At 74.1% G+C, this 56699-nt stretch carries 51 protein-coding genes (1 of these 51 running past the window's edge); 22 read left to right on the top strand and 29 right to left on the bottom strand.

Annotated elements, in window-relative coordinates; translation table 11 throughout:
• From ACFC1R_RS19530 to ACFC1R_RS19510, 5 genes are all read right to left on the bottom strand, one after another.
• On the bottom strand, window positions 1-1289 hold the 5' portion of the coding sequence (locus ACFC1R_RS19530; RefSeq protein WP_375940151.1) for a phage tail sheath family protein. Its footprint begins 727 nt before the window's first position; only the first 1289 of its 2016 coding nucleotides appear in the window; its start codon is at window positions 1287-1289; its stop codon lies off the left edge, out of view.
• Window positions 1286-1741 (bottom strand): phage tail protein, encoded by a 456-nt coding sequence (locus ACFC1R_RS19525; RefSeq protein WP_375940149.1) that lies wholly within the window; start codon window positions 1739-1741, stop codon window positions 1286-1288. The genes ACFC1R_RS19530 and ACFC1R_RS19525 overlap by 4 nt, the downstream gene beginning before the upstream one ends.
• A gap of 116 nt (window positions 1742-1857) precedes the next feature.
• Window positions 1858-3723: a phage tail sheath family protein gene (locus ACFC1R_RS19520; RefSeq protein WP_375940147.1), complete on the bottom strand. Its 1866-nt coding sequence runs from the start codon at window positions 3721-3723 to the stop codon at window positions 1858-1860.
• Window positions 3724-3787: 64 nt separating this feature from the next.
• A complete protein-coding gene (locus ACFC1R_RS19515) occupies window positions 3788-4804 on the bottom strand; it encodes a hypothetical protein (RefSeq protein ID WP_375940146.1) in 1017 nt (338 codons plus the stop codon).
• Window positions 4801-5394: a DUF4255 domain-containing protein gene (locus ACFC1R_RS19510; protein ID WP_375940144.1), complete on the bottom strand. Its 594-nt coding sequence runs from the start codon at window positions 5392-5394 to the stop codon at window positions 4801-4803. Before ACFC1R_RS19510 ends, ACFC1R_RS19515 begins: the two co-directional genes overlap by 4 nt.
• Window positions 5395-5589: 195 nt before the next feature.
• On the opposite strand from ACFC1R_RS19510, the gene ACFC1R_RS19505 reads away from it, so the two are divergent.
• Complete coding sequence (locus ACFC1R_RS19505; protein ID WP_375940142.1) at window positions 5590-6471, top strand: hypothetical protein; 882 nt, start codon at window positions 5590-5592, stop codon at window positions 6469-6471.
• Window positions 6472-6615: 144 nt separating this feature from the next.
• Here the strand turns inward: ACFC1R_RS19505 and ACFC1R_RS19500 are convergent, their stop codons facing one another.
• Window positions 6616-7374 carry a maleylpyruvate isomerase family mycothiol-dependent enzyme gene (locus tag ACFC1R_RS19500; RefSeq protein ID WP_375940140.1) on the bottom strand — a complete coding sequence of 253 codons (759 nt, stop codon included), beginning with the start codon at window positions 7372-7374 and terminating at the stop codon, window positions 6616-6618.
• 542 nt (window positions 7375-7916) lie between these two features.
• Here ACFC1R_RS19500 and ACFC1R_RS19495 point away from each other — a divergent pair.
• Window positions 7917-9056: a hypothetical protein gene (locus ACFC1R_RS19495; protein ID WP_375940138.1), complete on the top strand. Its 1140-nt coding sequence runs from the start codon at window positions 7917-7919 to the stop codon at window positions 9054-9056.
• Between the two features lie 400 nt (window positions 9057-9456).
• On the opposite strand, the gene ACFC1R_RS19490 is transcribed toward ACFC1R_RS19495, so the two are convergent.
• Both ACFC1R_RS19490 and ACFC1R_RS19485 read right to left on the bottom strand, forming a co-directional pair.
• A complete protein-coding gene (locus ACFC1R_RS19490; protein ID WP_375940136.1) occupies window positions 9457-10128 on the bottom strand; it encodes a hypothetical protein in 672 nt (223 codons plus the stop codon).
• Window positions 10129-10400: 272 nt separating this feature from the next.
• Complete coding sequence (locus ACFC1R_RS19485; RefSeq protein ID WP_375940134.1) at window positions 10401-11771, bottom strand: hypothetical protein; 1371 nt, start codon at window positions 11769-11771, stop codon at window positions 10401-10403.
• A gap of 349 nt (window positions 11772-12120) precedes the next feature.
• Here ACFC1R_RS19485 and ACFC1R_RS19480 point away from each other — a divergent pair, with 349 nt between their 5' ends.
• Entirely contained in the window at window positions 12121-12516 is a 396-nt protein-coding gene (locus ACFC1R_RS19480; RefSeq protein ID WP_375940132.1) for a DUF2087 domain-containing protein, read from the top strand.
• 252 nt (window positions 12517-12768) lie between these two features.
• Here ACFC1R_RS19480 and ACFC1R_RS19475 read toward each other — a convergent pair whose 3' ends face one another.
• Entirely contained in the window at window positions 12769-13092 is a 324-nt protein-coding gene (locus ACFC1R_RS19475) for a DUF1508 domain-containing protein (RefSeq protein ID WP_375940130.1), read from the bottom strand.
• A 323-nt stretch (window positions 13093-13415) separates the two neighbouring features.
• The gene (locus ACFC1R_RS19470) at window positions 13416-14825 is read right to left on the bottom strand and encodes a cytochrome P450 (RefSeq protein WP_375940128.1); all 1410 of its coding nucleotides are present in this window, start codon (window positions 14823-14825) and stop codon (window positions 13416-13418) included.
• A 284-nt stretch (window positions 14826-15109) separates the two neighbouring features.
• Between ACFC1R_RS19470 and ACFC1R_RS19465 the strand changes: the two genes are divergently transcribed.
• The gene (locus tag ACFC1R_RS19465) at window positions 15110-15484 is read left to right on the top strand and encodes a DUF488 domain-containing protein (RefSeq protein WP_375940126.1); all 375 of its coding nucleotides are present in this window, start codon (window positions 15110-15112) and stop codon (window positions 15482-15484) included.
• 50 nt (window positions 15485-15534) lie between these two features.
• Window positions 15535-16047: a hypothetical protein gene (locus tag ACFC1R_RS19460; protein WP_375940124.1), complete on the top strand. Its 513-nt coding sequence runs from the start codon at window positions 15535-15537 to the stop codon at window positions 16045-16047.
• A gap of 282 nt (window positions 16048-16329) precedes the next feature.
• Here ACFC1R_RS19460 and ACFC1R_RS19455 read toward each other — a convergent pair whose 3' ends face one another.
• The 3 genes from ACFC1R_RS19455 to ACFC1R_RS19445 form a co-directional block, all read right to left on the bottom strand.
• Entirely contained in the window at window positions 16330-16959 is a 630-nt protein-coding gene (locus ACFC1R_RS19455) for a GPP34 family phosphoprotein (RefSeq protein ID WP_375940122.1), read from the bottom strand.
• A gap of 258 nt (window positions 16960-17217) precedes the next feature.
• A complete protein-coding gene (locus ACFC1R_RS19450; RefSeq protein WP_375940120.1) occupies window positions 17218-17556 on the bottom strand; it encodes a hypothetical protein in 339 nt (112 codons plus the stop codon).
• 22 nt (window positions 17557-17578) lie between these two features.
• Window positions 17579-18532, bottom strand: coding sequence for an SPFH domain-containing protein (locus ACFC1R_RS19445; RefSeq protein ID WP_375940118.1), 954 nt, complete (start codon window positions 18530-18532; stop codon window positions 17579-17581).
• Window positions 18533-18743: 211 nt separating this feature from the next.
• Here ACFC1R_RS19445 and ACFC1R_RS19440 point away from each other — a divergent pair, with 211 nt between their 5' ends.
• Window positions 18744-19304, top strand: coding sequence for a uridine kinase (locus ACFC1R_RS19440; RefSeq protein WP_375940116.1), 561 nt, complete (start codon window positions 18744-18746; stop codon window positions 19302-19304).
• 1232 nt (window positions 19305-20536) lie between these two features.
• Window positions 20537-22387, top strand: coding sequence for a stealth family protein (locus ACFC1R_RS19435; protein WP_375940114.1), 1851 nt, complete (start codon window positions 20537-20539; stop codon window positions 22385-22387).
• A 66-nt stretch (window positions 22388-22453) separates the two neighbouring features.
• Here the strand turns inward: ACFC1R_RS19435 and ACFC1R_RS19430 are convergent, their stop codons facing one another.
• Window positions 22454-24643: a PIG-L family deacetylase gene (locus tag ACFC1R_RS19430; protein WP_375940112.1), complete on the bottom strand. Its 2190-nt coding sequence runs from the start codon at window positions 24641-24643 to the stop codon at window positions 22454-22456.
• A 228-nt stretch (window positions 24644-24871) separates the two neighbouring features.
• Between ACFC1R_RS19430 and ACFC1R_RS19425 the strand changes: the two genes are divergently transcribed.
• Window positions 24872-25639: a class I SAM-dependent methyltransferase gene (locus ACFC1R_RS19425; RefSeq protein WP_375940110.1), complete on the top strand. Its 768-nt coding sequence runs from the start codon at window positions 24872-24874 to the stop codon at window positions 25637-25639.
• A gap of 42 nt (window positions 25640-25681) precedes the next feature.
• Here the strand turns inward: ACFC1R_RS19425 and ACFC1R_RS19420 are convergent, their stop codons facing one another.
• Window positions 25682-25879, bottom strand: a complete 198-nt coding sequence (locus ACFC1R_RS19420; protein WP_375940108.1) for a superinfection immunity protein — start codon at window positions 25877-25879, stop codon at window positions 25682-25684.
• 185 nt (window positions 25880-26064) lie between these two features.
• Here ACFC1R_RS19420 and ACFC1R_RS19415 point away from each other — a divergent pair, with 185 nt between their 5' ends.
• Window positions 26065-27174 (top strand): hypothetical protein, encoded by a 1110-nt coding sequence (locus tag ACFC1R_RS19415; RefSeq protein WP_375940106.1) that lies wholly within the window; start codon window positions 26065-26067, stop codon window positions 27172-27174.
• On the opposite strand, the gene ACFC1R_RS19410 is transcribed toward ACFC1R_RS19415, so the two are convergent.
• From ACFC1R_RS19410 to ACFC1R_RS19400, 3 genes are all read right to left on the bottom strand, one after another.
• Window positions 27159-28007, bottom strand: a complete 849-nt coding sequence (locus ACFC1R_RS19410; protein ID WP_375940104.1) for a pyrimidine reductase family protein — start codon at window positions 28005-28007, stop codon at window positions 27159-27161. The genes ACFC1R_RS19415 and ACFC1R_RS19410 overlap by 16 nt on opposite strands.
• Before the next feature lie 227 nt (window positions 28008-28234).
• Window positions 28235-30772 (bottom strand): FtsX-like permease family protein, encoded by a 2538-nt coding sequence (locus ACFC1R_RS19405; RefSeq protein ID WP_375940102.1) that lies wholly within the window; start codon window positions 30770-30772, stop codon window positions 28235-28237.
• A complete protein-coding gene (locus ACFC1R_RS19400; RefSeq protein ID WP_375940100.1) occupies window positions 30769-31572 on the bottom strand; it encodes an ABC transporter ATP-binding protein in 804 nt (267 codons plus the stop codon). Before ACFC1R_RS19400 ends, ACFC1R_RS19405 begins: the two co-directional genes overlap by 4 nt.
• 380 nt (window positions 31573-31952) lie before the next feature.
• On the opposite strand from ACFC1R_RS19400, the gene ACFC1R_RS19395 reads away from it, so the two are divergent.
• Both ACFC1R_RS19395 and ACFC1R_RS19390 read left to right on the top strand, forming a co-directional pair.
• Window positions 31953-33083 carry an alpha/beta hydrolase gene (locus tag ACFC1R_RS19395; protein ID WP_375940098.1) on the top strand — a complete coding sequence of 377 codons (1131 nt, stop codon included), beginning with the start codon at window positions 31953-31955 and terminating at the stop codon, window positions 33081-33083.
• A gap of 135 nt (window positions 33084-33218) precedes the next feature.
• A complete protein-coding gene (locus ACFC1R_RS19390) occupies window positions 33219-35564 on the top strand; it encodes an ArnT family glycosyltransferase (protein WP_375940096.1) in 2346 nt (781 codons plus the stop codon).
• 85 nt (window positions 35565-35649) lie between these two features.
• Here ACFC1R_RS19390 and ACFC1R_RS19385 read toward each other — a convergent pair whose 3' ends face one another.
• A complete protein-coding gene (locus ACFC1R_RS19385; protein ID WP_375940094.1) occupies window positions 35650-36150 on the bottom strand; it encodes a MarR family transcriptional regulator in 501 nt (166 codons plus the stop codon).
• A gap of 126 nt (window positions 36151-36276) precedes the next feature.
• Between ACFC1R_RS19385 and ACFC1R_RS19380 the strand changes: the two genes are divergently transcribed.
• Complete coding sequence (locus ACFC1R_RS19380) at window positions 36277-37197, top strand: alpha/beta fold hydrolase (RefSeq protein ID WP_375940092.1); 921 nt, start codon at window positions 36277-36279, stop codon at window positions 37195-37197.
• Window positions 37198-37252: 55 nt separating this feature from the next.
• On the opposite strand, the gene ACFC1R_RS19375 is transcribed toward ACFC1R_RS19380, so the two are convergent.
• Window positions 37253-37636, bottom strand: a complete 384-nt coding sequence (locus tag ACFC1R_RS19375) for an ArsR/SmtB family transcription factor (protein WP_375940090.1) — start codon at window positions 37634-37636, stop codon at window positions 37253-37255.
• Window positions 37637-37745: 109 nt separating this feature from the next.
• On the opposite strand from ACFC1R_RS19375, the gene ACFC1R_RS19370 reads away from it, so the two are divergent.
• The 3 genes from ACFC1R_RS19370 to ACFC1R_RS19360 all read left to right on the top strand — a co-directional run bounded on the left by ACFC1R_RS19370 (window position 37746) and on the right by ACFC1R_RS19360 (window position 40069).
• Window positions 37746-38735 carry a zinc-binding alcohol dehydrogenase family protein gene (locus ACFC1R_RS19370; protein ID WP_375940088.1) on the top strand — a complete coding sequence of 330 codons (990 nt, stop codon included), beginning with the start codon at window positions 37746-37748 and terminating at the stop codon, window positions 38733-38735.
• A gap of 220 nt (window positions 38736-38955) precedes the next feature.
• Complete coding sequence (locus ACFC1R_RS19365; RefSeq protein WP_375940086.1) at window positions 38956-39699, top strand: TetR/AcrR family transcriptional regulator; 744 nt, start codon at window positions 38956-38958, stop codon at window positions 39697-39699.
• Window positions 39700-39736: 37 nt separating this feature from the next.
• A complete protein-coding gene (locus ACFC1R_RS19360) occupies window positions 39737-40069 on the top strand; it encodes a DUF6204 family protein (protein WP_375940085.1) in 333 nt (110 codons plus the stop codon).
• Window positions 40070-40210: 141 nt separating this feature from the next.
• Here the strand turns inward: ACFC1R_RS19360 and ACFC1R_RS19355 are convergent, their stop codons facing one another.
• Window positions 40211-40957 (bottom strand): HNH endonuclease family protein, encoded by a 747-nt coding sequence (locus ACFC1R_RS19355; RefSeq protein WP_375940083.1) that lies wholly within the window; start codon window positions 40955-40957, stop codon window positions 40211-40213.
• Window positions 40958-41105: 148 nt separating this feature from the next.
• On the bottom strand, window positions 41106-41807 hold the full coding sequence (locus tag ACFC1R_RS19350) for a DsbA family protein (protein WP_375940081.1): 702 nt from the start codon (window positions 41805-41807) through the stop codon (window positions 41106-41108).
• A gap of 369 nt (window positions 41808-42176) precedes the next feature.
• Here ACFC1R_RS19350 and ACFC1R_RS19345 point away from each other — a divergent pair, with 369 nt between their 5' ends.
• The gene (locus ACFC1R_RS19345; protein WP_375940079.1) at window positions 42177-42947 is read left to right on the top strand and encodes an aquaporin; all 771 of its coding nucleotides are present in this window, start codon (window positions 42177-42179) and stop codon (window positions 42945-42947) included.
• Between the two features lie 83 nt (window positions 42948-43030).
• Here the strand turns inward: ACFC1R_RS19345 and ACFC1R_RS19340 are convergent, their stop codons facing one another.
• Together ACFC1R_RS19340 and moaA are read right to left on the bottom strand one after the other, a co-directional pair.
• Window positions 43031-44086 (bottom strand): DUF6081 family protein, encoded by a 1056-nt coding sequence (locus ACFC1R_RS19340; protein WP_375940077.1) that lies wholly within the window; start codon window positions 44084-44086, stop codon window positions 43031-43033.
• Between the two features lie 307 nt (window positions 44087-44393).
• The gene (gene moaA, locus ACFC1R_RS19335) at window positions 44394-45407 is read right to left on the bottom strand and encodes a GTP 3',8-cyclase MoaA (RefSeq protein ID WP_375940075.1); all 1014 of its coding nucleotides are present in this window, start codon (window positions 45405-45407) and stop codon (window positions 44394-44396) included.
• Between the two features lie 130 nt (window positions 45408-45537).
• On the opposite strand from moaA, the gene ACFC1R_RS19330 reads away from it, so the two are divergent.
• The 5 genes from ACFC1R_RS19330 to ACFC1R_RS19310 all read left to right on the top strand — a co-directional run bounded on the left by ACFC1R_RS19330 (window position 45538) and on the right by ACFC1R_RS19310 (window position 50456).
• Window positions 45538-46185, top strand: a complete 648-nt coding sequence (locus ACFC1R_RS19330; protein ID WP_375940074.1) for an NTP transferase domain-containing protein — start codon at window positions 45538-45540, stop codon at window positions 46183-46185.
• Window positions 46186-46275: 90 nt separating this feature from the next.
• The gene (locus ACFC1R_RS19325) at window positions 46276-47232 is read left to right on the top strand and encodes a hypothetical protein (RefSeq protein WP_375940072.1); all 957 of its coding nucleotides are present in this window, start codon (window positions 46276-46278) and stop codon (window positions 47230-47232) included.
• A gap of 217 nt (window positions 47233-47449) precedes the next feature.
• On the top strand, window positions 47450-48244 hold the full coding sequence (locus ACFC1R_RS19320) for a hypothetical protein (RefSeq protein WP_375940070.1): 795 nt from the start codon (window positions 47450-47452) through the stop codon (window positions 48242-48244).
• 112 nt (window positions 48245-48356) lie between these two features.
• Window positions 48357-49241 (top strand): (2Fe-2S)-binding protein, encoded by an 885-nt coding sequence (locus ACFC1R_RS19315; protein ID WP_375940068.1) that lies wholly within the window; start codon window positions 48357-48359, stop codon window positions 49239-49241.
• Between the two features lie 162 nt (window positions 49242-49403).
• Complete coding sequence (locus tag ACFC1R_RS19310) at window positions 49404-50456, top strand: DUF2637 domain-containing protein (protein WP_375940066.1); 1053 nt, start codon at window positions 49404-49406, stop codon at window positions 50454-50456.
• Between the two features lie 24 nt (window positions 50457-50480).
• Here ACFC1R_RS19310 and ACFC1R_RS19305 read toward each other — a convergent pair whose 3' ends face one another.
• The 5 genes from ACFC1R_RS19305 to ACFC1R_RS19285 form a co-directional block, all read right to left on the bottom strand.
• On the bottom strand, window positions 50481-52730 hold the full coding sequence (locus ACFC1R_RS19305; RefSeq protein ID WP_375940064.1) for a SpoIIE family protein phosphatase: 2250 nt from the start codon (window positions 52728-52730) through the stop codon (window positions 50481-50483).
• A 287-nt stretch (window positions 52731-53017) separates the two neighbouring features.
• The gene (locus ACFC1R_RS19300; RefSeq protein ID WP_375940062.1) at window positions 53018-53428 is read right to left on the bottom strand and encodes an ATP-binding protein; all 411 of its coding nucleotides are present in this window, start codon (window positions 53426-53428) and stop codon (window positions 53018-53020) included.
• 464 nt (window positions 53429-53892) lie between these two features.
• On the bottom strand, window positions 53893-54624 hold the full coding sequence (locus tag ACFC1R_RS19295; RefSeq protein WP_375940060.1) for a carbonic anhydrase: 732 nt from the start codon (window positions 54622-54624) through the stop codon (window positions 53893-53895).
• Between the two features lie 81 nt (window positions 54625-54705).
• Window positions 54706-55164, bottom strand: coding sequence for a MarR family winged helix-turn-helix transcriptional regulator (locus ACFC1R_RS19290; RefSeq protein WP_375940058.1), 459 nt, complete (start codon window positions 55162-55164; stop codon window positions 54706-54708).
• Between the two features lie 124 nt (window positions 55165-55288).
• Entirely contained in the window at window positions 55289-56266 is a 978-nt protein-coding gene (locus ACFC1R_RS19285; protein ID WP_375940056.1) for a zinc-binding alcohol dehydrogenase family protein, read from the bottom strand.
• 323 nt (window positions 56267-56589) lie between these two features.
• On the opposite strand from ACFC1R_RS19285, the gene ACFC1R_RS19280 reads away from it, so the two are divergent.
• Window positions 56590-56699, top strand: a 110-nt coding sequence (locus ACFC1R_RS19280; protein WP_375939734.1) for an urease subunit gamma, incomplete at its 3' end; no start/stop codon positions are given.

The raw sequence follows: 56699 nt of genomic DNA, 5'->3' as shown, positions 1-56699 counted from the left end.
AAGCGGCGCTGCCGCTCGGCCAGGGCGACCAGCCTGCCCTGCCGCCGGAGGATCTCGGGCAGTTGGGTGCGGCCGTCCAGCAGGACCTCCTGCTGCGGGGGCGGGGTGTAGACCGTCGGCACCGGGGCGGGCGGGCACGGCACGAACTCCGGTCCGGCAGAGCGGACCGGGATCTCGGTGCCGCCCGTCGGCACGCCGTACTGCCAGAGCAGGTCGGGCACGGCGAGCAGGGCGACCTCCGCGACCAGCGACATCCGGTCCACGCCGGGGATGTCCGCGACCGCGCCACCGGGCAGCTCCTCGCCGTCCGCCGTCCCGCTGCCGCCGACGGGCAGCAGCTCCGGCGGGAGCGGGCCGAAGAAGCTGTCCGCGCCGATACCGGCCCAGCGGTCCGCACCCGGGCGGACGCAGCCGGAGTCGGCGGCGCCGAGGAAGACGTCCGGCGGCAGCAGGGCGGCCGGCCACGGCCCGTCGGGGACGACCAGCAGCGACTCGGCGGTGAGGACGTCGCCGACGTAGCGCGGGTGGGCGCTCGACAGGCCCAGGTCGGTGAAGCGCTCCTGGCGGGCCTGCGCGGGGTCGGCGTCGTCCACGGTGACCGCGGCGGTGACGAGGTCGACCTCAGCCGTACCCGGAGCGGGCAGGGTCGGCCGGTCGAGCAGGGCGACGCGCCGGCGCAGCCCCGGGGCGGCCGGACGGTCGGCGACTGCGGTGACCAGGGCGTAGCTCCCGGCGGGCGGCAGGCCGGGGCCGAGGATCCGCAGCAGGGAGCCGACCGGCGGGGCGGGCCCGTCGGGGAGGGTGAGCTCCCGGCCGTCGAGCGGGCCGAGGAAGTGCCGGGAGGCGGCGAACTCCCAGTGCACACGGAGCCGTTGGCCCCAGCTTCCCTCGTCCCTGGCGCGCAGGTCGACCTCCTGCGGGGCACGGCCGTCGGCGGCGGTCAGCCGGGTGCGGTGCAGCGCGGTGGCGCTCAGGGCCTCGGGGTCGGGGCTGCGCGGCAGGGGGGCGACGCGCAGCACGTGCGCCCTGGTGCCGCCTTGGGCGAAGAACTCCCGTACGGCGTGGGGAAGCAGGCCGGGGCCCTCGAAGCCGCCGAACCGCCGGAGGTAGTCGGACCAGCTGTCGAGGGCCACCGGCTGGTCGACCGGTCCGCGCGGCGCCACTCCGACGAAGCCGGCCACGTCGAGCCGGACCGGCCGGAGGGCGGGTGCCGGTCGCCGGTCGTCCCGGTAGACCCCGGGCGCGCCCAGCCGGAGCCCCGGGCTTCCCGCACCGCTCGCCCCGGTCACAGGGAGACGAAGTCGATCCGCTCGGCGACGAGGTGGAGTTCCTCCATCGCGACCTCGCCGCCGCCCTTGCCGGACAGCGTGGGACCGACCCACTTCTTGGGCTGGGCGGCACGGAGGACCCACTGGCAGACCGGGGCCCTGGCCTCGTCGTGCAGCGTGACGACGACCGTCCGGGGGTCGAAGGCCCCCTCCCTGGTCGCCTTGATCCAGTTGAACAGGCGCAGGTCGCCGATGATGCCGCGCTTGAGGGTGACGTCGTCGGTGGTGTTGGTGTTGGCGATCTTGCGGACGTGGTTCTCCGGGTCGTTGCCGTTGCGGTACTCGGAGAACTTCACCTCGTTGCCCGCGCCGCTGAAGTCGGAGAAGCCGCCGGCGATCTGGTCCTCGCCGCCGGTGTCGCCGAGCCTGACGAGGAAGTTGAAGGCGCCGTACGGGTTGTTGCGGATTGCCATGGATCTGCCTCCTGCCGGGCCGGTGGCTCTGCACGTCGGCCCTCCTGCACGTCAGTTGTCCTGCAGGTCGGCTGTCCTGCACGTCAGCCGACCTGGATCGCGGGCGTCCCGGGGCCTCAGCCGTCCTGCGCGTCCGCCGTGAACTGGCCGATGCGGAAGATCACGAACTCGGCGGGATAGGTGGGTGCGACGCCGATCAGACAGATCAGGCGGCCGTTGTCGAGATCGTTCTGGGTCATGGTGGTCCGGTCGCAGCGGACGAAGTACGCCTCCTCGGGCTTGGTGCCCATCAGCGCACCGGTCTTCCAGGTGGCCAGCAGGAAGTCCTCGACGCTCTGCCGGACCGAGGCCCACAGGCGCTCGTTGTTGGGCTCGAAGACCGCCCACTGGGTCGACTTGTCGATGGAGTGTTCCAGGTAGAGGAAGAGCCGGCGGACGTTGACGTACTTCCACTCGGGGTCGGAGCTCATCGTCCGGGCGCCCCAGATCCGCCTGGCCCGGCCCTCGAAGAAGCGCAGCGCGTTGATCCCCTCGGGATTGAGCACCGCCTGCCGGTCGTAGGTGACGTTGGTGGTGAAGTCGGTGATGCCGAGGACCACTTCGTTCGCGGGGGCCTTGTGCACACCGCGCTCGATGTCGCTGCGCGCGTACACCCCGGCGACGTAGCCGGACGGCGGGACGTCCAGCAGGGGCTGGGGCGTGCTCGGGTCGGGGCGCCGGGTCGGGTCCACGATGCGCACCCAGGGGTAGTAGAGCGCGGCGTAGCCGGTGTCGAACTGCGAGCGGAACCGGCGCACTTCGGAGATCGAGCTGCCCTGTGGCGGATCCACCACCGCCATCCGGTAGCGCAGCCGCTCGCAGTGGCCGATCAGGTTCTGGACGGCCGTCAGCTGTGCGTCCGGGCCCAGCGTGACGGAGTCCGGGGTGGCGACGACGGCGATGTCGTCGATCTCGCCCAGCGCCTCCAGCCCGGTGGCGGGGGTGTGGATGCTGTCGGGGTCGGCGGGGTGGCCGAGGAGTTCGTCCGGCCCGATGTCCTGGCCGGGGCCGCCGCCCGACAGGTACGCGCCGTCCCGGGAGTCGAGCGTCAGCAGGGCGGCGAGCAGCGCGCCGGGCGCCGGCGCGGGCTGCCCCTGGGCCGCAGCGACGGTCTCCAACCAGACCAGTGAGAACTCGTCGGCCGGGTCGGCGGCCTGGAGGACGTTGGCCACCGAGCGCGGATGCGGGTCCGCCAGCTCCAACTCGTTGTAGACGTCGGTGCGTTCGGCGCCGAACCGGACCGTGACCGCCAGCGTCAGGTGGTACGCCCCGGTGTTGGGGTCCACCGGCTGGACGCCCTGCGGCCCCGCCCCGACGTAGCCGAGCACCCCGTCGGAACCCCTGGCGACCACCATCACCTTGGCAGGATCGGGGGCCACGTTGTCCGCGATCGGTTTCGGCTGTCCGGCCACGAGCGGGACCAGCTCCACCGCCGCGCCCGGCCGGACTCCCGTCAGCCGACCGCCGACCAGCACGTTCTTGCTGCGCCGGAACGTCACCGAGACGTTGACCTGGGCGGCCGCCGTACCGGGCCAGCGGGCCCGCCAGCGCAGCAGCGGCGTCTTCGCCCCGAGCGGCAGCGCGAGCGCGGCGAAGTTCCCGTCCTGGTCGATCACCGGGTGCGGACCGGCGGTCATGGTGAAGTTGAACACCCGGGAGACGTACAGCCGCCGCCCGCCGTTGGCGAAGAACGCGCGGGCCGCGAACGCGAGCCAGCAGGGGTCGCCGTCGACGGTCAGGCCGCCGAACGCCCGCTCGTACTCGGTGAAGCTGGTCACCAGCGCGGGCCCCGGCACCACCGTCGTCCCGCCCACGGAGTACGGGACCGGGCCGGTCGCCGTCCGCCCGGCCATGCCGAAGGTACTGGTGGGCACGCCCTCGATCGAGCGTGAGCGGAAGCTGGTCTCCTCGACGTAGACGCCGGGGGTGAGGTACTCGGGCACGGTCGGACCTCCTCGATCGCGGGTCAGCCGGAGGACGGGGCGGCGGGTCGGCCGCACGGACGGGTCAGCCGAAGGGCAGGTCGGGCGAGCGGATCACCTGGCCGACGGTGAGCGAGCGGACCACGTCCCTGGCTGCGGTCAGATAGCCGTCGGGCACGGCGAGGCCGCGCAGGACGTCGTTGTCCAGGTCCTCGGGGCGGGGCGGGTTGTGCGAACGGTCGACGGCCTCCACCACCAGGTCCCCCAGCGGGTCGAGCGGATCCAGCGCGTCCAGCCGGTCCAGCGCCTCCGGCAACGGCACGGTCGCCGGGTCCGGGATGTGTGCGCGCAGCGCGACGTCGAACCGCGCGGGCGTCGGCGGCGGCAGCGCGCCGGTGCCGTCCACCAGCAGCAGCACCTGCCCGTACTGGTCCCCGTGCGCCCAGCCGACCCGCTGCCCGCCGGGGCCGAACGCCTCCATCCTGGGCCAGCGCACCGGCGCCCCCGCCAAGGTGACCCGCAGCCGGAGGCCGGTGACTCCCCTGGCCACCGGGTAGGCCACCCCGGGCAGCAGCCAGGGGCGCAGCAGGCGGGCCGCCACCGGCACGAACGTGCCGGACGGCCGCTCGGCCTCCGCCAGTTCGGCCCGCGTCCACAGCGGGAGGACGAACCGGCGCGGCACCCAGCGGGACGCCGGGTCCGCGATCCGCAGGCTCACCGTCCGGCCGCGGACCCCACCGCCGCAACCGCCGCCGTAGCGGAGGACGAAGGCCGTGCCGCCGTGCGCCTCCAGGGGCAGGACGCGCAGCAGGGAGCGGCCGAAGCGGTCGGACGGGCTCTCGACCTCCCGGTCGGCCCGCACCCCCGGCCAGACCGGGCCGTTGGTCCTGGCGTCCACGGGGGACACCGCCAGTGCGAGCCGGTGCAGGACGTCGACGGCCCCGAGGTCGCCCGCGTAGCTCTCCCGGAACGCCGTCGGCCCGCTCGTCGCTCCACGGGGCACCGCTTCGCCGGCCGTCGCCCCACGGGGCACCACCGTGCTGCTCAGCACTCCGCCTTCGGGCACCGCTCCGCTCTCGGGCACCGCTTCGCCGTCGGTCATCGCCGGACCTCCGACAGCCCGGCCGCGACCGTGGCGACCTCCCCGGCGGCGCCCATGGACGGCCCGTCGATGCGGACCACCCGCGCCAGGTACGGCAGGCAGAGGCGGTACTCGGTGGTGAACGCCTGGAACGCCTCGCTGAGCGAATCCATCGCGAGTTCGTCCGCGACCAGCTGGATCATGTCCCCGCTCTCCCACTCTCCGCTCGGGTCGAGCAGCGGCCCGGTGAGGATGCTGTCGCTCTCCAGCACCTGTGCCGCCAGGCCCAGCCACTCCAACTCGGCCTCCACGTACTGGTCCCAGGCCGCGACCATCAGGTGCATCCGCAGCGGCAGCCGGGGGATCCCGTCCCGCGCCGCCACCGCGGACCAGCCCGGCCGGGTCTCCTTGTCGACACTCAGCCGGTAGCAGTAGACCGAGACCGCCGGATGCCGGATCACGGCACCCGGGGTGTCCACCTTCTCGAAGTCCAGCGGCCCGGCGAGGACCGCCTCCGGTCGGCGGCCGACCGGGATCCGCTCGGCGAAGCGCCGGTCGAGCAGCGCGACGACGCTGCGCCCCACGGCGGCGAGTGCCCGGTATCCAGCCATGGGGCGATGCTGCCGGGGCGGGCGTCACCAGCGCGTTGCCGGACTCCGCCCACCGGCGCGTACCGGACGGCGCGCACCCGACGGCGGTCCGCCGGCCCGGCCGCACGGGCCGGGGCGGCGACGCGCCGGTGACAGTACGTCGCACACACTCGGCAGGCATCCGCTCCTCGACCCGTCCTCGACCCGGGAGAAGCCATGCAGAACTTCACGACGTCCCCACCCCCGCCGGCCCCGGGCCAGGACTGCGGTCTCGGCGCCATCACCGATCTCAACTGCGGCGCCACCGGGCTCAGCAAGCAGGCCGCCGTCATCAACGAGGTCCTGCCGGTCCTGCAGGGCTACCAGAGCCGGTTCGGCACCGCGAAGACGGACTACGGCAAGGCCCGGGACGCCGCGAAGGCCGACGTGGACGCCGCCGTCGGGCTGCTCGACTCGGTGCACGCCCTGCTGCGCTGCCGGATCGACGACGAGCAGCGCAGCTGCCTGGAGCAGGCGGTGGTGAAGGTCTTCGAGGAGATCACCGCCTGCGCCGGGACGTCCGACTGCTGTCCGCCGCCCGCGTGCGACTTCGACTGCGCCCCGGACGACGACACGGTCGAGGAGCTGGCCGCCCGGATCGCCGGGTACCGGAACATCACCGCCAGGTACACCGCCTGCTTCACCGCGCTGATCGCCGAGCAGACCGCGCTCCCGGCCCGGGCCGCCGCCCTCAAGGCCGACGCCGCCCAACTGGCCACGGACGCGGCCGCCGAGGCGACGGCCAGGGACGTGGTCCGGCTCTACGCCCGCCTGCTGGTCGCCGACCGCCAGCGGAAGGCCGTGTGGCACGGCTTCCCCACCGTCGCGACCTACGTCGACCGCCTCTGCAAGGAGTTGGTCTGCATCCTCAGGGGCTGGCAGGCCATCGCCGTCCTGGAGGGGGCCAAGGCCGGGCTGGAGTGCCAGGACGCCGCGAAGGCGGCGGCCTGCGACGCCAAGCGGCAGCACGTGGTGGACGAGGTGCTGACCGAGTACGAGAAGCTCTGCCCGCCCTCGTGCCCGCCGACGGGCACCCCCGCCACGGCCGGCTCGTACTGACCCCCACCCGCACCCCCTGGCGGTCGGCCGGCACCGTGCTCGGTCACTCCCCCGGGCGGCACCGCTCCGGGCCGGGCGGACCCGCCGACCCGGCGGGCAGTCCGGACCAGCTCGACCGGCCGGGGCGGTGCCGGCACCCCGGGCTCACCCGGCCTGCGCAGCCCCGGCGGTCTCGGTGGCCTCGGTCGGCGGGGTGAACGGCCCCCAGGTGAAGGCCGGCAGCCAGGGCCCGGCCGGCGTCCCGCCCCAGTCCAGCGCGGCGATCTGCCCGGCCGTGCGCCGCCCGGCCAGCGAGCGGTAGAGGTCGTACTCGCTGCCCCGGAGGGTGGTGACCGGCTCCCCGGTGCCGATCGTCCAGTCCGCGTGGGGGGCCTGGAGGCGGAACGCGGGCAGGCCGTGCGCGCCCACCGAGGCGGAGAGGCCGGTGGCCAGCAGGTCCAGGGCGTCCGGGTAGGCGGGGTGGTCGGCGGGGACGGGCAGGTCGAGGGCGCGCCGCAGGTCGGCCTCGTGGGTGAACGCGTCCATGGTCATGACGCGTACGTTCCGGGGAACCGGCTGCCCGGCCGGCACCTCGATCCGTCCGGACAGCTGCGACCACTCGGTGAGCAGCTCCGCGACGCCCGCCTCCCGCAGGGCCTGCTCCCCCTCGGCCACCATGACCCGGATGTCGGCCGGATCGCGCACCGCACCGTCGGCGACCAGCCGGCAGACCGCGACCAGGTGGGCGACCAGATCCCGCCCGGTCCAGTCCGGACAGGCCGGGACCGGGAGACCGGCCGCCTCGGGACGGCTCTCCAGCAGCCCGGCGATGTTCTCCCGACAGCGCCCGTAGGCCTGGTGCAGCGGCACCCGCTGCCAGGACGACGCGGACTCCTCCCGGTACTGCTGCTGGTTCGTGACCATCCGTGCTCTCCTCACCGTCGGCCGGTCGCCCGGTCGGCCCGGGCAGCGCCGACCGGCCTCTGACGACCAGTCAACCACACAGGGTTGGATTTCCCTACTGACTGATCGGTCACACCCGTCACCCCTGGAGCGGGCCTGTCGATCGGCGACCCGTACGGCGCCCGGCGCCGTCCTGACGGACCGTCGGGCGACGCGGGCCGCGGCCCGGTCGAAGCCACGGGGTCGCACCCTAGGCCCTGGAGTCCACTCCAAGTCAACGTCCTACGGTGGAGGACGTGACCATCGCCTCCCGCGCGCTGCCGGCCGAAGCCTGTGCGGCCACCGGACTGCCGGCCGGCCGGCCTCCAGGGCAGGCACGGCCACCGCCCCTGGCACTGGACGCCGCTCGGCTGACCCTGCCGGGACGCCGGGGAATCGCACAACCGACCTACTGTGGACCGTTGTTGCGCCGACTTTGAGCCCTCGTACCGGTGAAGTGGCGATCGGCCCCCGAAGCGCCGACGGCAGGTGGTATCACGGAGGCGACCGGGAGAGGAGCCCTGATGACCCGCTACGCCGTCGACCCCGCGCGCCACGAACTCATCGCCACCTGGGAGACCGGCGAGGGCGATCTCGCCACCCGGGTCGCCGCCGTGCCGGAGGCGTCCGATCCGGTCCGGCTGACCCGGCTCACGGCGGCACTCGCCCGGCTGTCCACCGCCGCCTGGCACACCTACACCCACCCGGCCGCAGCCGTGGACCCGCTCGACCCGGGCGAGGGCGACTGGCGGCGCGAGCAGGAGCGCGGCGCGTTCGGCGAGGCCCTCCGGGCGATCACCCGCCCCAACCTCCCCGACCGGGCGGGGATCATCCTGGAGTACAGTCCGCTGCTGGAGTTCGCCCACGAGGTCGGGCGGGCCCTGCATGCCCTGGCGGACCGGGAGTTGACGGCGGCCGTGCGCGAGGAGGTCGGCGTCGAGCTCGCGGCCGTGGAGAGCGCCGAGCTCGGGAGCCTCACCGGACGGGCCGGGCAGGCCGTCCTGCTCAGCCTGGATGACGCGTCACCGGTCCAGGTCGCCGCCGCCGACCAGCTGTTCAGCCAGGACCCGTTCGGCCAGGAGGCACTGTTCACCGCCGTGGACCCGACCTCGGCGGCCGTCGCGGCGGCGCACTGGCTGCACGCCGCCGCCGAGATCGCCGCCGAGCAGTCCGGCCACCCGACCGCCTCCGTGATCCGCTTCGCCGACGACATCGAGGCCCTCCCGCACGAAAGCCCCACCCACGTCCTGCAGTTGCTGGAGACCGGGATGACCCCGTACGACGCGGTCACCGGCCTGGTCGGCGACGCCCTCCAGGTCGCCGACGGCGTGCTGCCCGACCTGGTGGCCTTCCGCGCACAGGTCGCGCCGGTGGAGGACCTGATCGCCAAGTACGGTGCCGACGACCCCAAACTGCGGGCGGAGCTCTCCCGGATCCGCCTCACCCCGCTCGACCCGTGGCGTCCGGCCCGCGACCTCCTGGAGGACCTGGTCTCCGCCGTCCACGGCTGCTGGCTGCTGTACGCCGAGCACCTCGAGGACGCCCGGGACACCCATCCGACCGAGGACGCACGGGCCGCGCGGGGCGAGGAGGCGCTGAGCCGGAAGGCGTTCGCCGACCTGGTCCGGGCCAGGGCCGCCCGCCACCGGGACCGGCTGATCTGAGCCCGCCGCACGGCACACGACGGGTCGACGCCGGCCTGCAGCAGAGCGTCGTACCGCTCGACCCGCTGCGGATCGTCACCCGGCGACTGGTGCGCGACGGCCAGGCTCTGGAAGCCGTAGTCGAACACCGTCTGCTGGTTCCACGGCACCGGCTGACCGCCCTTGCAGGGCGAGTCCGCCGCGAAGTACCGGCGGTTCCCCTTCGAGACGTCCAGCAGCCGGGCCAGGATGTGCCGGTCGGCGGCGGCATCGGACTCCGCGACGGCCTCTCGGCCCGGTCGAGGTGGGTGGCACCGTACCCGTGGGGGTCGCCGGTCGTCACGGGGATGCGCCGGACGGCGGGCGTCCGCAGGACGAGCCGGGCGCCGGGACCCGCCGGGTGATCGGCTGTGGGACCTGCCTAGTCGAGGTCGAGGCGCCGGTCGGCGAGGCAGCGCCGCCACAGCTCGAAGGTCAGGTCGGCCTCGACCAGCGACTCGTGGACGAAGGCGGGGTCGGCGAGTTGGGGCCCGGCCATCCGCCGTACGGTGGCCAGCAGGTGGGAGGACGTCCGGCGGATCCGCTCGGCGTGGACGGCCTTCAGACGCGGCACGAACCCCGCCATCAGCTCCGGGCCACCCGGCTGGCCGCCGGCATCGGCCGGCTTCTCGTCGTACACGGAGGGGACGGGCGGCAACTGCTCCTCCGACAGGTGCGGGACCGGGGCGGTCCGCCGCGCCGCGGGTTCGTCCCGGCCGAGGATCCGGGTGAGCAGCCGCCGGGTCTCCTCCGAGCGCTGGATCTCGTCGGCGAGCTTCTTCAGGGCGTCGAGCAGGCACGGGATGTCCTGCTCGTTCTCCTCGGACGCCAGGCGGCCGATGTCCTCGGCGAGCGTCCGGCCCCGGGCCGTGGCCCGGGCGAGCAGGGCGTCGCAGGCGTCGAGCTCCCCGAAGGCCCGCTCCGTGGCCCGTACCGACTGCTGCACCATGTCGCCCACGTCACCGTCGAACCGGCCGACCGTCCTCGCGAGTTCGGACTGCGGCAGCAGCGCCTCGAACAGGTCCGCGCCCGGCACACCCACTACCGTCCCCATGGAAGCCATCGCAGGCCCACCCCTCTCTCCGTGATCGGTCTCCCCAGCCGGAAGCGATCATGAACCACCTCCCACCGGAGCGCCACCCCCAAACCTGGGAAACGGGATCGCGGATCCGACCGGTCAGGTGGAACGGACCCCGGGGCGGGCCCGGCTGCGGGACGAGGGCTCAGGGACGGATCCGGGTCCGGACCGGCCGCGGGTGGGCCGGCCGGCCGCAGGTCACCGGCGGCGGCTCCCGGTCGTCCCGGCGCCCGGACGACCGGTCGGCGTCAACTCGCTGCGTCCACGAAAGAGTAGAGACTGCGCATGGCGCTGACGAGAACCTGGCCGTACTGGTTGAGGGCTCGGCCGTCGGGGGTGGTGAGCGGTCGGCGGGCGACCAGGCGGCCGAGGATCCCGCCGGGGTGCAGCAACGTTCCGGCCCGGGGCAGGTTGACCAGTACGCACTCCTGCGTCTGCGCGGGCCCGCACTCCAGCAGTCCGGCCCCCGGCCGGCGGAAGACCAGCCGGTCGCCCTCCAGCGCGTACACACCGCCCGCGGGGGCCTCCAGCAGCAGGCCCGCCGGGGCGGTGTGCCTGATGGTCAGCTGCACCGCCTCGACCGGGTCCAGGTCCGGCTTGCCGAGGGTGCTGTGGCCGTGCCGCTCGGCGAAGTGGCGGACCATCGTGGGCAGTCGGCCGGCGCCGAGTTCCAGTTCACCGAGCAGCCAAGTGGAGCCCAGGACACGGCAGTTGATCTCAAGGGCGGCCACTGAGCCGTCCGCGCGCAGCGCGAAGTCGCCGCCGAAGATGCCCCGGTAGCCGAGTTCGGCGAGGCCGTGACCGATCCGCTCCATCGCCTCGCGCCCCTTCGCCAGGGCCTGTGCGGGCAGCAGGGCGGGAGCGTGGAAGTCGGTGCCGACGTACCCGCCGAAGCCCGAGCCCAGGCCCTCCAGGCCGGTGAGCTGGACCGCCGGGCGCAGCACCTCGGGGGCCCCCTCCCGGGGCACGAACCCGTGGAAGCTGAAGGTGGTGTCGCCCGCGTACTCGCTCACCAGCCAGCGGTCTCGCCGGGGCAGCTCACCGGCCTCCCGCTCGCCGGTGATCAGGTAGGTGCCGTTGCCGCCCGAGCTCTTCGGCTTCTGCGCGACGAAGGTCGGCCCGAACTTCCCGCTCAGCACCGGGTAGTCGATGCTGTCGACCACCACGCTGGCGGGGGCCGGCACCCCCAGGTGCTCGAACCAGTCGCGCATCAGGACCTTGTCCGTCAGCAGCTCCGCGCCGCCGGGCGCGGGCGGCACCAGCAGCAGCGCACCGGTCCGCTCGATCGCCTGCCGCCAGTGCTCGCGGTACGTCCCGTAGGCCGTCAGCCCGAACTCCCGGCCGCGCCACCGGCCGCCGACCAGCGTCGGCAGCAGGCCCATCAGCTCCTCCAGATGGCGTCCGCTGAAGGTGTCCTCGCGGCGCGCGGTCTGCTCCTCCAGCGAGTGCATCCGGGCCCCGAACCGCTCGGCCCAGCCGAGATCCGCCCGCTCCGCGGTCAACAGCTCGGAGAGACAGCCCGTGCGCAGCAAGGGCAGCAGGTAGAGCGGGCGCGCGGCAAGCCCCAGGTACCCGGCGGGGTGCAGCAGACGCTCGACGTCATCAAGGGAAGCGATCACGCGATGGATTATGCATCGCACCACCCCTCCCCCATTCTGATCAACTTGTCGGAGTAGAGGGAACACTGATGATGCATTAGACTGCCCGACCGCCCGTCGGCCGTCCCCTCCGGGGACGCCGCAGGGGACGGCCTCCGGGTACGGGGAGGCCTCAGTGCCCCCTCACGCACATCAGCCGGCCGCCGGGTCCGAAGCGGGGCCCGGCGCTCCGGTGTGCGGGCCTCGGCCGCCAGGCCGGTGGCGGGCCGGCCCGACCAGGCGGTCGCCGGAAATTCGGGTGCGACCCGGCAGTGGGCGACGGCAGGATGACGGGGCTTCAGTACCGACCGGTCGAACACGAGGACCCGACATGACCTCCGAGGCGCCCAAGGCCCCCGGCAACACGCAGACCATTCCCACCGGGACCCAGGCCCTCCCGGGCCCCGACCCGCAGACGGAGGCCGTCCTGCGCGCCTTCGTCCGGGAGGGACGGCTGACCCGGCTCCCGGCCAAGCGGGGCAAGCGGATCGTCGTCCTGGAGCACGTCGCGGCACAGTCCTTCCGGCCGGGCGCGAGCTACACCGAGCCGGAGGTCAACGAGATCCTGCGGCACTGGTGCGAGGGTGGCGGCACCGACCACGCCGCGCTCCGTCGAGACCTGGTCGAGGAGCACCTCCTCGGCCGCAAGGACGGGGTGTACCGGCTCCGCGACGCCAGTGGGGCCGACCCGTTCCGCCAGGACGTACCGGCCCCGGGCGCCAACTGAGCCGGCCCGGGGCGCGGGTGAGCGCGAGCGCCGGGGCGCAGGTGCCGGGCCGGGGCCTCCCGTAGGGTCCGGGCCGGCCGAAGCGGCCGCGCACACGGCCGGCCGGACACTGCGCGGCAGGAGGTGCGCCGCCCGTCCCCACAGCCGTCGGTCCTGGCGCGGAACGCACCGCAGCACCGCCCGCTCCGCAGACAACTCACCGAGCACCACTCGGAGTTCGGTTCCGCTTCGACGGCTCCGGGCGGTCGGCGGTCATCGCGGTGGTCCGGACCCGGTGGGCAGGTCCGGCTTCGCCAGCAGGGCGACGAACCTGCGGAAGGCGTTCTGGCAGGTCGCGTACCGCTCGTAGGCCCGGCTGGAGCGCGCCACCGGGTTCCCCCGGACGCCGGGGACCGCCCAGTTCCAGCCGATCCCCTCCCGGACGTGGGTGATCCTGGCCACCAACGTCGGTCCGGCGGCGGCCAGTTCGGCGAACGCCCGCTCCGCCTCGGCCGCCGACTCGTACACGGGCGAGGACACCGCGACCACCCGCCCGTTCGGGGCCTTCAACTGCCACCGGAAACCGCCGCCGGCCACCCGCTCGGCCTGTAGACCGTCCCGCCCGAGGCGGGCCGCCCCACTCTCTCCGGCACGCCCTGAACCCCCCACCACCGCCCCCGCGGGACTCGTGCTGAACGTCGACGCCGGGGGCAACGCTACGTGTGCACACGGGCGGCCGGAAGGGCGGAGGGTCCACCGGATCCTCCTCTTGGCGCAGACGTTCCCCCTCGTTCATCTCCGCCCGCCCAGGACTTCCCACCGCCCTTCCCCTCCCGCTCGGGACTTGCCCCCAGGGCCTCCCGCTCAGGGCCTCCCGCTCAGAGCCTCCCGCTCAGGGCCTCCCGCTCAGGGCCTCCCACTCAGAGCCTCCCGCCCCGGACGCCGGGCTCGACGGAGCCCGTTCCCACCCCGGCGGGGCCGTTCGGGACCGGCCGCTCCTGGAGCAGCAGCCGCACCCCGACCGGGCTCTGTGTCAGCCGGATCCGGGGTCTGACCCTCGCCCCCGGGACGGCCCGGATCCGCCAGCGCTGCAGCACGACGGCCAGCGCGACGGTCGCCTCGGCGAGCCCGAAGGCGTCGCCGATGCACTTGCGCGCCCCGGCACCGAACGGGATGTAGGCGTCGCGCTGGGCGCGGCCGACCCGCTCGGCACGCCATCGGTCCGGGTCGAAGCGGTCGGGGTCGGGGAAGACCTCGGGGTCGCGGTGCAGGGCCGAGGGGCTGTACACCAGGTCGGCACCGCGCGGGAGCCGGTGGCCGCCGAGCTCGGTCTCGGTCAGGGTGGTGCGGCTCAACAGCCAGGACGGCGGCCACAGCCGGAGCACCTCGGTGAGCAGTCGTTGCAGCTCCGGCAGCCGGGCGAGGTCCTGGTAGGACGGCGCCGCGCCGCCGAGCACCCGGTCGAGCTCGTCCTGCACGCGCCGGTAGTGCACGGGATGGGTGGCCAGGCTGTGCAGGGCCCACGAGATGACGGCCGAGACGGTCTCGATCCCGCCCGCCATGAAGGTCAGCACGTCGTCCTGGACCTCCCGGTCGGTGCGGGTGCCGGCGGCACTCGGAGCCGCCGCGAGCAGCAGGGTGAGCAGGTCGTCGTAGCCCTCCTCGCCCCGGTGACCGGCTCTGCGGTGGCGGCTCATCTCAGCGATCGCCGCGGCGGTACGGGCCATGGCCGCGTCGAAGCGCCGGTTGACGGGCAGCGGGAGCCGAGCGGCGGCAGGCACCAGCACCCTGGGCGCGAGCCCGTCCAGCAGCAGCGGGAGATCGCGCTGGAACTGGCGGACGATCCGGTGCGAGACCGGATCGCGGAAGAGCGAGCGCGTCAGACTCGCGGTGGCGAGCCGGGTCATCTCCTCCTGGACGTCGATGGTCTGCCCGGCCGCCCAGCCGTCGGCCTGCTCGCTCGCGCAGGCGGCCATGCTCTCGACGTAGCCGGGCATCCGGCCGTGGTGGAAGGCGGGCTGGAGCAGCGGGCGTCTGGTGCGGTGCCGCCCGTTGCCGCAGGTCGCCAGCCCCTCGCCGAGCATCTGGACGGCGGCGCTCATCCACGGGCCGCCCTTGTCGTACTCGCTCCGCCCGCTCACCAGCATCTGCCGCACCAGGACGGGCGAGTTGACGACGTACGCGGTACGGCGGCCGAGCAGGATCCGCACCACCGGGCCGTGCGCGCGCAACGCCTCCAGGAACCCCACCGGGTCGGCACCCAGCCGTCCGAGGTGGCCCAGCACCGGAATCGCCCCCGGTATGAGGGGCACCGTTTCGTCACTCAGCATGATCGCAGCCCTCGAAGTCGACGGCAGGGTTCGCATGCGGCCGAACTCCAGCCCCACGGATCGGAGTTACTTACGGTTCCCATGCAAACACGTGAGGCGACTGGTACTCAAGAGCACGGACCGTCCAGTCGGTCGGCAGCACCCGGCCAGGGGCCCGGTCCGCCGTCGGCCCCTCCCGCCGTCGGCCGCTGCGGCGCAGCGGGTCGGGCCGGGAGCAACCGGGGGCTGCACGCGGCATAGTGGCCGTAGTGGGCCCTGTCCGAGCGACCGTACGGAGGCCGACCATGGCCAGACATGTCGAGTACCGCAGGATCTACGCCGACGCCGAACCCGCGGACGGTGTCCGCGTGCTGGTGGACCGGGTGTGGCCACGGGGGCTGCGCAAGGACTCCGGGGCGTTCGACGTCTGGATGAAGGACGCGGCGCCGTCCACCGAACTCAGGCGCTGGTACGGCCACGACCCCGAGCGCTATCGTGAGTTCCGCCGCCGCTACCTCGCCGAGCTGCGCGACCCGGATCACCAGGAGGCTCTGCGGAGCCTGGCCGACCTCGCCGACAGCGGCCCGCTGACGTTGCTCACCGCCAGCCGCGACGTCGACCACAGCCAGGCCGCCGTGCTCGCCGACCGGCTCTCCGGTGCCGGCGGTAAGCACCCGTGAACACCGCCCCGACCGCCCCGGGCCGACCCGTCCGTGAGCAGGAGTTGCCGATGCCGCCCACCGACGTCCCCCGCCTGCTGGCCGATCTCCCCGAGTGCATCGCCGCCGCGTCGGCGGAGCAGCGTGGAGCGCTCTGGCGGCTCGCCGAGCCGGGGCGGCAGCTCGACGCCAACCTGGTTCGCCTCCCGGCTGGCGGCGCCGTCGAGGAGCACGTCGAGCCGCTCCTGGACGTCCTGCTGCTCGTGGTCGAGGGCAGTGGGACGCTGTGGTCCGAGGGGCGGTCCCAGCCGCTCACGGCCGGAGCACTGGCCTGGCTGCCGCGCGGCTCCCGCCGGGCACTGCGTGCGGACCCGGCGGGACTGGCCTGGCTGACCGTGCACCAGCGGCGTCCGGGCCTGACCGTCCAGCCCGCCCGAGCGGCGGCGGCCGCACCGGCCGAGAACACCGAGGGCGGAGAGCCGGCGTGCTGGTCGAACCGGGTCTGCCCCGCCTGCGGCCGGTTGGCCGAAGGCACTGCGCCGTCCTTCTGCAGCCGGTGCGGCGAACGCCTGGAGACCACCTGAGCCCGGTCGGGCCCTGCGATCGCGGTCCTGTCTGCCCGTCTGCCCGTCTGGCTGACTGACTGACTGACCCTGGACCATCGCGTCCACGGCGTCGACCGGCCCCGGGCGCCTCGAACTCCTCCTACCGGAAATCGAGATCGGCATCCCTGTCGGTCACCGTCTGCGCAGCCCCCGCATCGTCCTGCGGACAGCGGTCACGCCGGCGGCCGACCCGCTCCCCCGGCACCTCGCGCCCGACTCCCCTTCAGGCCCGGCCACCTGGGACGGCCGCCAGGACAACCGCTACGACGAGGCCGCCGCGTTGCGGGCGCGGATCGCCCGCCGCAGCGCGCCCGGGAGCGGTCCGGCCGCCGGGGCCAGCTTGTCGATCCGCGTCCGGAACTCGCGGCTCTGACGCCAGGTCAGCACGGTGCGCAGCTGGGCCGCGTCGGCGAGGGCCACCAGTGCCGCATCGTCCGGGTCCACCCGGGAGAGCGGGCCGCGCAGGGCCTGCGTGACCGCCTCGGCCAGCGCCTTGCGCACGCGCGAATCGCGCGGGGTGACCCGGGCCGCGGGGAACAGGCCGAGCACGCGGTACTCGTCCACCCTGATCCAGCCCGCCGCCGCCAGCCCGTCCCGTACGGCGCGCGCCGTACGGGAACGGCGCCGCCCCACCCAGGACTGCCAACTGCGCGGCCGCTCCGCGCGGATCTGCCGCAGCACATCGGCGAGGACCGGGTCGAGCCCGGCGGGCTCGCTCCCCACGGCGGCCGGTCCGCGGCCGTCCTCGCGCAGCAGGCCCCGGCGGAGCAGTTCGGTCAGCGCCGCCGCGCGCAGCAGGAAGTCGAGGTCGCGGACTCCGGTGAGGCGCTCGCGCTGCGGGTCGTAGGCGAGCAGGTAGAGCTTTCCGGGAAGGGTTTCGGGCAGTTCCATGGCGGGCTCCATGAGGCTTCGGCGTAACACGGCTGAGTGCTGGCTGAGTGCTGACGGATCAACGCGGGGGATGCGGGCACAGCTTCGGCTCCCGGCCCGCCCGACCCACCCGGCCCGCCCGGCGTCCGGTCCCGCGACACCCGCAGGCTCGCGACGCCGCAGGCTCTCGGCACCGCAGGCACGCGACGCCCGAGGCCTCCCGGCGCCCGCGATCTCCCGGTGCCGGAGGTCTTCGGCCTCCGGCACCGGGCCCTGCGGTCAGGGAGCTCCCGCTCCGGAGCCCCCCTGACCGGTGCCCCCGGAGTCGGGGGCATCGGAGTCAGGGCCGTCGGAGTCAGGGGCGCCGGAGTGGGGGGCGCCGGAGTCAGGGGCGCCGGCGCGGGTGCCGCCCGGCTCCGGGACCTCCTTCGTCGGACGTCCGCGGCGGGGCAGCCGGGCCACGCCGCCGGGCATCCGGGCAGCGTCGGTGAGCGCCCGGCGGAGCAGGAACTCGATCTGCGCGTTGGTGCTCCGCAGTTCGTCCGAGGCCCATCTGACCAGCGCGTCGTGGACCGCCGGGTCCAGGCGCAGCAGGATCTTCTTCCGCTCGGTCGCCACCGCGTGCTGCTCCTCACTGGATCTACTGGTAGAGCGAGCCGGTGTTGACGACCGGCTGGGTGCCCCGGTCGCCGCAGAGCACCACCAGCAGGTTGCTCACCATGGCCGCCTTGCGTTCCTCGTCCAGCTCGACCACGTCGCGCTCGGCAAGCCGGTCCAGGGCCAGCTCGACCATACCGACCGCGCCTTCCACGATCAGCCGACGGGCCGCGACCACGGCACCGGCCTGCTGGCGCTGCAGCATCACCTGCGCGACCTCGGGGGCGTAGGCGAGCCGGGTGATCCGGGACTCGACCACTCGGACGCCCGCCGAGGCCACCCGGGCGGCGATCTCCGCGGACAGCTTGCGGGTGATCTCGTCCGCGCTGTCGCGCAGCGACATCTCCCCCTCCTCGTGGGCGTCGTACGGGTAGCTGTTGGCGATGTGCCGGACCGCGGTCTCGGTCTGGATGGCGACGAACTCGGTGAAGTCGTCCACCTCGAAGATGGCCTTCGCGGTGTCCTCGACCTGCCAGACCACGACCGCGGCCATCTCGATCGGGTTGCCGTCCGCGTCGTTGACCTTGGTGGTCTCGGTCTCGTGGTTGCGGATCCGGGTCGAGATCCCGCGTCGGCTGGTGAACGGATTGACCCAGGTCAGGCCGTCCGCCCGGATGGTGCCCCGGTAGCGGCCGAGCAGCTGGACCACCCGTGCCCGCCCGGGAGAGACGGCGGTCAGGCCACGCGCCAGCAGCAGGCCGAGCAGGATCAGCACCGGCCCGGCGATCAGCAGGGCGGTGGCGACGCCGGTGGCGCCCGACGCGTGCTCGTTGCCGCCGACGATGATCAGGGCGGCCCCGCCGAGCAGGAAGAGCATGGTGAGCCCGAGCATCGGCAGCCCCGGCAGGCCGACCATCACGCGTTCGGTGACCTTCGGGGCCGGGATGTCGAGGACGAAGTCGTCCGCCGTGTCGGCGGGGGTGTGCGGTGTGGTCATCGGACCGGGTTCCTCTCCTGCGGTGTGGCACGAACCTAGCAAAGTGATATCACTTTTTCGAGCCCCGCAAACCCCGCCCACCCGACAACCCGAGCCAGGGCCAGGCCCGAGCCCGAGCCCGGGCCGCGACAGAGCCAGAACCAGAGCCAGAGCCGGGGCCGAGCCCGACGGCGCCGGATACGATCCCCCCGGGGAACGAGGGGGGCCACCCATGCTGCTCACGCTGTCCGGCGGCGCCGGGGCGGGAAAGACCACGCTGGCGGAGGCGCTCGCGGAGGATTCCGCCGCCCGAGAGCGGCCGGCGACCGTCCTGCACGGCGACGACTACTACGTCACCGAGCCCGCCCACGGCGGCATCTGGACCCCCGACGAGAGCGGCACGCTCCGCCTCGACGTCGGCGATCCGCGCTCCGTCGACTCCCGGCGGCTGGACTCCGACACCGCCTCCGCCCTGGCGGCCTCACCCCTGGTGATCGTCGAAGGACTGTTCGCCTTCCGGGTCCGACCGCCCGCCGGGCACCACCGGTTCGACGTCTTCGTCGACCTTCCGGCCGACCTGCGACTGGCCCGCAAGATCCGGCGCAAGTGCCTCGACGACGGCTTCCCCCTGGACGTCCTGCTCGCCAACTACCTCAACCACCGACGCGCCGCGCACACCCGCCACGTCGAACCGGCCCGCCACCTCTGCGACCTCGTCGTCGACGGTGCACAGCCCTCCGCGCGGACCGCACGGCGGATCCAGGCGCACCCACGGTGGACCCGGGGCGACTGAACGAGCCGGCGGCACGCCGACGCACCTCATTGCGCCGGACCGCCGCACCGGCGGCACCGCCGCCGCACCACTCGCTTCCGCCACGCATTCCCGCCGGCTCGGACAGCCGGCGGGAAACACGCCGGAATTCCCGCCGCCCCACTGATTGCCTGTCAGCAATTTCCGCCGCACACCAGTCCCACCAGCGACGATAAGGGTACGCACTTATCCGTCGGAACCCGGCGGGCCACCCGAGGCGAATCCGACTCCGGGCGGGGTCGGCGGGAATTCTGCATTCACGGAACAGGCGGCCGCGACCGGGGGAATCCGCACTCCCGCAGCAGCCCTCACCCGGCACGGCCAGGCCCGACCCGGGACGCCGCGCCCTGGCAGCCGGTCACCCGACCACCACCCGCGCCGATGCCGCCGGGCGTCCTCCGGCCACCCCCCGGGCAGCATCCCGCACGGAGGCGCACGCACAAGCCGGACGTCCACGAACGAAGCACCGGCCGGAGGGCGGAACTCGGCACACCCCGGCGCCGCACAGCGCGGGCCCGGCCCACCGGCACGCACCGCACGGCCCGACGCCGGCGATCCCACCGGCCTCGCCGGCCCCATCGACCCCGCACCCGCCGCAGCACGCCACGGGCACACGGACACACGGGCACGGCCGACTCGCGACACGGCCGTGACGCAGCCGCGGCTCCGCCCGCATCCCTCCTGACGCCCCCACCCCCGCGAACGGTTGCCCCTCCCGGAGGAATTCACCGAAATGTGGTGTATGTCACGATGCCCATGACACCCCGCCTCCGGAGCCCCGGACGACCCCCCGGGCAGCCCCCGAGGCAGCCCCCGGACGGTCTCGCCAACCCCCCGCGACAGCGCCGACCTGCCGTTTCCCGCACCCGGTGGACTGTGCACGACCACTGCGGCGGTACCCTGGAGATCTTGCTGACGGGAAGTCGGTGCCGGGCCCCACGCCCGAGCGGCCGAGTGCCCACGGGATGCGTGCCGCCTCCGCCCTCCGCCGGTAAAGCACGGGAGAGCGGTTCCCCGCATCCTTCGGGACAGTGCACCCTTTGGGACAGTGCGCCGATAAGCCCTCAAAACTGGACATAAGACCCAACATCTTCCGCAGACAGTGATAGGCGCCCCTTGACTCAAGACTGAGGGGGATGAAGATGTGATGAAATTAAGTGTCCGATCCGACTGACGGACGGTGAGCTCCGGAATCCATGCACCAGGGGGATACGTTGGCTGGCTCGCAAATAGACGACGGCCCTACCGGGCAGATGGCGGTCCGCGCCAAGAACCAGCCGCCCGTCGCACCGCCCGTCCGCAGCACGGTCGGCGTGCTCCAGTCGGAGCGTTCGAAGGTCGTCCGGGTGTACCGGCGGCTGCTCCCCGAGCGCAGCCGTGCGGCGATCGCCGGCATGGTCCCGTACGAGCTCCGCACCCAGGTGATCCACCGGCTGTCCCGCACGCTCTCGGTCCAGCAGAAGGTCGCCACGGTGCACGGCGGGCTGCTGGCCAAGCGCCACCCCGCGCTGTTCGAGTCCGGCCGGGTCACGCTGCTCCAGGTCGGCAAGGCCCGGAAGATCGTCAGCCTCCGCCCGGACGTCTCCCCGCGGCAGGCCCGCAACGACAACCTCACCCTGGTGCGTTCCGCCCTCGCCGAGGCCGGGATCGACTGCTTCGCCGTCCGCGGCATGCAGGAGACCTCCGCCGTCCTCGCCGTCTCCCGGGCCGACCGGCCGGCCGCGCACCGGGCGCTCGCCGCACTGTGCGGCACCGTCCCCGGCTACGTCTCGGCCGTGCCGTCCGACCGGTCCACCGTGCCGACCCGCTCCGAGCCAGGCTTCGAGAAGCACACCTGGACCACCCTCGCGCAGGCCGAGGTCATCCGGATGACCTGGTTCCACGCCGACCCCGGCGCCACCTACGTGCTGGGCCACGAGTACGGCTGCGACATCGAGTTCTGGGTGCCCGAGGACGGCGATCTGGTCGCCCCCCGCCGCAACCGGGTGACCGAACGGGTTCCCGCCTGGCACGAGCCGGTCGACGGGCCGGTCGGCATGTTCACCCGGCTGGAGGCCTGGGACCGGCCCGACAACCCGGTCCCGACCCGGCCCGAGTTCGTCCACGCCCTGCCCGAGGACATCCGCTTCCCGATCGACGTGGTCTACACCTGGGTGGACGGCAACGACCCGGCCTGGCAGCGCCGCCGCGCCGAGGCCGACGGCTCCGCCCAGGACCTCAACCCCGAGGCCGCCAACGACGCGCGCTACATGAGCCGCGACGAACTGCGCTACTCGCTGCGGTCGTTGCACCTCAACGCGCCCTGGGTGCGCACCGTCTACCTGGTCACCGACGACCAGACGCCGTCCTGGCTGGACACCTCCAACCCCCGGATCAAGGTGCTCAGCCACCGGGAGATATTCCGCGACCAGACGGCCCTGCCGACCTTCAACTCGCACGCCATCGAGAGCCAGCTGCACCACATCGAGGGACTGTCCGAGCAGTTCCTCTACTTCAACGACGACGTCTTCCTGGGACGTCCGATCTCTCCGCAGCTGTTCTTCCACTCCAACGGGCTGAGCAAGTTCTTCCCCTCGGTGGCCGCGGTGCCGCTGGGCACCCCCTCACTGCTGGACTCCCCGGTCTCCGCGGCGGCCAAGAACAACCGCCGGCTGATCGAGGAGGACTTCGGCAGCACCCTGGTGCAGAAGATGCAGCACGTGCCGCACGCGCTGCGGCGCGAGGTGCTCTCCGAGATCGAGGAGCACTTCAAGGAGTTGCACCAGGCGACCTCCGAGGCCCGCTTCCGCAGCCCCTCGGACCTGTCGGTGGCCTCCTCGCTGCACCACTACTACGGCTACCACAGCGCCCGTGCCGTGCCGTCCGAGCTCAAGTACGCCTATCTGGACCTGATGCACCAGAGCACCTCGCGGCGGCTCGCCCGCATCCTCGCGGCTCGCGACCTGGACGTCTTCTGCATCAACGACACGGTGTCCGACCGCAAGGACCTGCCGAACCAGCTGCAACTGCTGCAGCCGTTCCTGGACGCGTACTTCCCGCAGCCCAGCCCCTTCGAAAAGCGCTGACCCTTCCCGCCCGGGGACGGCCCCCGGGCGGGTCGGGGCGTGGGGCCCCGCGCCCCGAAGGCGCCGTCAGACGGTGGTCCAGGGGCCGAAGGGGCTGGCGCTGTCCGCGGTCGACTGCCGGGTGGTGTGCAGCCGGGCGTCGACGCCGATCACGGCCGCCACCATGCGACCCGTCGAGTCCTCGGCCAGGGCCGGGGCGTACACCAGCTGCCCGCCGCTCTCCGCCCAGCCGACGCCCGGCGTGCCAGGTGCGGCGACCAGCAGGCTCAGCAGCCCGGAGCCGGCGCGGTCGGCCACCGCCGTCCCGCTGCCCGCGCCGTTCCTGCCCGATCCCCAACGGGCCGCGGCGATCTCCCCGGTGCCGTCGTGTCCGCCGAGGACGGCCGGCAGCGGCGGCCAGTGCACCCCGTCGGACTCCTGCCGGTAGACCACCACGTTGGCGGTGCCGGCCTCGCGGTAGTACAGGGTGAGCCGGCCGGGTGTGGACTCCACCGGGGTCACCGCCCCGGCGACCGGCACCGGGATGCCGATCCGCTCCATCCGGAACCCGCCGCCCGCACGCTCCTGCCGCCAGCGCAGCACGCCGTGGGTGTCGGTGGCGAAGACCTGGACCGCGCCGTCGTGGCCGGTGAAGGCGGTCACCGCGTCCTGCAGGACCGAGCCGCCGAGCTTCTGCCACGGACCGAAGCCGCCGCCGGGCAGCTCCTGGCGGTGGCTCAGGCCGTGGGCGAAGTTGCGGACGAAGACGTGCAGTCGCCCGTCCGCGTCGAAGGCGGTGGCCGGCGCGCCGATCTCGCGCCGCACCCGGTGGTCGGAGTTGCCGTAGTCCGGGCCCTCCAGCGACTCCCAGGCGCCGAAGTCACCGCCGGGCGCGGTCTGCACGGCCCGGACCACCTCGGCTCCGACCGTGTCCTTGTCCCCCGCCCAGCGCCGCAGCGCGACCAGCTGGATCCGGCCGGACCGGTCCACGCCCACCTGGAGCCTGGGCAGCAGCCAGTCGCCGGTCAGCTGGCCGGCCTCGCCCCAGCTGCCGCTCCCCGGGGCGCGCTCGGTCCAGTGGGCTACCCGGCCGCCGAGGACCGCGAAGGCGTTCAGCCGACCGGTGCCGTCCTTCACCAGCCAGTCGGTGGCCGGGGTGTAGCGGTAGGCGCTGCTGATCAGGTGGGTGGAGTCCCCGGGGTCGGGCCGCACCTGGTAGTCACCGCAGTTGTCCGCCGGGCACGGCGCGCCGAAGCCCGCGTACGGCATCAGGTAGCTGCGCTTCTCGGCCTTGGCCGCGGCGCTCAGGTTGGACGGCCAGAACTTGCTGGTGTAGCCGCGGAAGTGCTCGACCACCGGCCGGGCGCCGGTCTCCTCGGTGTACGCACGGAGGGCGGCCAGCACGAACTGGGCGGTGGCGGTGTGGTCGATGTGGTCGGCGGGCGAGATGCCCGGCTGGTACGGGTCGTGCTCGGGGTCCGGGTCGAGCGTGCGGACCACGGTCGGCCTGCGCTGCTTCAGCAGGTCGAGCAGGCAGGCGGTGACCCGGTCGCGGCTGAAGTCCTGCGGCGCGGTGACCGGTGCACCGGTTCCGGGCAGGGTGCTCTCCAGCGGGACGTCCCCGGACCAGAGCGTCCGCATCCGGACGCCGGTGCCGTCGGGGGCCTTGGCCGAGCCGTGCAGGTTCTGGGCGAGGTTGAAGAAGTACAGCTGGACGGCCGGGCGCTCGGCGAGGGTGCAGCGCTCCACCTGGGCACCGTCGCCGAGGGTCACCACCTCGCGGCGCCAGGCGGCCCGCTGGTTGCCGGTGGCCATCAGCGCGTACGCCGAGCGCAGGCCGTTGTGCCGGGCCTCGGTGTAACCGGGCTTGTCCGCCGGGGTCTTCTCGTGTTCCCGGTCGTCGTCGGTGGGACTGTTCCTGCCGTCCGCCTCTCCCGCGGTCAGCACCGCGGTCGCCACCGTGGAACCCTCCGCGATCGAGCGCTGGAGCAGCGGGTTCATGAAGTACAGGTCGTCGTCGGGGTGGGCGATGATCTGCAGGTACGAGCCGCGCCAGCGCTCACCGGCGGGCGCGCCGCCGGCCCCCGCGAGGTCCGCCAGCACGGTCGTGTCGGGGGCCGGGGCGGCCCGGAACATGCCGCCGAGACCGGTCAGCGAGAGGGCGGCCAGTCCGGTGCCGAGCACGGTCCGGCGGCCCCACTCGCGGCCGGCCCGCCGTGGCCGTACGGCTTCGGGCGCGCCGTCCTGCGTGTCCTGCGGTGCTGAACTCGGGCTCACGGGCCGGTCCCCCTTGTGCAGTGCCGGGGTCGACCGCGCTCCGATGGAATGCCGGTCCCCGCGTCAAGATCTCCGTCGGGGAACAATACTAAAATTCACTATTCGAGCCTTCGGGACCGGTGCCCGAGCTCGGGTGCCGGGGTGACTCACTGCGATGGGAGCCGCACCGGGAGCGTCGGACCACGGACCGCCTTTGAGCGGCGGCCGAGTCGCGATGATGATGGACGGGTGGAGGAAGAAGTGTCCGGCGCCGCAGGCCCGGAGGCGGACCTCGCGGCGGGCGCCTACGCGGTCTCGGCGGAGTTCTACGACGTCCTGCACGGCGCGGAGTACCGGCGGCACGCGCTCGCGCTGAGCGGTCCGGCCGCGGCCGCCCGGGTCGGCATCGTCGAGCTCGGCGCGGGTACCGGCCTGGTCACGGGCATCCTGCTCGGCGCCTCGTCCGTCCCCGTCGACGTGGTCGAACCGGCCGCAGCCATGCGGACGGTCCTGCTCTCCCGGCTCTCCGCCGCCGGCCCCGACGCCCTCGGCCGGGTGACGGTCCACCCCTGCCGGGCCCAGCAGCTCGCGCTCCCGGCCCGGGCGGACCTCGCCGTCTGCTTCCGGGTGGTCGCCTGCCTGCCGCCGGTCGAACGCCACGCGGTCTGGCACTCGCTCGCGGGCTGGTTGCTCCCGGACGGCCTGCTGCTCATGGACCGCCCGCCCGCCGCCCTCCCCGCCGGGCCGAAGCGCCACCGGGTCGGCGAGGCCCGCGTCGGTGCCGACACCTACAGCGCCTGGCTGACCGAACGCCCCGAGCACGACCGCATCCGGCTGGACTACCTCTACCTGGTGCACCGCCGGAGCCGGGAGATCCGCCGGGCCGAGGAGACCTTCCACCAGTGGCCGTTGACCGACGAGGAACTCGACGACGAGCTCACCGAGGCGGGCTTCCGCCGGGAGGACGAGTGCGCTCCGGACGTCCTGCGGCTCCGGCGGCTGGGCCGGCGCCGCTGAGCCCGCCCGCTCCCGCGAGCCCGTCCGCTCCTGCGGGCCCGTCTACTCCTGCGAGCGCGCACCGCCGAAGGACATCGCCAGCGCGACCACCCAGCCGATGAACGTCCAGCCCAGGAACAGGTTGACGACCACGACGGCCCCCTTGTTCCGGGTGTCCCGCAGGAACGCAACCACGGTCGGGACGAAGTACATCACCAGCCCGACGATCAGGAATACCGACACTCCCCCGCTTCTCACCATGCCACGAGCGTACAAGTCCCTTGCCGCCCGGGACAGATGGAGGAATCCGCTCCCTTTCGCCAGCCGGCTGCGCGGCCCGGCCGGTCACCCAGCGTCGACGACTCTTCACCAATCCGCACCTCAGCCCCTACGATCGGCTGCGAACGGCCAATGGCACGCCCGCAACCCCCGGAAAGGCGGCAGCAATGCCCACCGTCAGCGTGGTCACCGTCGTGCCCGACGGCGGACACCACCGCCTCCCGGAGGCGTACCGCTCGCTGGCCGCCCAGCAGTTGCCCACCGGGTGGGAGTGGCAGTGGGTCGTCGAGGGCGTCCGGAACCTGGCGGAGGCCGGGCTGCCCGACGACCGCCGGGTCTCCCCCGGGACCGGCCCGAAGACCGCGCCGGCCTCGCCCAACGGGGCACTGGCCAGGGCCACGGGCACGCTGCTGCGGACCCTGGACGCCGACGGGCTGCTCCCCCAGGGCGCGCTGCGCCGGGACGTCGAGATCATGACCGGGCACCCCGAGCTCGGCTGGTGCCTCTCCCCGGGCCTGGACCTGCTGCCCGACGAGACCCTGGCGGCCGGTCCCGACGGCCCCCCGGCCGGACCGATCCGCCCGGGCGTACTGGCGGACGGGCTCAGGGCGGGCCGGCTTCCCGCCCTGGGGACGACGCTGACCGCGCGCACCGACCTGCTGCGCGCCCTCGGCGGCTGGCCGGACCCGGCCGGTACGGCGGGGCTCGGACTGCTGCTGGCCTGTGAGGCCGTCGCCCAGGGCTGGATGCTCGGGGAGCCCGGCACGATCCGCTGCACGGACCACCACGTCCCGCTCACCGAGGAGACGGTGGCGGCCGCCCTCGGCCGGGTCGACGCCCTGCGGCGGAGCGGCTGGCGCTGGCAGAGCCCGCCCACCCTCAGCCGGTTCGAGCGGCAGCTCGGACAGTCCTCGGACCCGCAGTGGTCCTACGACCGCCGGATGGAGATCCACAGTGCCGTGAACTCGGTCCTGCACGAGGCCGACGACCTGGTGAAACGGCGTGCCAGAAACGGGTGTTGGACTCCCCCGGGCGAGATCTCCGAAGGCGGCAGCAACGTCGGCCTGGCGACGGCGGCCCGGGTCTGGGTGCTGGACCGGCTGGCGGCCAGGATCGACACCGCACGAGCGGTCCTCGACCAGGTGGAACACGACTGCCGCACCCACCGGGAGACCTGCCGGGAGACCTGCGGACACACCGGCGGGGACGCCCGCCCGGCCCCCGCCCGGGAGGGTGCGGAACCGGCCCCGGCGCAGGTCGCTCAGGCCCGCGCCTGACGGGTGTAGCGGGTGAAGAGGAAGTCGTCCTCCGCGAGGACGGCCGCCAGGACCATCGGGGTCCGGCCCGCCTCGCCCCCGCCGCCGCGCCGGTGAACGCCGCGCCGGCGCAGGCCGTCCTGGGGCAGGCCGTCCTGGTGCAGGCCGTCCTGGTGGAGAATGCGCGGGCCCCCGCCGCCCGTGAGCATCGGTGAGACGGTCAGACAGAGCTCGTCCAGCAGATCGGCGGCCCACAACCCGGCGAGCAGCCGCGGACCGCCCTCGCAGAGCACCCGGCGCAGCCCACGCCGCTCCAACTCCAGCACGGCCAGGGCCGGTTCGACCGCCTCCTCACCCGCGACGACCACCTCGGCGACCCGTTCCAGCGCCTGCCGGGCCGCGGCCGGCGCCCGAGCTGCGGTGATCACCAGCGTCCGCGCGCCGGGGGACGCCGGGGGGCGGCTGAAGAGGTCCGATCCGGGGTCGAGGTCCAGGCTGCCGCTCACCACGGCGATCGCGGGCGCCGGTTCCTGCCCGGCGGCGAGCCTGGCCCGCGCCAGCCCCGGGTGCACGTCGGCCGGCCCGTACCGCTCGCTGCGCGCCGTCCCGGCGCCCACCAGCACGACGTCGGCCAACCCCCGCAGCACGGCCAGCAGTTCCGCGTCCGCAGGACCGGACAGGCCGCCCGACCGGCCCTGCCACACCGCCGCACCGTCCAGCCCGGACACCATGCACGCCCGCACCCACGGCCGCTCCCCCACCACCTCGGCCGGATAGCGGTACGTCTGCGCGAGCCACCCGGCCCGGCCCGACTCCGGTGCCACTGCCATGGGTTGGGGATGGAGACGCTGCACGCCGACCAGTCTGCCACCCCCACCGTGGTGTGGGGCGCCGACCCGGCCGGACCGGCTGCGGACACCTCGGGGCACCACCGGTCGGCGCCCGGTCACAGCCACCGCCACAGCTACCGTCACAGCCGCCGTCGCACCGCTCACCGGCGCAGGACGACCGGGCCCGACCGGCGGGCGGGGCGGTACCGACGGCCCCGGGACCGGCCCCGCGCCCCACCGGTGACGGGCCGTCACTGCCGTCCGGCACCGGCCTCCACCGGACGGATCCGCAGCAGCGCCCGGGTCGGCAGGGCCGTCGCGACGAGGCTGAGCAGCACCGCGCCGGCTGCCAGCGGGAGCGCGGTGGTGAGCGGTACGTGGGGTGCGGCGCCGGTGATGCCCCTGGCGATCGGTACCAGGGTGATCCAGGCGATGACGCCGCCGACCAGCAGCCCGGTGGCGGCCACCAGCAGTGCCTCCCAGCGCATCATGCCCCGCACCTGACGGCGCGTGGTACCCGCGAGCCGGAGCAGTCCGACCTCTCGGCGGCGGTCGAGGACCGTCATCACCAGCGTGTTGGCGGCGGCGACGGCCGCGAAGCCGCCCAGCACCCCGGCCATCACGGTGTTCGCCCAGGCGCTGATCTCCTGGTCCCGGTCCGCCTGGGCGGCGTAGCCGGCGGCGTCCAGGACGGTCAGGCCCGGCGCGCCCAGCCCAGCCAGCCGCCCGACGACCGCCGCCCGGTCGGCCCCCCGCACGTCGCGCACCAGCACCTGGCTGTCGTACCCGGCACTCACGTGCCCGGCCACCGCGGCCCGGGGCAGCAGCAACTGTCCGAACCCGAGACCGCGTTCGTACGTCGCGACGACCTTCGGCTGCACCCTGGTGCCGTCGCCGAGCCAGAGCGGGACGCGGTCACCGACCTCGACGCCCAGACTGTCGGCCAGTGTGCCGGCCAGCGCGACCGTGTCGCCGGAGCCCCCGAGCGCGCTCAACGACCCGCTGCGGACGCCGAGATCGAGCACCTCGGGCAGCTGCGCCGGGTCACCGGAGACGCCCAGCGCGGGCGCCGAGGCAAGGACGTCGCCGGACCGGTAGACCGCCCCGGTGCGCAGGACGCCGATCGCCGCCGCCACTCCCGGCACCCGGACGGCCCGTTCGGCGGTGTCGGCCGGGAGTCCGGCAGCGGTGGAGCCGAGCACGTGGTCGGCGACGACCCCGCTGCGCACCTGCTCGCCGGAGACGTGCCTGATCGTGCTCTGCATGAACAACAGGGTCCCGCAGAAGGCGGTGACCATCACGATCGGGGTGATCGCGGAAGCCAGCCGCCGGGCGTTGGCCCGGGTGTTGTCGGCCGCCAGCGAACCGGGGGCGCCCGCGCCGCCCGCCCGCAGCGGCAGGCCGAGCACGGTGGTGGCCGTCCGGGCCAGCAGCGGGCCGAGCAGGGCGACCGCCAGCAGGAAGCACATGACCACACCGAGGGCGGTGTTGGCGGCGTCCGCGCCGCGCAGGTCGGCGGCGACCACGGCCAGCACCACACCCCCGGCCGCCGCGACCAGGCCGATGGCCGTCCGTACCGCGCCGGGACGGCCACCCTCCACCGCGGTCTCGCCCAGTGCCTGGCTCGGCCGGAGCCTGGCGGGCCGCCGCGCGGCCGAGTAGCCGGAGGCGAGCGCGGCCAGCAGGCTCAGCGCCACCGCCGCCAGCATCGGCAGCGGACCGATGTCCAGCCTGACCCCCTCGGGCACCGCGCCGCGCGAGACGAGCTCGTCGAACCACCAGCGGGCCAGGGCCAACCCGGGCAGCACGCCGAGCGCGGCGGCGACCGGGGCGACCAGCACCGCCTCGGTGGCGATGGTGCGGCGGATCTGGCGCGGGGTGGCGCCGATCGCGCGCAGCAGGGCGAACTCGCGGGCCCGTTGGCCGGTGGCCAGCGCGACCGTTCCCGCCACCACGAAGACGGCCGTCATGACGGCGATTCCGCCGAAGGACCCACCCAGGCCGGTGAGGACCTCGGCCCCCTGTGCCAGGGCCGGCTGTTCCGCCGCCGCGCGGTCGTCGCCGGTCAGCACCTCGGCGTCGCCGCCGACCGCCTGCCGCACCTGCCGGGCCAGCTCGTGGGCCGAGACGCCCTCGCGTGCCGTGACGGCGACGGCGTCCACCCGGCCGGGATGTCCGGACAGCTGCCCCGCCACCGCGTCGGCGAACCAGGCGCTGCCGCCGCCCGGCTGTGCCGGGACCAGGCCGGATATGCGGTAGTCCGCGCCGCCTGCGGGAGCGGTGAGCGCAACCCGGTCACCGGTCCGCAGCTTCGCGGCCCGCGCGGTGGCTTCGTCCAGCACCACCTCACCGGCGCCGGGGGCGCGGCCCCCGGCCGGCGCGGCGGTGCCGGGGGCGGTGATGCCGATCGACGAGTAGCCCCGGCCGGTGAGGCCCGGCAGTGCCGGGGACTGCACCGGGAAGGCCAGATCGGGCACGGCGGCGGCGACCTTGGGCCGGGCCGCGATCCGCGCCGCCAGCGCGAGGTCCACCCGGGCGCGCTCCGGCAGCGCGGTCCTGTTCTCGTCGGTGTCCGCTCCGTGTCTGACGCTGATCCTGACGTACGGATCGGCGGCGACCACCACCGGCGACTGCGCGTACCGCACGGGTGCGAGATGCGCGGTGAGTCCGCTCTGCAGCAGGGTGCCGCAGGCGGTGATGATCGCGGCGCCGAACAGCAGCGCGACGAAACTGCCCACGAAGGACGCGGGCCGGAAGCGTACCGAGGCACGCGCCAGACCGTTGCTCATGCCGCCGCACCCGCCGGCCGCCCCTGCGCCACCGCCGTGAGCGAGAGCATCCGGTCGGCCACCGCCGCCGGCTCGGGGTACCACAGCTCGTCGGCGATCGCACCGTCCGCCAGGAACAGCACCCGGTCCGCGTGCGAGGCGGCCACCGGGTCGTGGGTGACCATCACGACGGTGGCTCCCATCGTGTCCACCGCCTGCCGCAGCAGCCCGAGCACCTCGTGCGCCGTTCGGGTGTCCAGCGCGCCGGTCGGCTCGTCCGCGAACACCACCTCGGGCCCGGTGATCAGCGCACGGGCGATCGCCACCCGCTGCTGCTGCCCGCCGGAGAGCTGACCGGGCCGGCGTCCGCCGTGCTCCGCCAGACCCACCCGGGCCAGCAGTTCCCCGGCCCGCCGCCGGTCCTGGCGCTCGCCCGCGAGCCGCTGCGGCAGCAGCACGTTCTGCTGCACCGTCAGCGAGGGCAGCAGGTTGAACGACTGGAAGACGAAGCCGATCCGGCTGCGCCGCAGCTCGGTCAGCCGGTTCTCGCTCAGCCCGGTGATCTCCACGCCGCCGAGCAGCACCTCCCCCGAACTCGGCCGGTCCAGACCGGCCGCGCACTGCAGGAACGTGCTCTTGCCGGACCCGGACGGGCCCATCACCGCGGTGAAACTCCCGCGCGGCAGCACCAGGTCGACGCCACGCAGCGCCTGCACCGCACCTTCGCCCCGGCCGTAGCTGCGCCGCACCGCACGCAGCTCGATCGCCGGCGGCGCCGGATGCTGTTGCTCGGTGCGGGTGCGGTCGCGGCGCAGTGCCATGGTGTGCCTTCCTCAGCGGGTCAACGTCGTCGTCCACGCTAGGAAAACGGCCGCGGGCGGACCATGGTGGCCACTGGCCTCCCCGGCAGGGGGTTTACCCCCGTACCCGCCCCGGGGACAGCGCCACCGTCCGGGCCGACGCCGCCGGGACCACGGCCCCTCGCAGCGGGGTGTCGGGCAGCGCGGTGCCGGGCCTGGGTCGGCACCGTGACCGTCCCGGGTGGGGAGACGCCCCGCGCCCCGGGCACCCGGGCACCCGAACACCCGCGCTCGGGGCACCCACGGCGCCGACACCCCGTCCGACCTGCACCTCAGTGCTGCGCGGCCGGCGGTAAGGGGGGTGCCGGAGGCCGGTCCGGGAGGTCAACTACGATCGGCGGGTGCCAAGCCTGACCGGAATTCCACTGCAGATCATCGCCAGTGTGCTGGCGATCGCCGTCTTCGCCGCCACGATGTGGCTCTGGCCCCGGCTGGGCGGGCGGAGCTGGCGCGCCTGGGCGGGCAGGATCGGCGCGTTCTTCGTCACCCAGATCTCGGTACTGGCCGCGCTCGCGCTGGTGGCCAACTCGTACTTCGGCTTCTACAGCACCTGGAGCGACCTGCTCGGTCTGGACGGCGGCCCCGGCACGGTGGTCGACCACAAGCCGGGCGGCAAGGCGATCTCCGTCACCGGCGAGCAGAAGATGTACTCCGCGCAGGGATCGGCCAAGGAGCAGTCCGGCCTGATCCAGCAGGTGCGGATCAGCGGCGACGGCTCCGGCCTGGTCGGGAAGGGGTACGTCTACCTGCCGCCGCAGTACTTCCAGCCCGGCTACTCCGGGCAGCGGTTCCCGATGGCGCTGGTGCTCTCCGGGTACCCGGGGAACGCCGAGAAGCTGATCAGCCTGCTCCAGTACCCGGCGTCCACGCTCAAGGCGATCGAGAGCAAGCAACTGCCGCCCACCGTCCTGGTGATGATGCAGCCGACGCTGTCCGGCAACCGCGACACCGAGTGCATGGACGTCCCCGGCGGGCCGAAGGTCGAGACCTTCTTCACCGAGGACCTGCCGAAGGCGATGTCCGCCGACTACCGGGTGCTGGACCAGCCCGACGCGCGCGCGGCGATGGGTGACTCCACCGGCGGCTACTGCGCACTGAAGTTCGCGCTGCGCAAGCCCGACGCGTACCGGGCGGCCGCGTCCTACTCCGGCTACTACAGCGTCTCCAACGACCCCACCACCGGCGACCTGTTCGGTGGGAACGCCGAGCTCAAGCGGGAGAACGACCTGCTGTGGCGGCTGAAGAACAAGCCCGCCGCCCCGGTCTCGCTGCTGCTGGCGACCAGCCCGAACGAGGAGAACTACGCCGCGACCCAGCGGATGGTCTCCGCGTTCAAGGCCCCGACCGCGATGTCCACCATCACCCTGGACAGCGGCGGCCACAACTTCCACACCTGGACCCGGGAGATCCCGCCCGCCCTGGAGTGGCTCGGCAAGCGCCTGACGCCGCCTCAGCCGGCGAAGCCCGCGTAGTCGCCCTCGCGGGGCCCGGGCCTCGGACCTCGATCCCCGCGCCCCGCGCCCCGCGCCCCGCGCCCCAGCCGAGATCACACCACGCTCATAGCTGGGACTCATCGGAATCTCAGCGAGGCACCCGAGCGTGGTGCCATGACCTCGACCAGTTCCGTCCCTCCGACCGAAGAACCGTGGCCCGGGGCTGCGAACTACCCGCCGCCGGCCCCCCCGACGAGCGTCCCGAGCGTCACGGCCCAACCGCTCTTCCCGCCGGCCGACCCGCCCGCGGCCGGTCCCAAGGGGCCGTCCTCCTGGGCCGAGCGGCTCCGGACCCTCCCGGTCCGCACCTGGCGCGGGCGCCCGGACGACCCACAGTGGGTCCGTCCCGCGCTGCTCGCCCTGCTGGCCGCGACCGCCGTGCTCTACCTCTGGAACATCTCGGTCTCCGGCTGGGCCAACGCCTTCTACTCGGCCGCCGTGCAGGCGGGCATCCAGAGCTGGAAGGCGTTCTTCTACGGCTCCTCGGACTCCGCGAACTTCATCACCGTGGACAAGCCCCCGATGTTCCTGTGGCCGATGGAGATCTCGGCCCGCATCCTCGGGCTCGACTCCTTCAGCCTGCTCGCCCCGCAGGCCCTGATGGCGGTCGCCACGGTCGGCACGGTCTACGCGACGGTGCGCCGCCGCTTCTCGGCACTGGGCGGACTGGTCGCGGGCGCCGCGATGGCGCTCACCCCGGTCGCCGCACTGATGTTCCGCTTCAACAACCCGGACGCGCTGCTGGTGCTGCTGCTCTCGCTCGCCGCGTACGGGCTGGTACGGGCCACCGAGACCGCGAGCACGCGGTGGATGGTCTTCGTCGGCGTGATGTTCGGCTTCGCCTTCCTCACCAAGACGCTGGCGGCGTTCCTGATCCTGCCCGCCTTCGCGGTGATCCACCTGGTGGTGGCACCGACCGGACTCTGGCGCCGGGTGCGCCAACTGCTGCTCGGCGGGCTGGCGTTGCTGGTCTCCGCCGGCTGGTGGGTGGCGATCGTCGAGCTGACCCCGGCCTCCTCCCGCCCGTACATCGGCGGCTCGCAGGACAACAGCTTCCTGTCGGTCGCGCTGGGCTACAACGGCCTCGGCCGGCTGACCGGCGACGAGCGCGGCAGCGTCGGCGGCGGACCCGCAACCGGCGGCGGCGCGACCGGCCACTGGGGCACCACCGGCATCACCCGGCTCTTCGGCAGCGACATCGGCGGCCAGATCGCCTGGCTGATCCCGGCCGCCCTGGTCCTGCTGGTCCTCGGCCTCTGGGCGACCCGGCGCCGCCCCCGTACCGACAGCGCCCGGACCGCCTTCCTGGTCTGGGGCAGCTGGCTGGTCTGCACCGGCCTGGTCTTCAGTTTCATGTCGGGCATCTTCCACCAGTACTACACCGTCGCCCTCTCCCCCGCCGTCGCCGCCCTGGTCGGCATGGGCGCGGACGGGCTCTGGCGGGCCCGCAGACGGCTTCCGTACGCGGCGCTGCTGGCCGGTGTCGTGGCAGGCACGGCGGTGTGGTCGTACGTCCTGCTGGGCCGCAGCTCCACCTTCCTGCCGTGGCTGCGGTGGGCCGTGCTGGTGGGCGGCGTGCTGGCGGCGGCGGCCCTGCTGCTGGCGGGCCGACTGGCCGGGCGGGTGGCGGCGGTGGTCGGACTGGCCGGGCTGGCGGCCGCGTTCGGCGGTCCGACGGCCTACGCGCTGGACACCGTCGGGACCGCGCACACCGGCTCGATCGTGACGGCCGGGCCCAGGGTGGCGAGCGGTGACGGCTTCGGGCCCGGCGGCTTCCCCGGCGGCTTCGACGGCCAGGGCGGGCAGCGTGCAGGCCGGGCGGGCGGCGGGTTCCCCGGTGGTGGCCCGGGCGGCGGGTTCCCCGGCGGTGGCCCGGGCGGCGGCTTCCCCGGCGGCTTCGGCGGACAGCGCGGCCAGGGTTCCCGGAACGGCCAGGGCGGCGCTGCCGGATCCTGGCGGGAGTTCGGGCGCGGCGGCGCAGGCGGCATTGGCGGCATGAGCGGCGGCATGGGCGGGCTGCTGGAGGGTGCCCGGGTCGGCAACGAGCTCGCCACCCTGCTCAAGCAGAACGCCGGTTCGTACACCTGGGTCGCGGCGACCGTCGGGTCGCAGAACCAGGCCAGCTACCAACTCGCCACCGGCGAACCGGTGATGGCCCTCGGCGGCTTCAACGGCACCGATCCCTCGCTGAGCCTGGCGGGCTTCCAGCAGTACGTGAAGGAGGGGAGGATCCACTACTTCATCGGCGGCGGCATGGGCGGCGGCGCCCGCTCGGCCACCGGCAGGGCCACCGGCGAGGGCCCGGGCACCACGGCGGGCTCCCGCCTCGGCGGCGGCGCCATGCGCGGCGGTTCGAACTCGGAGTCCGAGCAGATCGCCGCCTGGGTGGCCGCCCACTACACGGCCAAGACCGTCGGCACCACCACGGTGTACGACCTGACGGCGCCGGTCACCGGCTGACGCGGCGCGGTCGAGGGCCCCGGGCCCACCGGATCTCCCCTCCGGTGGGCCCGGGGCCGTTCCGCGCACCGGCCGGGGCCCCGGATCACCGCGCCGCGGCTGCGTCGGCCGGACCCTCCCTGGTGGCCGCGACGACCTGCGCCATCGTGACCAGGAAGCGGCGGGCCGCCGCCAGTTCGGCCGCGTCGAAGTCACCGAGGGCCGCCACCATCCCGCCGATCAGCGGGCCGAAGAACGACTGCCCGAGCTCCACCGCCCGTTCCTCGACCACGAGCAGCACCCGGCGGCGGTCCCGGGTGTCCCGCACCCGCCGGATGTGCCCGAGCCGTTCCAGCCGGTCGACCAGGGCCGTCGTCCCGGCCGAGTTGAGGTGCAGCTGCTCCCCCAGTCGGCCGGGCGTCAGCTCCGTACCGGCCCGCGCGGCGTCCAGCAGGGCGATCAGGGCCCGCAGATCGGTCGGGTGCAGTCCGTGCAGGCCCGCGAACTCGCCGCCGAGCAGGTCGAGTTCGACGGTGAGCGCCCGCAGCAGGTGCACCAGCTGCATCGAGCCGTCGGCGGCGCCCGCCGAGCCCGTCTCCGTCCCCATGGTCCTTCTTCCGTCCACCGTGGCTTCCGCCGGATTGCTCGCCGATCTATTATCTCGCTCAGCGAGTGTATTGCTTGGCGAGACTATTTCTCGGCGAGTAGATCCTGCCAGATCCGGGGGCGCACCATGAGCACATCCACGAGCCGCACCACCCGAACGGCCGAGCGGCCGGAGTTCCGGACACCCGGCGCCGAGGCGGCCTTCCTCGCCGCCTACGACACCGCACTGGCCCGGTGGCCCCTCCCGGCGACGCCGATCGACTGCCGCTCCGAGTACGGAACCACGCGGGTCAACGCCTGCGGACCCGCGGACGGCCGTCCCGTGGTGCTGCTGCCCGGCGGCGGCGCCACCTCGACGGTCTGGTACGCCAACGTCGCGGCGCTCGCGGCCACCCACCGCGTGTACGCCGTCGACCCGATCGGCGACGCGGGCCGCAGCGTGCGCGACGGCCGTCCGATCCGGCGCGCCGAGGACCTGACCGGATGGCTGGACGGCGTCCTCGACCGGCTCGGCCTCGCCTCGACCGCCGTGGTCGGCCACTCGTACGGCGGCTGGACGGCCCTCGGCTACGCGCTGCACGCCCCGGACCGGGTCACGCGACTCGCCCTGCTGGACCCCACCCGGTGCTTCGCCGGGTTCCGGCCGGGATATCTGCTGCGGGCCGTTCCCCTGCTGCTCCGCCCGACCGCCGCGCGGGCCCGCGCCTTCATCGCCTGGGAGACCGGCGGGGCACCGGCCGCCGGACTGATCGACCCCGCCTGGTCCGCCGTCCACGCGCTGGGCGCGGCCGACTTCCCGCGCGCGAAGCCCGTCACCGGCCCGCGCCCGTCGGCCGGACAGCTGCGGGCGCTGACCGTCCCGACACTGGTGCTGACGGCGGAACGCAGCCGCACCCACGACGGCGCACGGGTCGCGGCCGCCGCCCGGACACTGCTCCCGCACGTCGAGGCCGAGGTGCTGCCCGGCGTCTCGCACCACGCCATGCCGATGGCCGACCCCGGTCCGCTGAACGACCGTCTGACCCGGTTCCTCGACCGGGCGGCGTGACCCCGGTCCCTCCCGGCCCGGCGCCAGGCCGGCGACCGGCGCCGGGCACGCCGCTTCAGCCGGCCTCGATCGAGCCCTGCTCGACGGGATCGGCCTCGATCGGGCCGGACTCGATCGGACCCGCTGCGGCGAGGACCGCGTCGAGCACCCCGGGGAAGCGCGCCTGGAGTTCGTCGCGGCGCAGCTCGTTCAGCCGCCGGTTGGCCTCGCCGCGCTGACGGATAACCCCGGACTCGCGGAGCACCTTGAAGTGGTGGCTGAGGGTGGAGGGCGCGACATCGACCGGGAAGGTCCCGCAGGCCCGCTCCGGTTCGGCCCACAGGGTCTGGACGATGGCCATCCTGGTGGGGTCGGCGAGGGCGTGCAGGACGTCGAGCAGGTCGATCTCCTCGACGTCCGGATGGTGGAGCGGGGTGCGGCGCTGCTGCGAGCGAACCATGACAGACCTCCTGAACAGCGATGTTCGACATCTATCGAATATCCGTGGTACTAATTTCGTCGTTCGTAGAACTTCGAAAGACATCGTACTCGCAGGAGGGGATCCACAGATGCGCGCCTTGGTGATGACCGCGCCCGGCGGCGCCGAGAACTCGGTGGTGGCCGAGATCGACGAACCGGCTCCGGGGCCGGGCGAGCTGACGATCGACGTCGCCTACGCCGGACTGAACTTCGTCGACGTGATGGCCCGCCGGGGCGACGCCGGCTACGCGACCTGGCCGCACCGCCCAGGTCTCGAGGTCTCGGGGACGGTCCGCGCCCTCGGCCCGGACGTCCACGGCCTCGCGGTCGGCGACCGCGTGGTGGCGGTGCCGAAGGGCGCGGGCATGTCCGAGGTCGCGCTCGCCGCAGCCGAGTTGACCGTGCCGGTGCCGGACGGGGTGGGGCTCGCGGAGGCCGCCGCGACACCGCTGGGCCTGGCCACCTCGCTCCTGCTGCTGACCGAGGCCGGGCGGTTCAACCCCGGTGACACCGTGCTGGTGCACTCGGCGAGCGGCGGCATCGGCAGCGCGATCGCCCGGCTGGTGCCGCTGCTGGGCGGGGGCCGGCTGATCGGTACGGTCGGGCGGCCGGAGAAGATCGCCGAGGCCGAGCGGGCCGGCTACCAGCTCGTACTCGCCCGCGACGGCGACCCGACCGAGGCGATCCGGTCCGCCACCGGCGGCCGGGGTGTCGACCTGGTCCTCGACCCGCTGGGCACCACCGCACTGGGCCTCGACCTGGACCTGGCGGCGCCCGGCGGCCGGGTGGTCCTGTTCGGCAACGCCACCGGCGCACCGGTCGACGCGCTGCCTCCGGCCGAACGACTGCTCCGCGGCAACCTCACCATCAGCGGGTTCAGCCACCGCGGCCTGGTCGCCGGTGCCCCCGCCCGGGTGGCCGCCGCCGTGAGCCGCATCCTGGGCTTCCTCGCCGACGGCCGGCTCACCCTGCCGGTCACCGAGGTGCCCGGCCTGGCCGGCATCCCCGCCGCACACGACCTGCTCGCCGAGGGGCGCGGCACCGGAAAGTACGTGGCCCGGATCGGCGCAGCCGGCTAGCCGGACCCCGTCCGCCCCGCCCCCCGTCCAGCCCCCTCAGCCCCCTGCACCCGCCCCGCCGGCCGGGCGCACGGAGGGCGGCGAACGCCGCACCCCTGCGCCGCCCGGTCGGATCTCTCACGGCAGCAGTCCCTAACAGTGTCAGTCGGTCAATGGTGTGGTTAGACTTCCCCTAACAGTGTTAGGTGGCAAGCGTGTTTTCCACGACGGAGGTGGCCGGGTGCCCGACGACAGCGCGCAGGACGGTCCCCAGCAACCGGGGCTGACCCGGGAGGCGCTCGCCCAGGCAGCACTCCGCGTACTCGAACGCGAGGGCATCGGCGGGCTGTCCATGCGCAAGGTCGCCGCCGAACTGGGCGTGAAGGCGGCCTCGCTGTACTGGCACGTCCGCAACAAGGAGCAGTTGCTGGACCTGCTCACGGACGCACTCATGGCCGACGCCGAGCCGCCGCCCCGGGAGGGCGACTGGCGCGAGCAGCTCCGTGAGTACTGCCTGCGCCACCGTCGGCTCCTGCTCGACAAGCGGGACGCAGCCAAGGTCGTCGCAGGTCGCCTCGCCCTCGGTCCGCACCTGCTGCACCTGATGGAGGAGCAGCTCGACCGGCTACGGGAGGCCGGTTTCTCCAACGCCGACGCCGCTCTGATCACCTACCTGCTCGGCGCCTACGTCCAGGGGTTCGTCCTCCAGGAGCAGGCTCCCATCTCGGCGGCCGAGACCGCGGGGGTCAGCCGTTCCGAGGTCGCCACCACCGTGGGCGACCAGCTGCGGCAACTGCCGGAGGCGTCCTTCCCCAACCTCGTCGCCCTCGCCGGCGACCTCACCGAGCCGTCCATGGAGGACCGCTTCAGGTTCGGCCTGGAGCGGCTCCTCGACGGGCTGGCCGCGCTGCCGACGCGGAGCGGGCCGAGCGGCTCCGCGGCACCGCCCGGCGCCACCGACATCCCCGACATCCCTGACGCATGAGCGCCCGAGCGCCCGAGCAGAGAAGAGCACGAGAGCCATGAGTGACCGCACCTACCGGGTCATCGTCCGCGGCGTCTTCGCGGACCTCGACGACGCCCAGCGGGCCGAGCTGCTCGCGGCCGCCGACCGGCACGACATCCTCAACGCGGCCTTCACCGACGAGGGCAGCCTCATCTACGACCGGGCGCTGCGCGCCTTCTCATTCCGCTGCGTGGTCCGGCAGCCCGCCGACGAGGAGGACGAGATGGCGGTCGAGTACGCCTGCGACCGGGCAGCCACGGCGCTCGCCGCCCGAGGCCTCCGGCACGGCGTGCTGCGCGCCACCGCCACCAGCGTCGACGACATGAGGATCCGCCGGCCGCGGCGCTGACGACCGTGCCCGCACCGGCCACCGCCCCGGCCGCTCCGCCCGGCTCCGGGGCTGGGGCTGGGTCGGCAGGCCGAGCGCGTGCGGCCGGTGCTGGTGGCGGTGCTCACGCGGGTGCCGTCGGCCGCGCGGGGTCCATGCTCTTCAAGCCCCGCACTGGCGCAGCATGGCCTTCTTGTCGTCCGGCGTCACCGGCAGCTGGTACTTGAGCGAGACCTGGGCGAAGCGCACCGCGTAGGAGCAACGCACGGCCGGGTTGGACGGGAGCCAGGAGGCCGGCCCGGAGTCGCCCTTGGCGGCGTTCTGCGATCCGTCCGCCGGGATCAGGTTGAGCGGGTCGTTGGCTATCTCGACGCGCTTGGCCTTGTCCCACTTGGCGGCGCCCATCTGCCAGTCGTAGGAGAGCGGCATCACGTGGTCGATCTGTATCCGGGCCGGCTGCTGCTTGGTCCACCGCACGTTCTTGCCGATGTACGGGTCGTAGATGGTCATCGCACTGACCACGCAGGCCGAACCGTCCCGGTGCTCCAGGGACCTTCCGTCCCGGGCGAGCATGTCGTCCCGGGTGCTGCAGCTGTTGTGACCGAACGGGACGCCGTCCACGTTGTCCGTCCAGGCCGGGCCGAACTGGTCCCGGTCGTAACCGGTCTTGGGCCCGGCGGCGGCCGTCGTCACCTTGCCGATCAGGTCGCGGGCGGCCTTGCGGTCGGCGTCCGACGTTATCGGTGCCAGGCCCGGCCTGGTGCCGTCCGGGTTCCGCAGGGGGCTGGTGCCGAGCGCGACCGGCTTCGCGGAGCCGTGGGACGCTCCGCCGCCGCTGCAGGCCGTCAGGACCGGCGCGACGGCGAGCAGCAGGGCTGTCGCGGACAGGGTGGTACGGCCGGCGCGCACGGTGGTCTCCCCCGGTGGTGTGACGTCTGACGGCGCACCAGCACACCAGTGCAGTCATACCCGGTCAAGTCGCCACAGCGGGGGCGCGGGGACATGGCACGGCTCACACCCCCGGTTCCCGGGGCGGTCCCACCGCCCCGGGAGGAAGCTACCGCGCCACGCGGTCGAGCAACTCCTGCGCCCAGGAGGGGTCGTAGTCGTCCAGCCGGGGCAGGCCGCCCTGGTTGGGGTCGCCGGTCCAGACGAAGGTGGCACCGGGGTTGTGGGACTGGTAGCCGTCCGAGGTGAACAGGTGCGGACTGCCCTGGATGTCGGGCCCCTGAGCGACGTGCCACTGGGCGTACACCTCGGCCCGGCCGGCGCCGCTCTCCAGCGCCTTGGCCAACTCCTCCGCGTCGACGTGCTCGCACTTGTCCGCGAGGTCGAGGATCACCGAGTGGACGCTGATGCACTTGCTCCCGCCGTAGAAGGCGTGGCGCAGCGCGGCGTCCAGCTCGTCGCTTCCGCGCAGTCCGCCGACGGCCGGCTCCTTGGCGGCCTGGACCGCCTCCAGCGCGGGCAGCGTGGTCGACGGGTAGTCGGACTCGACGCCCGACCAGACCCGCCAGCCCAGTTCGGGGCGGCGCGCTCCGATCACGATGACCTCGGGCTCGACGATGTACTTGGGGGTGGGCTGGCGGTTGAACAGCTCCAGCGGGAAGGCCCGGTGGTCGATCAGCAGGTCCTGGCCGCGCTCGGCGGCGGCGGCCCGCAGCGTGTGCAGCGCGAGGCTGGCCCAGGGGCAGCCGATGTCCGACCAGACGGTGACGTGGGCCGATTCGGGGCCGGCCGCTTCTCCGACAGTGCTCATCCTGGGTACCCCTCAGTCCGTTCGCCTCGATCGGCGTCCGACTCCGACCGGCACCCGCCGGGGGTCGGGCGCTCCCGTACCACCCGGCCCATGATGGCCAGGCCGGCGCCGGGCCGCCATGCGGGCGGGGCACTTCGTCAGGTCGCGGTGGACGGCGGGGGTGCCGGCCGGCGGCCCGCCGGCGGCGGGCGGGCACCGACCGCGGTGGAGGGCGGCCGACCTGACGAACTGGACGGCGCACGGTTGCCGCCGGAGCTCCGCGCCCGACAGGCTCCTCGGGGGCCGGTATCGTCTTCGGGCCCGCCGGCCCGCCGGGGCCGCCGCCGAGCCCCGTACCTGCCAACTCTCCGACGTATCCAGGAGACCGAGATGTCTGCCGTCACCAGCCAGCCCGCACACCGGGACGCGGGCACCACTCCACCACCGGCCGGGCCGCCGCCGCTGCGGGCCGTACTTCGCCTCGGCTGCCTGGAGTTCCTGGCAGTGGTCGGGAACCTCTTCCTGGTCATGACGCTGGCCCGCTGGATCTTCCACCCGTCCTCGCCGCTCGGCGGCCTGCTCCCCTCGCTGGACGCCAAGTTGGCCGCCATGGGCGTCGGCGTCGGGCTGTACGTCACGGTGGCGTTCACCATCTCGGTGCGCCGCAACACCGCGGGCCAGCTCAACCCGTCGGTCACCGTCGGCCTGTGGGCGATGCGGCTGCTGCCGGGACGCCTGGTACTGCCGTTCGTGGTCGCGCAGTTGGCGGGGTCGGTGACCGGCGTGGCCCTGGGGCGGCTGGTCTGGGGACACGAGGTGGCCGAGGTCGGGTACGCCGCACTGGTCCGCGCGCCGGGCTGGACCTGGCCGTCCGTCTTCGCCCTTGAGGGCGCCTTCATGCTGGTGCTGATGCTGCTGGTGGTGGTCTCGCTGGTGCAGCCCCGGTTCGGGCCGTGGCTGCCGCCGCTGACCGGCGCGGGGGTCGCCGCGCAGATCGTCTGGATCAGCACCTGGTCGGGCGGCGGCGGCAACCCCGCCCGTCAGTTCGGCCCGGCGCTGTTCTCCGGCCGGACCGAACTGCTCTGGGTGTACCTGCTCGCGCCGGTGGTGGGCTCGCTGCTCGCCGGTGCCGCTGCCGCCCTGGTGCGGCGCCGCCGCTAGGGCCCGCCCGACGGGCGCTGCCCGGCGCCGCCCGTCCAGGGCCTCCGCCCCGTTCGGGGCATCCACGGGGCGGAGGGCCCGGACTACCGGGGCAGCGAGGAGATCGTCACGCGGTCGACGTCGAGCTGCGCGCCCTGGCCCCACAGCCGGTTGCCGGGCAGGCTCAGGTTGTCGGCGAAGGTCTCCGGGGTCGGGGCGCCGAGGTGCGGGTCGTAGTAGCGGTCCGGCTGGTCGGTCAGCCGGACCAGGCCGCGCCCGTTCCCACCCTCGCCGTCCAGGATCGCGAACATCCCGAGCCCGCAGGAGAGTTGGCGGGGATCGGCGGCCTGCTCGGTGCCACCGAGGTCCAGCAGCAGGTGCGAGCGGTCGGCGGGCCGGAAGCCGAGCCGGTTCACGCTGAACACCTCGCGGCCGTCGGCCTTCCACACCACCGTGCCCGCCGCCCGGTCGTAGGAGATCGCCAGGTCGTGCTGGGTACCGGGGGTGCGGTCCGCGACCGGGAGGGCGTAGGAGAACGGCGCGTACGCCGCACCGGGCGTCGGCAGCCGCTCGTAGAAGGCGTACAGCTCGGTGTTGGTGACGAAGAAGTCGAAGACCATCATCGTCTCGTAGTCGATCGCACTCAGTCCGGCGGAGGCCAGCCGCAGATCGCTCTGCGGGTCGGCGACGTCGGCGCCGAACGGGTTCTGCTCCGTTCCGTAGGTCCGGGCGCCCAGGCGCGCGCCGCAGGTCAGCACCTTGCCGGGGACGGCGTCGAAGCCGGTGACACCGGTGCTCGCGGTGTGGTTGGCGACCGCGTACCACTTCAGGTGGTCGGCCTGTCCGGCGCCGCCGTCGTGCTCCTGGCCCGTGGTGTAGGCGAAGGCCGGCTTGCCGGTGGTGGCGTTGCGGCCGGTCGGGACGACGGTCAGGCCGTTCGCGGAGGTGGTCGCGATGCCGTCCCCGTCCGGCAGCGAACCGGCGGCCGACAGCGTCCACTTGCCGCCCGTCCCGTGGGTGAAGCCGCCGCGGAAGTCGTCCCAGACCACCCGGTAGCTCCCGCCGGCCGTCCCGGCGTCCGCCCTCGCCTGGGCCGGTACGGCGACGGCACCCGCGGCCAGCGCCACCGCCGCGGCCAGACCGGTGATCGTACGTCTCAACGCTCCGTGCACTGTTCGCTCCCGTGATCGTGTTGCGCGGTCGACGGAGAGCGGTGCCGTGGCACCCCAACCCTCCGGACCCGCAGGGCTGTTGCGCGCCTCAGCGTGCAAGCCCGGCCGACCCGGGAGCCACCGGCGGGCCCTGAATCCGTCAGGTCGGCCCCGCACCGCCGGGCCCATCGGGACGGTCCGGAGGAACACCGGACTCCGCACCGCCACGGTCGCTCGCACGGCCTGCCGGCCTGCCGGTGCCGGCCCGGACAGTGCCGGCCCGGGTGGTGCCGGCCGATGGCGGGACCGGCCGGGCTCAGCCGCCGATCGCGGACATCGGGCGGTCGGGCCGGACGAAGTCCGCCGAGCCGATGTCGTGGCCGGGGCCCTTGCGGGCGATGGTGCTGCGCCAGGCCGCCTCGATCCGGGCGTCGTCGGCGCCGCCGCGCAGCAGCGCGCGCAGGTCGGACTCCTCGGTCGCGAACAGGCAGTTGCGCAACTGGCCGTCGGCGGTGAGCCGGACCCGGTCGCAGCCACCGCAGAACGGCCGGGTGACGGACGCGATCACCCCGACCACCGTGTCCGTACCGGCGATCCGCCACTCCTCGGCGGGCGCGTTGCCGTGCCGCCCGACCGGGTGCAGCTCCCAGCGCCGCGCCAGGATCTCCAGGAGCTCGTCGGCGGTGACCATCCTGCTCCGGTCCCAGGCACCCTGGGCGTCCAGCGGCATGGACTCGATGAACCGCATCCGGTACCCGTGCGCGGCGGCGAACTCGACCAGGTCGAGGATCTCGTCGTCGTTGACCCCGCGCACCGGGACGGCGTTCACCTTGACCGGCGCGAGCCCGGCCGCCCGGGCGGCCGCGAGCCCGGCGAGGACGTCGGCGATCCGGTCGCGGCGGGTGATCTCGGCGTAGCGTTCGGGCCGCAGGGTGTCCAGGCTGACGTTGACCCGTTCCAGCCCGGCCGCCCTGAGATCGCCCGCCGTCCGGGCCAGGCCGATGCCGTTGGTGGTCAGCGAGAGCCCGGGGCCGAGTGCGCTCAGCCTGGCGATCAGTCCGGGCAGTCCGCGCCGGAGCAGCGGTTCGCCCCCGGTGAGGCGCAGCGACCTGATCCCGAGCCGCTGGACGGCGATCCGGGCCAGCCGGACGATTTCGTCGTCATCGAGCACCTCGGCCCTGGGCAGCCAGTCGAGACCCTCGGCCGGCATGCAGTAGGTGCAGCGGAGGTTGCAGCGGTCCGTGAGCGAGATCCGCAGGTCGGTGTGGACGCGGCCGAAGCGGTCGACCAGCGGGGAGCTGCCCGTGGGCTCAGTACTACGAGGTGCCATCTCCCAAGTACAGGGCGCGCCCCCGCGAAGATCCAGCGGTGGAAGAGCCGGTGCACCACGGCGACCTGCAGCTTTGCCTTGTGCGTTCCTCCAACTGCACGCCCGCGGGCCGGCCCGCCAGACTGGCGGTATGGCAGACCCCGCGCACCCGCTCCCCGCACCCCCGCCCCCGGCGCCCGTCCCCGCCCTGGTGCTGGCGGCCGGTGGCGGTCGGCGCCTCGGCGGGCGGCCCAAGGCGCTGGTCGAGCACCGGGGCAGGCCGCTGCTCGAACACGCCCTCGCGGTGGTCCGGGCCGGGGGCTGCACCGGGACGGTGGCGGTGCTGGGCGCGGCCGCCGCGCAGGTCAGGGCCACCGCCGAGGTCGGCGACTGCCGGCTGGTCGACAACCCGGACTGGGAGAGCGGCATGGGCTCCTCGCTGCGCGCCGGGCTCGCGGCCCTGCCCCCCGGCGCGGACGCCGTCCTGGTGATGCTGGTCGACACTCCCGGAGTGACCCCGAGCGCCGTCGCACGGCTGCTGGCCGCCCACCGTTCGGGGGCGGAGCTCGCGGCCGCGGCCTACGGCGGACGGCGCGGCCACCCGGTGCTGATCGGCTCCCGGCACTTCGCCGAGGCCGCCGCAGGTGCCACCGGCGACGCCGGGGCCCGTGCGCTGCTCGCCGCGCACGCCGCCGAGATCGTCCTGGTGGAGTGCGCCGACGTCGCCGTGCCGGACGACCTGGACACCCCGGCGGACCTCGCGCGCTGGAACGCCTCCGCGCCCCTGAACTGTCCCTGAGGTATTGCCGCAATCGGCGCCAAGGCCCGTGCGGATCAGGGACGATGGGAGGCGAACCTGCCCAGCCGACCCGAACGGACGGTGCACGCCATGGCCTCAGTGCCGCTGCCCGACGACTTCAGCGATCCGGCCTGGTTCGGCCCAGGCGCCGCGTCCGGACCGGCCGGTGCCCACGGTCCCGGCGGGTCGTCGGAGGCCTCCGGCACCGGCCCGGGGCCGGCCGCGAGTGCGATCCGCTGCCCGGCCTGCCGCCGTGAGCACATGTACGAGCCGCCGAGCCTGCCCTGCCCGTGCGGGGCGCAGCTGCGGGTGCCGCTGCTGCGCGGCGGCGTGCCGGTGCAGGTGCGGTTCCGCTCCTGGGAGGACTCCTGGCTGAGCATGCGCTGCCCGCACTGCGGGCGCAGCGACCAGTGGCCGCAGCCCGAGTTCACCTGCAACTGCGGGGCCACCGTCCGCCTGCCGGTGGACCGTTCGCCCCGGCTGCAGAGCGCCGCGCCGCCCGGGCAGGCCGCACTGCCCGGCCACACCGCCCCGGTCTCGCCGCGCCCCCGCCCGTACGGGGCGCGGCCGCACGGCGGTCCGGTCCCCACCGTGCCGCCGCAGGGGTACGGCTCCGGGCTCCGGGGCCAGGGCGGCGATCCCGGCCTGGGGTACCGGCGGCCGCCGTTCAGGCCGCAGCCGGTGCGCGGCCCGGAGGACGCGGTGATCACCGCCGCCCGTTACCTCCAATGGCTGGGCTTCGAGGACCTGGAGTTGACGGAGCAGCAGGAGAGTTCGGCCGTCACCATGCTGGGCAGCCGCATGGTGGCCCAGGTTGACGCGGGGGTCGAGCCGTCCGACGTCAAGGCCGTCGAGTGCCTCTGGCTGCAGACCCTGCACGCCGAGGAGATCGCCGCCGCGATGTTCACCGTGGGCGGCTACTCGCACCAGGCGACGGTGCGCGGCGAGCAGCTGCTGGTGGCGCTGTTCCAGCTGGACGAGGCCGGACTTCCGCAGCCCGCCAACGGCGCGGCGGAGGCGCTGGCGGAGACCGGCTGGACGTCCTGACCGGGCCCCCGGCTCCGTCCGTGCGGGCACCGGCCGCCCACCGGTGCCCCGTCAACACCGTGCTGACCCACCGTCAACTCAGGCCCCACGGCACCGTGAGATCGATCACAGATTTCCGAAATCTCCGGCGCTCGTGATCTGGTGCACAAGCTCACCCCCGTGTTGAATTGCGGCCGCAGAGTCCCGTTTTCTGGACACCGCACACAAGGAGGTGGCGTTGTCGGAGCACGGTACGGACCTGGGGGGAAGCGCCGATACGGTATGGCGGTTACGCTCGCGCGGATGCTGGCAGGAGGCCGCCGAGCTGCTCGGGCCCGCCGCCGCGCGCGATCCGGACGTCGCTCTGCGCCGGGCCGAACTCCTCATCGAACAGAGCCTGTTCACCGGCGGCCACTGGCAGGAGGCCGAGCACGCACTACGCCTGGCCGAGGCCGGGGCGGCCGCTCCCGACCAGCGGGCGGGCGCGGCCTGCGCGCGCGGCTTCCTGGCGTACGTCGCCAGCGTGCTCGGCCCGCGCGACCGACTGGACGAGGCCCAGGCCGCCCTCGGACGGACCTCCGCCCTCCTCCCGCCGGGAGCCCCCGGCCGGCCGCTGCTGGACTTCCGGCGCGGCCTGGTCGCGGAGAACCTGCTGCATGACCGGACGGCCGCCTGGATCGCCTACCGGCGGGCGCACGACGGTGCGACGGAGCGCGGCGACGAACTGCTGCGCTCGTACACCTGGGGGCATCTGGCGGCGCTGGCGCTGGCGGTCGGCGACCGTGAGCGGGCCCGGGAGGGGTTCCGGGCCTCGCTGCGGCTGCGGGAGGACCTGGGGTTCACGGTCGGGGTGGCGCCCGCGCTGGCGGCGCTGGCCCAGGTGTCGGAGCCGGTCGAGGCGGCGCGGCTGCGGGCGGAGGCCGCCCGGCTGGTGCAGGCGCTGGGCGGGGTGCCGGTATGGCTCGCGCGCCGGTTGAGCGCCCTCCCCGCACCCGCCACTCCTCCGAACGGCCCCGTCGCGCGAGAAGCCTAAGGAGCTTTCAGCTAAGGTGAGCCTAACCTGCCCGAGGGGAGCACTGTCTCGGGCAGGTCAGTCCTGCCGTCGCGGAGTCCCCGGGCTCCGGTCCACCCGATGGGGCCCACCCATGACCGTGAGCAGCACCGTGGCCGCCGCGCAGCCCGCCCCGGGCGCACGGCCCGCTCCAGGCCCGCAGGCCGCCACGGGCGCCCCCGACCCGACGGGGGAACCACCGCTGTTCGGCAGCTACGCCCGACTCGGCCGGGTCTTCCCCGGGCTGCGCGTCCACGCCGGAGCGCCGCGCACCGGCCGGGGCTGGGCCAGGACCGCCGACATCGTCCAGCACCCCGCCGCACTGCGGAAGTTGATCGCCTACGACGCCGCGCTCGGGCTGGCCGAGTACGGCGAGCCGCTGCGCCCGGACGTCGCCGCCGGGTTCTGCCTGCACCGCTACAACTGGCCCGTCGCCCTGCTGTTCACGCTGCCGTGGCTGCTGGAGCGCCGGGTGCCCCGGATTCCGGTGGAACGGGTGTCGATCCGCCGCAGCTCCGGTGAACTCACCGTCCGGCCGGACGGGTTCGCGTGCCTGCCGGGCGACCCGGCGGCCGCGCTGCCCGGTGCGCGGGTGGTGCCGGACGGACGGGCCCTGCGGGCCGAGCTGCTGACCGCACTGGCCGGTCACCTCGCCCCGGTGCTGGCCGCGTTCCGCCCCGAGCTGCGGCGTGGACCGCGCACGCTCTGGGGGATGGCCACCGACGACGTGGTCGAGGGCCTCTGGTACCTCGGCGCCCTGCTGGGCGAAGAGGACCGGGCGGTGGCCGAGTTGGGCGAACTGCTGCCGGACGGCTCGCAGCACCCGCCGTTCGTGGGCGGCGCCGGCTTCCGGTCGTCCGCGCGGCCCGGCGCCCCGACCACCTGGACGCGCAGCCGGGCGAGCTGCTGCCTGTTCTACACCGTCCGCCCGGCCGACACCTGCTTCAGCTGTCCCCGCACGTGCACGAATAAGAACTGACGTCTCAATCGACGGCCCATCACCTGTCATATCATCTGCCGGAATTCCGCCCGGAATTCGCTCTCCCCGGTGCATTGACAGCAAATCGGCCAAAACCCGCGCAGGGTTCCGCCATGATGTCGCTCACCGTCAAAGCGGAGGAAAGCGAGGCTGGTTCCGGCCATGAAATTGTCCGACATACCGCTGGGCTGGGCCGTCACGGGCGTGGTCGCACTGGTGGTGACCGCCCTGCTGGTGGCCTTCGTCCGCACCAGGGCCACCGCCACGGTCGGCGGCTCGGATTCCTGGGAGCGCACCGAGGAACGCCGCCGCCGCAAGGAATCCCTGTACGGGGCAGCCTCGTACACGCTGCTGTTCTGCTGCGCCGCCGTCGCGGCCGCACTCTCCTTCCACGGCCTGGTCGGATTCGGGGTGCAGAACCTCGGCCTCTCCGACGGCTGGGAGTACCTGGTGCCGTTCGGTCTCGACGGCGCGGCGATGTTCTGCTCGGTCCTCGCCGTCCGGGAGGCCAGCCACGGTGACGCCGCACTCGGCTCGCGGCTGCTGGTCTGGCTCTTCGCCGGGGCCTCGGCCTGGTTCAACTGGGTTCATGCACCCAGGGGTTGGGGGCACGCGGGGGCACCGCAGTTCTTCGCGGGGATGTCCCTCTCGGCCGCCGTCCTGTTCGACCGCGCACTCAAGCAGACCCGGGTGGCCGCACTCCGGGAGCAGGGCCTGGTGCCGCGACCGCTGCCGCAGATCCGGATCGTCCGCTGGCTGCGGGCACCCCGGGAGACCTACGCCGCCTGGTCGCTGATGCTCCTGGAGGGCGTCCGCACGCTGGACGAGGCGGTCGAGGAGGTCCGGGACGACAAGCGCGAGGCCGCGCTGAACCGGGAGCGGCAGCGGCTCGCCGACCGCCGTGAGCGGGCCGAGATCAGGGCCCTGGGCCGCCAGCACGGCAGCGCCTGGCGCTCGCGCAACGCCCGCCGGCTGGCACCGCAGCTCACGCCGCAGCTGGAGCCCGGCGGATCGGAGCCCGCCATAGCCGGAGCCGACCCGGCTCCCGCCTCCCCCGCCGGTCCGTTCACGGCGGGCGCGCTCGGCCGGTCCGGCCTGCCGGCCCGCCAGGACCACCGCAGCATCGACCTCACCCCGGACGAGGACACCATGACCCTGCCGCGCCTGGACTCCCTGGAGCAGAAACTCAAGGACCTGGAGCAGCAGTTCGGCTGACCGTCCCGGCCGCCGGCTGAACGCTCAGCTCTCCGTCGGGTCGACGCCGTTCGAGTCGGCGGAGAGCTCGAACCACATCCGCTTGCCGGTGCCCCGGGGCTCCACTCCCCAGCCGTCGGCGAGCGCCTCGACCAGCATCAGCCCGCGCCCGGAGGAGGCCTGCTCCCCCGGTGTGCGGCGGGTCGGCCAGAGGTCCGACTCGTCCTCGACCTCCACCCGCAGCCGGGCCCGCCCGGCCGGCTCGCCCTGACCGACGGATTCGCGGTAGAGCCGGGCGGTGAACATCGCGTCCCGGTCGGTGTGCCGGATCGCGTTGGTGACCAGCTCGGAGGCGAGCAGCTCGGCGGTGTCCACCAGCTCGGCGACGCCCCAGCGGCGCAGCGCGTCCCGCAGTTCGCCGCGCAGCTCGGAGATCCTGGCCAGGTCGGCCTGCCCGATCCGGCGGCGCAGCTGCTGGGCGGCGAGGCCGCCGGCCGGGCCGTCCCAGCGGAGCAGCAGCAGCGCTATGTCGTCCTCGCGCTCGGTGGAGTCCGCTGCCTGGGAGGCGATCCGATCGGCCAGGACGTCCAGCGGGTCGTACGGCGACTCGCCCCGGGCGGGGAGGTCGCCGGAGACGGTGGCGCAGAGCCGGGCGAAACCGGTGTCCAGGTCCATGCCCCTGGCCTCGACCAGGCCGTCGGTGCAGAGCACCACGGTCTCGCCCGGGTCCAGGCTGAACCGGGTGACCCGGTACTCCTCGTCCGGGTCGACCCCCAGCGGCAGCCCGCCCGCCACCGGCACGGGGGCGGCGCTGCCGTCCGCGCGGCGGACCACCGGGTCCAGGTGGCCGGCCCGGACCGCGTAGACCACGCCGTAGTCCACGTTGACCTCGGCATAGGTGCAGGTGGCGAAGTGGTCGGTGTCGAGGTCGGCCAGGAAGCGGGAGGCCCGGGCCATCACGGCGGCGGGCGGGTGGCCCTCGGCCGCGTACGCGCGCAGGGCGATCCGCAGCTGGCCCATGATTCCGGCGGCGTGCACGTCGTGGCCCTGGACGTCGCCGATCACCAGACCGACGTGACCGCCGGGGAGCGGGACGACGTCGTACCAGTCGCCGCCGATCTGCAGCCCGGACCCGGCCGCCAGGTAGCGCACGGCGGTGGTGACACCGGAGACGGACGGCACGGTGCGCGGCAGCATGACGCGCTGGAGTCCGGCGGCGAGTTCGTGCTCGGCGTCGTGCAGCCGGGCGCGGGCCAGGGACTGGGCGACCAGGCCGCCGAGGGTGGAGAGCAGGGTGCGCTCGTCCGCGTCCAGTTCCCGGTCGTCGTCGAAGGCCACCACGCAGACGCCGATCGCTCTGCCGCTGGCGACCAGCGGCAGGAAGGCCCAGGCACTGCGCGGGTTGCTCGGGGCGATCCTGGTCCATGCCTCGGGGTAGCGGTCGAGGTACTCGTCCCGGCTGGCGATGAAGACCGGTGCGCGGTTGCGGATCGCCTCGGCCGCCGGGTGGGCCGGGCCCAGCAGCGAGCGGTCGTACGGACGGATGGCCTCGGGGGCGTAGCCGCTGGCACCGAGGATCTGCAGGCGGCCGGCCTCCAGGGAGGCGAGCAGCAGGCCGTCCGGGGGCAGCCCGGGAAGCGGCAGCTCGGTGAAGACCCTCGCCACGTCGCGGACCGTCACCGCCTCGGAGAGGGCGCGGGCGGCCTCCTTGATGAAGCGTGAGCGCTCCTCGCGCAGCGCCGCCAGCTCGCCCGCGCGCTCGCGCTTGTGCAGCTCGACGGTGGCGTCCCAGACGAAGCCGACCATCCGGGACGGGCGGCCGAAGGCGTCCGCGAGCACCCGGCCCCGGAACCGCGCGGCGTGCAGCTCGCCGCCGGGGAAGACCGTGCGGTAGTACGCGCCGCACTGGCCGAGCTCGGCGACGGCGCGCTCGACCCGGCGGCGGACGACCGGCGCGTCCTCGGGGTGGAGGACGGCCAGGAAGGCGGCGGAGCTGCGGTCGAAGCGTTTGGCGTCGAGGCCGAGGATGGCACAGGCCCGGTGGTCGCCCTCCAGCACGTCGCGGCGGATGTCCCAGTCGAACGAGCCGATGCCGTTCGCGGCCATCGCCGGTTCGAGCCAGTCCGGGGTGGAGTCGCCGGTACGGGTGGGCAGCCCCCGGGACGCCGCGGGCACGATCCGGTCGGCCGACGGCCCCGGGGCGGTGCGCAGCGCGCTGCCCGGCTCGGCACTCCGGGAGGCCTGGGCCGGTGGGGTGCGGCGCGCGGGCCCTTGCGGCTCGGGCTCAGTCGCCATGCTTCTCCTGCCGCTGCCGTGGCACGCCGTCCGGGCGGACTGCGATGGCCGTGGGGTGGTGGGACGGTGTCACGGGTGGTGGCGGTCAGTCGAGGCTCGGATCTCCCCGCTGCCTTCCCGGACACACATTCTCACTATCCTGTCGAATGTTCGGCAAGGCGGCAATGCCCGAACCCGGCGGGTCGCCTGTGCACCTTTTCACAGACGTCGGCGCCGCGGTACACCGTCGGCCGTGCGGTACGCCGCCGTGCGGAAGGTTGCCGTGCGGCGGATCGCCGTGCGGCGGTTCAGGGGGTGGCGAGCTCGAACCAGGTGACCTTGCCGTCCCCCCGGAGCTGCACACCCCAGTCGTCGGCGAGCGCCTCCACCAACAGCAGACCCCGGCCCGAGGTGGCGAACTCGGCCGGGGTACGGCGGCCCGGCAACCGGGCGGTACCGTCCTGGACCTCGATGCGCAGGCGCTGCTCGGAGGTTTCGGAGGTGAGGACGGCGTCGAAGACGGCTCCTCTGCCGGTGTGCACCAGTGCGTTGGTGACCAGCTCGGAGGTGAGCAGCTCGGCGGTGTCGGCGAGCTCGGGCACCCCCCAGCGGTTCAGTGCGGCGCGCAGCCGGTGCCGCACCACACCGACCGCGACCAGGTCGGCCGGGTCCACCGCGGCGTGCAGCCTGCGGTGCAGGGCGCAGCCGGGCTCGTGCACCGGCTGCGGGTTGTCGCCGTTTCTTCCGACGGGTGTGACCGTGTCACTGTTCGAAGTCGTCCGCTGGCGCGGGAACCTCGCCTGACCATCCATCACCGTACGCCCCCACGTCTGTCCGGACGGCCGGCCACCGCGTCCCCCGTCGGTCGGTCCGTCCCACGTTCTGCCGACCATCCTCATGCCCAGTCGCCGCGGTTCGCAACAGTGCGTAGGCGGTCACCTGGTGTGAAGCGGAGCCCGAAGGCCCCTGAGTGATCCTTTTCGGGGCCCGCAAGAGGTTTGCGCGGGCTCCACAGTGTTTCTGACCGCACTTCACCTCGGCCGAGGGCCACCCCCGGTCGCCTTGGGTGAGCACCGTACCGGGGGCCGCGTCACCGCTCCGACGACCCGGCCGTCACCGCTGTTGCCTTTCGATGCAGGGGAGTTGAGGCCCTCGGACACCGCCGCGCGCCCGGGTCCGGACCTCAGCGTGCCTGCGTCGAGAAGGTCACGGCACCGCTGTCGAGCGAGTAGTACGCCCCGACGACGTCGAGCTTCCCGGCGCTGACCAGCGGGTGCAGCAGCCGGTCCGACCGCAGCTGCGCCACGGTCCGGCGGGTCTGGGCCCGGATGGTCTCCTCGACCAGCCGGTCGGCCGGGACGCCGAGGCGCCGGGCCTCCTCGTAGGGGGCCCGCAGGTCGCGGGCGATGTCCGCGAGGTGACCGGGCAGCCGTCCGCCCTCCCGGAAGGACTTCACGGCGGCGGTGACCGCCCCGCAGCGCTGGTGGCCGAGCACGACCAGCAGCCTGGCGCCCAGTTCGGCGGGGCCGTACTCCAGGCTGCCGGCGACCAGGCCGTCGCTGGTGTGCGCGGCGGTCCTGACCACCATCAGGTCGCCGAGTCCCTGGTCGAAGACCAGCTCCGGCGGGACCCGGGAGTCGATGCAGGAGAAGACCACCGCGAACGGCTCCTGGTGGGTCGACAGGTCGGAGCGGCGGGTCGGGGTCGCGCGCGGGTGGGTGACGCGGTCGTCGACCCAGTTGTCGTTGCCGGCCCGGAGCCGCTCCAGCGCCTGCGCCGGGGTGTCGGTCGGGCCGGCCGCGGTGCCGGCTCCCCCGCCCCGCGGGGTCGCGTTCGCGCCCGGGATCCCGGTGCTCGCCGCCAGGGCCGCCATGGCCAGGGTCCCCGCCCGGAGCACACTCCGCCGGTCCGTCATCGCCGTTCTCCCGCCTACCGCACGCACTACGCCGACTGGGTGACGGGGGGCCACTTTACCGGGATGGGGGAGATGCTTTATTCACTTCTGCAGCACGGAAGTTGCACGTTGGAGAAAGCCACGGAACAGGTCGCGCTCGGACTCGTCGAAGGCTGTCCAAAGCGCCGACTCGATTCCGACCGCCCGCGCGTCGGCTTCTGCTACCAACGCCCGCCCGGCCTCGCTGAGCCTGGTCACCAGCACCTTCCCGTGCAGCTCGGAGGGTTCGCGCTCGATCAGTCCCTTGGTCTCCAGATTCGCCAGCACGCCCGCCATGGTCTGCGGCGTGACCGCCGCCCCGCGCGCCAGCTGGGCACCCGACATCCCGGACCGCTCGGTCAGCTGCAGCAGCACCGCGTACTGCGGCACCGTCAGGTCGAGTTCGCGCAGCGCGTCGGTCTTGGCCGCCATCATGGCCTGCTCTGCCTGCTTGATCGCGAGGCCGAGGCGCAGCTGGGCGCCCTGCGGTCCCGCGAGCAGGTCGGCGGGGTCGGTGGTCATGGGGCGCAGCCCCTCCTTCGCTCGCGCCGGCGCCTGCCCGTCTCGGCTTCCACCGGCCTGGTCGGGGCCCGGTCGGGCCCCGACCAGTATGGCCGTACGGTTTGTGGCGCCCGGCGAGAGGCGGTCAGCGCACCCGCAGGACGTACTTACCGCTCGCCGCGCGGCCCTCCAGCCTGCGGTGCGCCTCGGCGACGCCGTCCCAGCCGATCTCCTCGACGTCCAGCGGCAGGGTGCCGTCGGCGACCAGCCGCAGGCCCTCCTCCAGCTGCGCGCGGAGCAGGTCGGGGCGGCGGGCCAGCACACCGCCGAGGTTGTAGCCGGCCAGCGTGAAGCTGTCGTACCAGACCTGGTTGGCGTCCAGCGTGATGTCCCGGTCGGCGGCGTTGCCGATCACCACGTGCCGCCCGAGCACCGCGAGCAGTCCCCTGACCTGCTCGCGCGGCTCGCCGCCGACCGCGTCGACGATCACGTCGAAGCCCTGTCCGTCGGTCAACCCGGGTGCGAGGCCGGCGAGTTCGCCGTACACCAGCCCCCGGTCGTAGCCGGCGCCGGCGGCACGGGCGGCCCGCTGCGGCGTGCTCGCGGCACCGACCACCAGGGCGGCGCCGTAGGCGCGGGCGAGCCGTCCGAGCAGCAGCCCCAGGCCGCCGGAGGCACCGAGGACCAGGATGCGGTCGCCCGCGGCGATCCTGGCCGCGCCGCGCAGGGTGCCGACGGCGGTGGCGGCGTTGCAGGCCGCACCGGCCGCCAGCAGCGGGTCGAGCCCGGCGAGTTCACCCTCCAGCGGGACGGTGGTGGTGACGCCCGCGATGACGCGCTCGGCGTTGCCGCCGAAGCCCATCGGCAGCGCGACCACGGGCTGGCCGACCCGCAGGCCGGTGACGCCCGGACCGAGTCCGGCGACCGTGCCGGCCACTTCGAGGCCCGGGACTGCGGGCAGCGGCAGCGGGAACTGGCCGCGCCGGAACATCACGTCGGCGAAGTGGACACCGGCGTGGCTGACGTCGATGGCGACCTCGCCCTCCCCCGGCTGCGGGAAGGGCACCTCGGCCACCTCAAGGACCTCGGGACCACCGGTGCGGGTGTAACGGACAGCGCGCACGGCTGCGCTCCTCACGACTCGAACAGACTCGACGACTCGAACGGACTCGGCCCCGCACCGCCGCGGCTCACCACGGCAGTACAAGGTGGCTTCTTTATATCAGGAACCTGATACGACTACGTAACCGAATACTCGATTGCGACACCCGGCGCGCCGATCGGTTCGTCAAAGGCAACGCTGGACATGACGGCCCGGCCCGGGTTCAATGGCCGGAGAGTTGTTTGAACGCCGTTCTAACCAGTCCGAGCGGCCGCCCGGCACCGGGCAACCTGACACCGACCACCCCGACACCGGCTCCCACCGGCACCCGCGAGCGAGGAACCGTGCGACTGACCCCCACCGAACGGGACCGGCTGCTGATCTTCACAGCGGCCGAACTGGCCCGTGCCCGGCGCGCCAGGGGCGTCCGCCTCAACGTGCCCGAGGCCACCGC

The organism is Kitasatospora sp. NPDC056138 (assembly GCF_042264695.1).
Lineage (GTDB): Bacteria > Actinomycetota > Actinomycetes > Streptomycetales > Streptomycetaceae > Kitasatospora.
Note: the sequence above shows the minus strand (reverse complement) of the source record. Positions and strands in the feature narration are given on the sequence as shown.

Coding starts and splice junctions, on each gene's coding strand:
- ACFC1R_RS19525 (WP_375940149.1), bottom strand. CDS start 1,741: ATGGCAATCCGCAACAACCCGTACGGCGCCTTCAACTTCCTCGTCAGG.
- ACFC1R_RS19515 (WP_375940146.1), bottom strand. CDS start 4,804: ATGACCGACGGCGAAGCGGTGCCCGAGAGCGGAGCGGTGCCCGAAGGC.
- ACFC1R_RS19510 (WP_375940144.1), bottom strand. CDS start 5,394: ATGGCTGGATACCGGGCACTCGCCGCCGTGGGGCGCAGCGTCGTCGCG.
- ACFC1R_RS19505 (WP_375940142.1), top strand. CDS start 5,590: ATGCAGAACTTCACGACGTCCCCACCCCCGCCGGCCCCGGGCCAGGAC.
- ACFC1R_RS19500 (WP_375940140.1), bottom strand. CDS start 7,374: ATGGTCACGAACCAGCAGCAGTACCGGGAGGAGTCCGCGTCGTCCTGG.
- ACFC1R_RS19495 (WP_375940138.1), top strand. CDS start 7,917: ATGACCCGCTACGCCGTCGACCCCGCGCGCCACGAACTCATCGCCACC.
- ACFC1R_RS19490 (WP_375940136.1), bottom strand. CDS start 10,128: ATGGGGACGGTAGTGGGTGTGCCGGGCGCGGACCTGTTCGAGGCGCTG.
- ACFC1R_RS19480 (WP_375940132.1), top strand. CDS start 12,121: ATGACCTCCGAGGCGCCCAAGGCCCCCGGCAACACGCAGACCATTCCC.
- ACFC1R_RS19470 (WP_375940128.1), bottom strand. CDS start 14,825: ATGCTGAGTGACGAAACGGTGCCCCTCATACCGGGGGCGATTCCGGTG.
- ACFC1R_RS19465 (WP_375940126.1), top strand. CDS start 15,110: ATGGCCAGACATGTCGAGTACCGCAGGATCTACGCCGACGCCGAACCC.
- ACFC1R_RS19460 (WP_375940124.1), top strand. CDS start 15,535: ATGCCGCCCACCGACGTCCCCCGCCTGCTGGCCGATCTCCCCGAGTGC.
- ACFC1R_RS19455 (WP_375940122.1), bottom strand. CDS start 16,959: ATGGAACTGCCCGAAACCCTTCCCGGAAAGCTCTACCTGCTCGCCTAC.
- ACFC1R_RS19445 (WP_375940118.1), bottom strand. CDS start 18,532: ATGACCACACCGCACACCCCCGCCGACACGGCGGACGACTTCGTCCTC.
- ACFC1R_RS19440 (WP_375940116.1), top strand. CDS start 18,744: ATGCTGCTCACGCTGTCCGGCGGCGCCGGGGCGGGAAAGACCACGCTG.
- ACFC1R_RS19420 (WP_375940108.1), bottom strand. CDS start 25,879: ATGGTGAGAAGCGGGGGAGTGTCGGTATTCCTGATCGTCGGGCTGGTG.
- ACFC1R_RS19415 (WP_375940106.1), top strand. CDS start 26,065: ATGCCCACCGTCAGCGTGGTCACCGTCGTGCCCGACGGCGGACACCAC.
- ACFC1R_RS19405 (WP_375940102.1), bottom strand. CDS start 30,772: ATGAGCAACGGTCTGGCGCGTGCCTCGGTACGCTTCCGGCCCGCGTCC.
- ACFC1R_RS19400 (WP_375940100.1), bottom strand. CDS start 31,572: ATGGCACTGCGCCGCGACCGCACCCGCACCGAGCAACAGCATCCGGCG.
- ACFC1R_RS19390 (WP_375940096.1), top strand. CDS start 33,219: ATGACCTCGACCAGTTCCGTCCCTCCGACCGAAGAACCGTGGCCCGGG.
- ACFC1R_RS19385 (WP_375940094.1), bottom strand. CDS start 36,150: ATGGGGACGGAGACGGGCTCGGCGGGCGCCGCCGACGGCTCGATGCAG.
- ACFC1R_RS19380 (WP_375940092.1), top strand. CDS start 36,277: ATGAGCACATCCACGAGCCGCACCACCCGAACGGCCGAGCGGCCGGAG.
- ACFC1R_RS19375 (WP_375940090.1), bottom strand. CDS start 37,636: ATGGTTCGCTCGCAGCAGCGCCGCACCCCGCTCCACCATCCGGACGTC.
- ACFC1R_RS19370 (WP_375940088.1), top strand. CDS start 37,746: ATGCGCGCCTTGGTGATGACCGCGCCCGGCGGCGCCGAGAACTCGGTG.
- ACFC1R_RS19360 (WP_375940085.1), top strand. CDS start 39,737: ATGAGTGACCGCACCTACCGGGTCATCGTCCGCGGCGTCTTCGCGGAC.
- ACFC1R_RS19350 (WP_375940081.1), bottom strand. CDS start 41,807: ATGAGCACTGTCGGAGAAGCGGCCGGCCCCGAATCGGCCCACGTCACC.
- ACFC1R_RS19345 (WP_375940079.1), top strand. CDS start 42,177: ATGTCTGCCGTCACCAGCCAGCCCGCACACCGGGACGCGGGCACCACT.
- moaA (WP_375940075.1), bottom strand. CDS start 45,407: ATGGCACCTCGTAGTACTGAGCCCACGGGCAGCTCCCCGCTGGTCGAC.
- ACFC1R_RS19330 (WP_375940074.1), top strand. CDS start 45,538: ATGGCAGACCCCGCGCACCCGCTCCCCGCACCCCCGCCCCCGGCGCCC.
- ACFC1R_RS19325 (WP_375940072.1), top strand. CDS start 46,276: ATGGCCTCAGTGCCGCTGCCCGACGACTTCAGCGATCCGGCCTGGTTC.
- ACFC1R_RS19315 (WP_375940068.1), top strand. CDS start 48,357: ATGACCGTGAGCAGCACCGTGGCCGCCGCGCAGCCCGCCCCGGGCGCA.
- ACFC1R_RS19310 (WP_375940066.1), top strand. CDS start 49,404: ATGAAATTGTCCGACATACCGCTGGGCTGGGCCGTCACGGGCGTGGTC.
- ACFC1R_RS19305 (WP_375940064.1), bottom strand. CDS start 52,730: ATGGCGACTGAGCCCGAGCCGCAAGGGCCCGCGCGCCGCACCCCACCG.
- ACFC1R_RS19295 (WP_375940060.1), bottom strand. CDS start 54,624: ATGACGGACCGGCGGAGTGTGCTCCGGGCGGGGACCCTGGCCATGGCG.
- ACFC1R_RS19290 (WP_375940058.1), bottom strand. CDS start 55,164: ATGACCACCGACCCCGCCGACCTGCTCGCGGGACCGCAGGGCGCCCAG.